The sequence below is a fragment of the Shewanella oneidensis MR-1 genome, from assembly GCF_000146165.2.
GTDB lineage: Bacteria > Pseudomonadota > Gammaproteobacteria > Enterobacterales > Shewanellaceae > Shewanella > Shewanella oneidensis.
Genome location: NC_004347.2, coordinates 4844147 through 4901817, shown reverse-complemented (window position 1 = coordinate 4901817; position 57671 = coordinate 4844147). Strand labels below are relative to the sequence as shown.

The following is a 57671-nucleotide window of genomic DNA, read 5'->3' as shown; positions in this document are numbered from 1 at the left end:
TGAACATATTCAAGTTGCCGTTGAGCATGCTATTGCTCAGTGCCGCGCCAAAATCGATGAGGTGCTGCAAAATCCAGGGCCCTATACTTGGGAAAACCTGATTGCTCCACTTGAGCAAGTGGACGATGAACTAAGCCAAATTTGGTCGCCCGTTTCCCACATGAACTCTGTCACTAGCACAGATGAATGGCGCGCGGCCCACGATGCTTGTTTACCTCTTTTATCCGAATATGGCACTTACGTTGGTCAACACCAAGGGCTATATGAGGCATATAAATCTCTGCGTGCATCCGAGGTATTTGAGCAATTAAGCCAAGCGCAGCAAATGGTGATTGAGCACAGTTTGCGTGACTTCGAGCTCTCGGGTATCGGCTTAGATGACGCGCAAAAACTGCGTTATGGTGAAATCGTTAAGCGTCTTTCTGAACTTACCAGCGGCTTTTCAAATCAATTGCTTGATGCGACCCAAGCCTGGACTAAGTTAATTACCGATGAGGCTGAACTCGCTGGCTTGCCAGATTCTGCCAAGGCGGCAGCGAAAGCAATGGCCGAGGCCCGTGAACTCGAAGGCTGGTTGTTTACCTTAGATTTCCCTTCCTATTTACCTGTGATGACCTACAGTGAAAACCGTGAGTTAAGGGAAGAGTGCTATCGCGCCTTCGTGACTCGCGCATCGGATCAAGGCCCGAATGCAGGCGAATTTGATAACGGTCCTTTGATGGATGAAATCCTCGCGCTGCGCCATGAACTGGCACAATTATTAGGTTTTGATAGCTTTGCCGAAAAATCCCTCGCGACTAAAATGGCCGAAACGCCTGCGCAGGTGATGGCATTCTTAAATGAATTGGCGCTGCGTTCTAAAGATCAAGCTAAGGCCGAACTGGCCGAGCTAAAAGCCTTTGCGCAGGAACAATATGGCGTGAGTGAAATGGCTTCCTGGGACTTAAGTTTTTATGCCGAGAAGTTACAGCAACATAAGTATGAGATTTCTCAAGAGTTGCTGCGCCCTTACTTCCCTGAAGATAAAGTGCTATCAGGCTTGTTTTACACTGTCTCACGCCTCTTTGGTTTGAAGATTATTGAGCAAACCGAGTTTGACCGTTGGCATAAGGATGTACGTTTCTTCGATATTTTTGACGAAACGGGCGAGCACAGAGGCAGCTTCTATTTAGATTTATACGCCCGCACTGGTAAACGCGGCGGCGCTTGGATGGATGATTGCCGCGTGCGTCGTCAAACCGCCAATGGCCTACAAAAACCCGTTGCCTATCTCACCTGTAACTTCAATGGTCCAGTTGATGGCAAGCCTGCGCTTTTCACTCACGATGAAGTGACGACTTTATTCCATGAGTTTGGCCATGGCATTCACCATATGCTGACCAAAATCGATGTTGCTGGCGTATCTGGTATCAACGGTGTGCCTTGGGATGCAGTCGAGTTACCTAGCCAATTTATGGAAAACTGGTGCTGGCAGGAAGAAGCCTTAGCGGAGATCTCCGGTCATTATGAAACGGGTGAGCCTTTACCTAAAGCGATGTTAGATAAGATGTTAGCGGCGAAAAACTTCCAATCCGGCATGATGATGTTGCGTCAGCTCGAGTTTTCACTGTTCGATTTTAGACTGCATCACGAATACGACCCTGCTAAAGGTGCGTGTATTCAAGAGACCTTAGACGAAGTGCGTCGTCAGGTGGCGGTATTAATCCCTCCGGCATTTAACCGTTTCCAACACGGTTTTGCGCATATTTTTGCTGGTGGTTATGCCGCGGGTTATTACAGCTACAAATGGGCTGAAGTGCTGTCGGCGGATGCGTTTTCCCGCTTCGAAGAAGAAGGCATCTTCAATCCTGAAACGGGTCGCCGTTTCCTGCACAATATCCTCGAAATGGGCGGTTCGGCGGAGCCGATGGATTTATTTAAGCAGTTTATGGGGCGCGAGCCGAGTATCGATGCACTGCTAAGACATTCTGGGATCGCCGCATAAATAGTGCAAGGCTCCTTAATGGGAGTGACTGAGCATAAAACGGCGCCGAATGGCGCCTTTTTTGTGAACTAGATCTCGCTTGCCCTGTGGTATGACCTCTGTTAGCCTGTGGCTCTTCTTTTTAGGGCGACTGGCTATGAATCTGTATTTCCGTTTGTTTTGGTTGTTGTTTTGGCGCACGCGCCACTGCCGTAAGATTGATTTTCTGGGCACGAGCCGCATTACTTACCGCGCTTTACCCAGTGATTGCGATATCAATTTTCATCTCACTAACTCCCGTTACCCGGCGTTTATGGATCTGGCTCGCACCTATATGTTGGCCGAAATGGGGCTGCTGAAGCGCTTCCTCAAATTAAAATGGATGCCTATCGTTAATGCCGCGGAGTTCACTTATATCCGTGATATCAAACCGTTGAAAAAATTTGAGATAGAAACCAAAGTGGTAGGCTGGGATGAAAAGTATTTCTATATTGAACAACGCTTCATCAGTGAGCGCGGCCTGCACTGCATAGTGCATGTGCGCGGTGTGTTTGTGTGTAAAGGTAAGCAAATCCCTTTAGAAGTGTTAGTTAAAGAGGCGGGATATACCGCCCCCGCTCCTGAATTACCGCCAGAAGTGGTGAAATGGAAGGCTTTTTTACAGTTAAAGAAAGAGCGCAACCTTTAGTGCTTGTTGCTGCTAGGGAATACTCCTAATCCCAGTGTTTTCTTCCATTTCGACCAGTAACACCTCTTCAAGCACGAGCATCCAGGCGCCGCGAAGCTGCGCTTGTTGCCAGTAACGCACTAATTCATCTAAATCCAATAGGTTTAAGTGGGCAAAGCTGTAGCTTAAGCAGGGGATCAGTGCACAGTCAGCTAAGGTAAAGCTGTCACCACAAACCCAATGATTCTGCCTAAGATGGCTATCTAAACGCTGGAATTGGGCAAACATCTGCTTTTCAAGCTGCTTAATTTCGAACTCATGCCCTTCAGGGGTATACTTTAATTTTTCTAATTGAAATAGTGGGTTATTGATATCGAAATCTATAAGACGGTCGAATAAGCGCACCGCCAAATTACGTTCAGCCTCCGCGGGTAATAACTCTGTACCGTTTTGAAAGTGCGTGTCTAAGTATTCAATAATGATGCTGGATTCGGGGAGCAGTTGACCTTCTTGCGTTTTGAGCAATGGCAGTTTGCCTGAAGGATAAAATTGCTGGAATGCTTTGCGTGCTAGCGGGTCGCGTAAATCAGTGATCCGCGGATAAAAGTTAGCTTGTTTCTCATAGAGAGCAATTAACACCTTCTGTGAATATCGTGATAACGGATGATAGAAAAGCTCCATAGGTGTCAACCCCGCAACCTCTAATTTTTGACTCTACGTCTTAACTTTAGTCGCTATCAATACGATTGCTGTGGGAATTTTCTCAAGGTTTAAGAAAGGACGTAAATGTGGTTTGCCATGCGTAATGATCTATTCCCGCTAAAATTCAGTACTATTAACGCTTAGAAATACCAGAGAACTATCGACAACCCAAGGTAACAGTATGAGTCAGCTAGAAAGTTTCTCATCCATCTATGCCAGAGCGAGTGAGCGCAAAGGCGGTAAAAAGGGGCTCGAAGCTTTGCTTTCAGGCTGCCTAACGAGCGCTGAAATTCGCCAGTACGATGATGCTACGCTGCTCTGTGCGATGAGCCGACAAGTGTTTCAGAGCGGTTTTGTCTGGCGTGTGGTCGATAATAAGTGGCCAGCCTATGAGAAATCCTTCTTTAATTTTATCCCTGAGAAAGTGTTAATGCTGTCCCCTGAGCAGATCCAAGCTCGCGCGGCAGATGCGACCTTAATCAGGCACTTAAAGAAGACTCAGGCGATCTATGATAATGCTTTGATGATCCACGATATTGCCCGTGAGCACGGTAGCTTGGCTAAGCTTATCGCCGATTGGCCAACGGAGAATATCGTTGGTCTTTGGGCATTATTAAAGCAGCGAGGTGCACGTCTCGGGGGAAATACAGGGCCATATTTCTTGAGGAGAATTGGTAAGGACACTTTTTTGTTAACCGATGATGTGCAAGGTTATTTTAAAGCACACAAGTTAGTCGACGCAGGTTTTAGCTCGCAAACGGCGTTAAAACAGGTGCAAGCTGTGTTCAATCAATGGCAGCAGGAATCGGGCCGTTGTCTTGCGGATATTAGCCGTGTGTTAGCCTGCAGTGTTGGTGATAATCGTATTTAACCTGAGCTCGGGATAAGCAGAGCCGCTGAATAGGCATCTTTTCGAGCCTCTCTGCGTTGCTCTGTCTCACCATAGCTCGCTATGGCGTACGACAGAGCGCCTTGATATGCGCAAAAATCTGCGCATTCAGTCAAAAAATAGATTTTCCTTTTCAAAATAATCAGTTATAGCATTGATTTAGTTTGTTAACTTTAGATCTCCCGGCACTCGTTACCCCGAGTTCAGGTTATTTCGATAAAAAAAGACCAGCCAATATGGCTGGTCAAGGCTCAATAAATCAAGCAATTGGAGTGCTGCAGGGAAGCAGCGGGATGAACGTGCAAGCAAAAAAGATTAAAAACTTTTACTGATCCCAATGACGACTCGGTCATCGAAGATTTCAGTTTGGGTGCCATAGACTTTATGGTCACTGTCTACGGTGCTGGCGTGGTAGCGTAGGTCGAAGTTTAGGCCATAGTAAGCTTTGCTGAGGCCGATGTTCCAGTGGCCCCAACCTTCGGCGCCATCACCCGTTAGGTCTTGATAACCCACAGATGCTGAGATTTTAACACCGTTGTCAAAGCTATAGCTTGGGTGCAGGGCGTAGTTCACCCCGTGCCAGCCATCAACACCAAACCAGTCATCCACCGTTGGTGTGATTTCAAGTTGCAGATTGGCGCGGCCGAATTGTTTACCCACTTTTAGCCATAATTCGGTGTAGTTGGAATAGGATGCACCGGGATAAAGGTACGAAAACAGCATGACATCATAGGTAAAGCCTGAGTCGCCAAACTCTCCCGCTTTACCAATAAAAGGTGCGGTCACAATTTCTAAATTTGGGTCGGCAAACTTGATGTTGGAGCTAAAGACTCCCGCATACCAGCCTTGATTGTGATCCCAGCTTAACTTGCCTTGAACAACGGGAATATCACCGTCTAAGGTTTCGGATTCTCCACGAAACACATAATCAGAAGCAAAATTAACATTGCCGTTAATTGTGCCACCAAAGAGTTGATTATCTTCAGCTGCGTGGGAGCTGGCCGCCAAAGAAAGTAACGCCCCAGTTAGCAGAAATTTAGTACGAATCTTCATAATCATCATCTCAAAGTGATTGGGAATGGTTAGCGCATGTTTATCGTAAAAATAAGTTGTTAATGGCCGTGTAGCTTGGGATGAACCAATAACGAAAAGATATGAATGAATATGAATAAGCAGAGAAATAATTGAGGCGATGGCAGTGTCATTTATAGAAATGCGTTTTATGGGAAGCTGAGTTTCATTTAATGAGGTGCAAAATGTGATATCCAGTTTGCCCTATACAATGCTTGACCATAAAATGTCGCGTCCAACAGTTTGAATATTTATCGTTTTCCTGACGCTATTTTTAACAGGGAGTTACATCGATATAGTATGCTTATGGATAGCTAGGCGTAGGCAATCACCGTTGTTTATCCAGTATGACCCTTCGTGGTTTGTATGCGTAAAATCTTATGTAGTACTAATCTGTTATCGCTTTATCAATTCAATGTGTACTCATGTTGAGGCGATAAACATTTGTGCAGTCAAACAGATTTGCAACATTTTAGATATAGAGTAGGCTGAATAAGAGTTTTGTATTGTATAACGCTAACAATCTTATCTACTGTTAACATAGTTCTTAAATAGGATAACAATTCCACTAATAAGGTATTGGTAAAGGTGTGAATATTTTCATTCGTTTACACTTTTGTTTGTTTATCTTTCTTGTTGATCCTTATAGGGTATACGATAAGTAATCGCTTTGATTTTAGTTATAATTATGGCCGTGCAATCACCCATGTTGTGTGAACACGGTGGCGTTAAAATTTAAAGGAGTTCTCATGCGGCAGACAATTAAACTTGCCTCAGTAATCAGCGTGGCGTTGTGGATGGCAGCTTGTAGCCCTCAAGAGGATAAAGCCGCTCATGGCGGCGCAGGGCCGCAGAGCATGGAGGTTGGGGTAATCAAAGTGGAGGCTAAGCCACAGGTTATCAAAATCGAATTACCAGGCCGTAGCAAGGCATTCCTTGAGGCCGAAGTTCGTCCTCAGGTAAATGGCATTATCACTAAGCGCAGCTTTGTTGAGGGAGGCAATGTTAAGCAGGGTGAATCTCTCTATCAAATTGATTCTGCTACCTATAAAGCCGCATTGGTGAGTGCAAACGCTGACTTAGCACGCGCAAACGCAAGTCTAGCTTCGGCTAAGGCAAAGGCCGCTCGCTATCAGCAATTGGTGAAGACTAACGCCATCAGTAAACAAGATTTTGATGAAGCAGATGCCGCTTATAAAGAAGCGTTGGCGAGCGTGACTGTTGCGGAAGCGGCGATCAATACTGCAAAAATCAATCTAGAATACACCGAAGTATTGGCTCCTATTTCAGGCCGTATTGGTAAATCCAGTGTGACCGCAGGTGCGCTGGTGACGGCAAACCAAAGTCAAACCTTGGCGACGATTCAGCAACTTGACCCTATTAATGTGGATATCGCGCAATCGAGTGCGCAATTACTGCGCCTAAAAGCGAAATTAAAACAGGGTAAATTGTTGGCGGCTGACAATGCTGATGTGCAGCTAGTTTTGGTAGATGGCACCGTCTACGGTCATACCGGTAAACTGCAATTTGCTGAAGTGAGTGTGGATCAAAATACTGGTTCAGTCATTTTGCGTGCTGAATTCCCGAACCCTGACGGGGTGTTGTTACCCGGTATGTATGTTCGCGCTATGTTGAATGCGGGAACTGATCCTCAGGCCATTCTTGTGCCACAGAAAGCTATTACTCGTAACGCTAAGGGCGAGGCTGTGGCGATGGTGGTCAATGCGCAAGGCCAAGTAGAAGCCAAAATTGTGACCACTGCTGAGGTGATAAATCATCAGTGGCGGGTGACATCAGGTCTTGCCGTCGGTGATCAGGTTATTGTGGAAGGATTGCAAAAAATCCGCCCAGGAGCGCCAGTCATTCCCAAAGTTATTTCAGCAACCCAAGCACAATAGGGCATAGCTATGGCACGTTTTTTTATTGATCGTCCCATCTTTGCGTGGGTGATCGCCTTAATTATTATGTTGGCGGGGGTGCTTTCAATTCGCACCCTGCCGGTTTCTCAATATCCCAGCATTGCACCGCCAACCGTGGTGATCAGTGCTAACTACCCTGGTGCATCGGCCAAGATTGTTGAAGACTCAGTGACTCAGGTGATTGAGCAACGCATGAAGGGTATCGATCACCTACGTTATATTGCCTCAACCAGCGATAGTTTCGGTAATGCTGAAATCACTTTGACCTTCAATGCCGAAGCCGATCCTGATATTGCTCAGGTACAAGTTCAGAACAAATTGCAGGGTGCAATGACCCTGTTACCACAAGAGGTACAGGCTCAAGGGGTTGACGTTAACAAATCAAGTTCTGGCTTYTTGATGGTGCTGGGTTTCGTATCGACTGACGGTTCCTTAGATAAAGGCGACATCGCCGACTATGTGGGTGCAAACGTACAAGATCCCATGAGCCGTGTACCGGGCGTGGGTGAAATTCAGCTGTTTGGTGCCCAATATGCGATGCGTATATGGCTTGATCCTTTAAAACTGACTCAATATAACTTGACCAGTTTAGAGGTGATCTCGGCGATTCGTGCTCAAAACGCGCAGGTGTCTGCGGGTCAGTTGGGTGGTACGCCGTCAATTCAAGGGCAAGAACTTAACGCCACTGTTTCGGCGCAAAGTCGTTTGCAAACCCCTGAAGAGTTTCGCAAGATTATCCTGAAGTCTGATACTTCGGGTGCGAATGTGTTCCTCGGTGATGTGGCGCGCGTAGAGTTAGGTTCAGAGAGTTATGCCGTTGTCTCGTTCTACAATGGTAAGCCTGCTACTGGTTTAGCGATTAAACTGGCGACAGGCGCAAACGCGTTGGATACCGCTGAAGCTGTTCGTGATAAAGTTGAAGAATTGCGACCTTTCTTCCCGCAAGGGTTGGATGTTGTTTATCCCTACGATACTACGCCATTCGTTGAGAAATCGATAGAAGGCGTGGTACACACCCTGCTCGAAGCGATTGTTCTGGTGTTTGTCATCATGTACCTCTTCCTGCAAAACTTCCGTGCGACCTTAATTCCGACGATTGCGGTACCAGTGGTCTTGCTGGGAACGTTTGCGATTTTGTCGGCCACGGGCTTCTCTATCAACACCCTTACCATGTTTGCTATGGTGCTGGCGATTGGTCTGTTGGTGGACGACGCCATCGTGGTGGTTGAAAACGTTGAGCGGGTGATGTCGGAAGAAGGGTTGAGCCCACTCGAAGCGACTCGTAAATCGATGGATCAAATCACTGGCGCCTTAGTTGGTATTGGTTTGACGTTATCTGCTGTATTTGTGCCAATGGCATTTATGTCGGGTTCTACTGGGGTCATTTACCGTCAGTTCTCGATCACTATCGTGTCTGCGATGGCATTGTCGGTATTAGTGGCCTTGATTTTAACGCCGGCACTTTGTGCCACTATGTTAAAACCCGTGCAGAAGGGACATGGTCATATTGAAACCGGTTTCTTCGGTTGGTTTAACCGTAACTTTGATCGCTTAACTAACCGTTACGAATCCAGTGTGGCGGGCATAGTGAAGCGTGGCTTTAGAGTCATGATGATTTATGTGGCTTTAGTGGTCGCCGTCGGTTGGATCTTCATGCGTATGCCAACTGCATTCTTACCCGATGAAGACCAAGGTATCTTGTTTACGCAGGCGATTTTGCCAACAAACTCGACTCAAGAAAGTACCCTCAAAGTGCTGGATAAGGTATCCGATCACTTCATGGCTGAAGAAGGCGTGAGATCGGTATTCAGCGTGGCGGGCTTTAGCTTTGCGGGTCAAGGCCAAAACATGGGTATCGCTTTCGTTGGCTTGAAGGATTGGTCAGAGCGTGAAGCACCTGGTATGGATGTGCAGTCTATTGCGGGTCGTGCTATGGGTGCCTTTAGTCAAATTAAAGACGCCTTCGTATTTGCCTTCGTACCACCTGCGGTTATTGAGCTGGGTACGGCGAATGGTTTTGACATGTACCTGCAAGATAAAAACGGTCAAGGCCACGATAAGTTAATAGCGGCTCGTAACCAATTGCTGGGTATGGCGGCTCAGAATCCAAACCTTATGGGTGTTCGCCCTAATGGTCAGGAAGATGCGCCAATCTATCAATTGCATATTGATCATGCAAAGTTGAGCGCATTAGGCGTTGATATTGCTAACGTTAACAGTGTGTTGGCAACTGCTTGGGGTGGTTCCTATGTGAACGATTTTATCGACCGCGGCCGTGTGAAAAAGGTATTTGTGCAAGGTGATGCCCAATACCGTATGCAGCCTGAAGACCTCAACACTTGGTACGTGCGTAACAACAAGGGTGACATGGTGCCATTTTCGGCCTTTGCAACAGGTTCTTGGGAATACGGCTCACCGCGTCTAGAACGTTTTAACGGTTTACCAGCGGTGAATATTCAAGGCGCAACTGCACCAGGCTTTAGTACGGGTGCTGCCATGACTATCATGGAGGACTTAGTTAAGCAGCTACCACCTGGCTTTGGCATCGAGTGGAACGGCTTATCCTACGAGGAACGTTTATCGGGTAACCAAGCACCAGCCTTGTATGCGTTGTCGATTCTGGTGGTATTCCTTGTATTAGCAGCCTTGTATGAAAGCTGGTCAGTACCGTTTGCGGTTATCCTTGTGGTTCCATTGGGGATTATCGGTGCTCTATTGGCGATGAATGGTCGAGGCTTGCCTAACGACGTGTTCTTCCAAGTGGGTCTGTTAACAACGGTTGGTTTGGCAACCAAGAACGCCATCTTGATTGTGGAATTTGCAAAAGAATTCTACGAGAAGGGGGCGGGTCTGGTTGAGGCGACCTTACATGCGGTCCGCGTGCGTTTACGTCCGATTTTAATGACGTCGCTCGCTTTTGGTCTGGGGGTTGTACCGCTAGCCATTAGTACAGGTGTGGGTTCGGGCAGTCAGAACGCCATTGGTACCGGTGTACTTGGCGGTATGATGAGTTCGACCTTCTTAGGTATCTTCTTCGTGCCACTGTTCTTCGTCATTGTTGAGCGGATCTTCAGTAAACGAGAGCGAAAAGCGAAAGAGAAAAATCCTACGTCGACGGATTAAGCTCGCGTTGATTAAATCAACATCCTGTATTGGCTTAATACAGATTGTTTAGTTTATTTGAACGATCTTGCTGGAGCCACATCATCAGCCGCAACCTACGTTGCGGCTGATTTTTTATGTCTGAGCAGACCAAAGTACTGCTGGTTATCGCTGAGTTTTTAAGGGCGAACTTTAATACCTTTGTGGCCGCTATTTCCATGGCGAGACTCTGTAGCTGGCATCATGTCTTGGCTCAACTTAGCCTGCGGTTAATTCTTATTCTTTCCCCAAAGGTGTGGTAATTATCACTGCTTGTGTCGCCCTGTGGGCCTCATTGAAGACTTGCTCTAGGTTATGCTGGGTATAGTGTGTTAAGACAATGTCCGCTAGTGGGGATAAAGCTGTATATGGGGAGCGTGAGGGAATTTGACTCGGTGTAAGTAAATTCGTCAGGAAATCATTGCGATGGCGGCACAACAGTTTGTCGAGCCGCTGAATCAATGCAGTGTTTTTAATCTTATATGGACTAGCTGGGAGCAGGCGCACTCCGTCTAAAGCGTATGAGAAGCAATAGAACGCTAAAATACCGCTATCTCGGAGCTGTACTCAATCACCCTGTTAAGTTATTCAAATAACAAGGCTATTCGCGATAGCGGGCATTTACTTTTTATTCTTTTAACCAACGCCCGGGGTGGTCGGTAAAGTATCGGTACTCACGCTTTGGCGCTTCGCACTGTGGCTTAAGCTCTGAAGCGGATAACAAAATCCACTCCTCACGGTGAGCAATACCCATGCTGTTGCCGCCTTTGATATCGAAACAACTTAGCTCTGCGCCGCTCGGCACTAACACATAACGCTGCTTGTTCTCCTGCATCCATAGCCATGCGTTACGCTCTTGTTCTTCGACCGGAGCAAGATAACTAAAGTGGGTCACGCTCATGGGGGAGAACAGAATAAACTGTTCTTTAAAGTTCACTAGCCCAAGTTCGGCATCCTCACCAATCACCTCAGCGGTATGCAGCATTAGGCTTCTGGGGGTGCGCATTTCATCGAGCAAGGAATAACCCCAAGTGCTCACCAGCACCCAGCCCAAGGCTGAAACCAGCCCCACCTTCACCAAGGCAAACTGACGGCGCGCCAGCCATAGCAGAACACACCAGAGAACACCGAGCAAAATAAACAGGTAACCAATACCCGTAAGATCATCGGTATAGTCCTTAAGCGCTTTAACCAGCGCAGGATGATGAATAAATGCCAGCACTCCCGCGACTAATACTAACGCGCCTAAGAACCAGAGCACGCCGCTAAGTAGTTTTTCAAACCATACCTTGGGTGACGCGCCCGTTAATACCGCCGACACAGCAAGGGTCAGCATAGGTAATGCGGGCAGAATATACACATTACGCTTACCCGGACTGATGCTAAAAAATAACACCACGAGCCCGACCCAAATTAGCAGAATCGCAATGGTGGGATCCGCCTTCACCTTTTGCAGCCATTGCTTCCAATAGGCGATTACCAGCAAGGTAATAGGGAACCACATCCAAGGGATCACGCTCAGCACGAAGAAATACCAAGGTTTGATATGATGCCAAGCATTGACGTAACGCTCACCCGTTTGCTTAAACAAAATGTTATTTTGATAAGCAATTAACTCTGGTGTGCCATGGGCTTGTACCGTGAGGACCATTGGCACTAACCAACAGGCAATCACAGCAAGCATGGCCAAGGGCCCTGCTAGGCAAAGCCAGGTTAAGCGGCCCTCAAAGCGGGTTTTATCTTTAATGGCGTAGATACAAATTGGAATGAGCAGTAATAAGGGCAAGAAGCCAACCCCCTTAGTGATCACCCCAAGCCCCATAAACGCCCAGCCGATAAAATACCAATGCCATTTAGGACCAAGCATAAAATGTCTGATTAATCCGTAACATCCCACGGTAATCCAACACATCACCATGGCATCTATCTGGGCATTTTTCGCCTGCATTAAAAATTGCGGCACGATGAGGAGCAATAAAGCGGCGTTGCGCCCAACTCTTACATTCCACAGCCTAGCGCCGAGATCATAAACCAGGAAAACGGTTAGCAAACCGCAGAGGGCATTAGGGAGTAAGAAAGCGAGCTTTAACGAGCCTGTGAGTTGATAACACAGCGCGATGGCCCACATAAACACGGGTGGCTTATCGGGATAATATTCCCCTCCTCGGGTTGGGAATAACCATTGGCCCGAGGCAACCATTTCCCGTGCGACCTCCACAAACCGCGGCTCATCGGCGGGCCAAGGGGAGCGAAAACCAATGCCGACGAGCAAGATAAGCAAACTCATCAACAGCAGCGGCCAGAGTACTTGGTAATAATCTTCGCTATTTAAACGACGATTTAATGCATCCATTCCTAATCCCTATTTAACCTGAACTCGGGGTAATGAGAGTCGAAAAAATCTAAATTTAACAAACCAATGATATAAGTGATTTTTTGAAGATAAAAAATCTTTTTTCTGACTGAATGCGCAGATTTTTGCGCATATCAAGGCGCTCTGTCGTACGCCATAGCGAGCTATGGTTAGACAGTGCAACGCAGAGAGGCCCGAAAAGATGCCTATTCAGCGGCTCTACTTATTCCTAGCTCAGGTTATTTAGTGTTCCAATTCATCCACCTGTTTACGCAGGCTAGAACGGTAAAGGTAAGCGCCAATAAGACTAGAGACAATAAACAACCCGATACTGATCCACAGCTGATTATGATCAGCTAAACCAATACCCGCACCCGCAAAACTAAAAATCAGCATCTGCGGTAAATAACCCAGCATGCTGCCAAATAAAAATCCCCCGGGGGAAATATGCGTCGCCCCTGCAAACAGGTTTGTCAGCAGATTACTGCCTACGGGCAACAGGCGGATCATTAAGACTTTTAACCAAGTCCGATGAATGATCAGCGCCTCAAATTTTTGCAAGCGATGGCCAAAACGTCGCTGTAGGCTACTGCGTATCGTCAATCTCGCGGTATAAAACACCAGCACACAGCCAAGCAAAGCCGCTAAGGTGGAAAATAAGCCACCATAGATACCACCGAGAGCAAAGCCAAACACAAAGGCGATAACTTGCCTTGGCCCACCTACAGCGGTAAATAAGGCGCCCACTGCCAGCAAAGCCATTAACGCATAGTTTCCTTCCGCTTTAATAAAGTGCGCCACCCAATTGCTATTGGTCACATGCTCGAACAGCCCTTGTTGGGATGCAAACATTAACACCAGCAGAATAAAGACGATAAACATCGCCTTATAGAGTCGCTTCATCTTAATCGTGCCAGCGGGTTTCGCTACGGGCGACCTTAGCGATTTTCGCCCTGCGCCCAAGCCAGATTACGCCCATAATGTCGACAATGCCGACCCAGACACGATTCCATGCCGTATATTTAGACACCCCTAGTTGGCGATCCCTATGATTTACGACAGAAATAAATACTTCTCCCCCCATTCGGCGCACTAATGCTGGGATATATCTGTGCATATGGTCGAAGTAAGGCATGCGCAGGAAGGTTTCGCGGGGGAAGAGTTTTAAGCCACAGCCGGTGTCGGGCACACCATCATGTAACAGTGCATCGCGAACTTTATTAGCAAAGCGAGATTGGAATCGCTTCCATGCCGTGTCCTTGCGATTTTTACGGTAGCCCGCGATACAAAAATGTTCAGCATGGATCTGCGGCAGTTGTGCCAGCATAGCGGGAATGTCGGCGGGATCATTTTGCCCATCGGCATCTAACGTCACGATATATTGACCGCGCGCATGTAAAACGCCTGTAGATATCGCGGTGCTTTGGCCTGTACTGCGCTCGTGACGAATGGCTTTTGCATTGCACAGCATCAGTTCAGCGGTATGAATAACTTCACCAAAGGTGTCATCCTGGCTACCGTCATCGACGACCAGAATTTCAAACTCAGTCACCCCTTGCAGGGCTTGGCATATCTCTTTCATTAATGGGCCAATATTGCCCACCTCGTCTTTTGCGGGGATGACAACTGAAATCACATTAATACTCCAGCGTTTATGACCATAAATACGGTAACATAGGATTGTTGCAAAATAAAAATCTGTATTGATGGGGTGTTATGACTTAAACCGAATGCAAGTCCAGTATTGTATAGGCGTAAAATGCGAGAAAAGAGTACTTAATTTGGAACTGTGGATTTCATTGAAATGACATATTTTATCGCCGCAGAAAATGCTAGGTTAGAGAACTACATGCCAAACCTTATTGAATCTATGAACATAGTTGTGGTTGGAATGGGCTACGTTGGCCTATCAAATGCGGTGTTGCTCGCGCAGCAAAACCAAGTGACTGCTATTGATCTGATGCCTGAACGTGTCAAATTAGTCAATGACCGAAAATCAACCGTCGCCGACAACCTGATTGAAGAATACCTGCGCAATAGCGCCTTAAATCTACGTGCCACGATGGACAAAAACGCAGTCAAAGACGCCGATTTTGTCATAATAGCCACCCCGACTGACTATGATCCGCAAACCAACTACTTTAATACTCAATCGGTAGAAAATGTCGCTAAGGAAGTCCTCTCCCTGAATCCTGACACGACGATTATTATTAAATCGACTGTACCCGTTGGCTTTACTGCGAGTTTGAGAACCAGATTAAATAGCGATAACATCCTGTTCTCACCCGAATTTTTACGCGAAGGCCAAGCACTTTACGATAACCTTCACCCCTCCCGTATCATTGTGGGTGAGCGTTCAGCTCGCGCCCAAACCTTTGCGACCCTTCTTGTTAATGCGGCGATTAAACAAGATATTCCGATTTTGCTCACCGACAGCACCGAAGCTGAGGCAATTAAGTTATTTGCCAATACCTTTTTAGCCATGCGCGTCGCCTATTTTAATGAGTTGGACACCTATGCCGAGAGCCGAGGACTCAATACGCGCCAAATTATCGAGGGTGTATGTCTCGATCCTCGCATCGGTGATTACTACAACAATCCTTCCTTTGGTTATGGTGGTTATTGTCTGCCAAAGGATACTAAGCAATTACTCGCAAACTATAACGATGTGCCCAACAACCTGATCAGCGCCATTGTCGATTCCAACACCACTCGTAAAGATTTTATTGCCGATGCCATTATCAGTAAGCAGCCTAAGCGAGTGGGGATTTACCGACTGATCATGAAGTCAGAGTCGGACAACTTCCGTGCCTCTGCGGTGCAAGGCGTGATGAAACGCATTAAAGCCAAAGGTATTGAAGTCGTGGTCTATGAACCCGTCCTCAAGGAAAGCGAATTCTTTAAATCAACCGTTATCCGCAATTTAGAAGAATTTAAAGCCATGTGCGATGTTATCGTTACAAATCGCATGACCAGTGAACTCGAAGATGTTGCCGATAAGGTTTACACTCGAGATCTGTTCCACCACGACTAAGCGTCCCCAACACCAAGGTTTACCATGAAATACTTAGTCACAGGCGCGGCAGGGTTTATCGGCGCCAACGTCAGTAAGCGCCTCTGCGCAATGGGCCATGAGGTGGTCGGTATTGATAATCTCAATGACTACTATGATGTGGCGCTCAAGTTAGCTCGACTCGCACCGCTCGAAGCATTAAGCAACTTTCATTTTATCAAACTGGATCTCGCCGATAGAGAAGGCATCGCAAAACTGTTTGCACAACAGGGCTTTCAACGGGTTATCCATCTTGCCGCGCAAGCCGGAGTGCGCTACTCCCTAGATAACCCCCTTGCTTATGCCGATAGCAATCTTGTCGGTCACCTTACAATTTTAGAAGGTTGTCGCCACCATAAGATTGAACACCTTGTGTATGCTTCTTCGTCTTCGGTTTATGGATTGAATCAAAAAATGCCGTTTTCGACCGAGGACAGCGTCGATCATCCGATTTCCCTCTACGCGGCAACCAAAAAAGCTAACGAATTGATGTCGCACACTTACTCGCATTTGTACCAGCTACCCACAACAGGTTTACGCTTTTTCACCGTGTATGGCCCTTGGGGGCGACCCGATATGGCCTTGTTTAAATTTACCAAAGCGATTCTCGCCGGTGAAACGATTGATGTGTATAACCATGGCGATCTTAGCCGTGATTTTACCTATATCGATGATATCGTTGAGGGCATTATTCGGGTACAAGACAAGCCACCCAGTCCAACTCCAGACTGGCGTGTTGAAACGGGGACGCCAGCCAACAGCAGCGCGCCCTATCGCGTATTCAACATAGGTAATGGCAGCCCAGTGCAATTGCTCGACTTTATTACCGCACTCGAGCGCGCGCTAGGCATCGAGGCGAAAAAGCAATTTTTACCCATGCAGCCCGGCGATGTGCATGCCACATGGGCCGATACCGAAGATCTATTTAAGGCCGTGGGATACAAATCCCAAGTTGATATTGATACTGGCGTGGCAAAATTTGTGGATTGGTACCGCAATTTTTACGCGCAATAATACCAATCGTATTAAATATCTGTTCATTCAGCGGGAGTTAAACGGGCTTTAGACAAGGCGAAGGCTTGAAGGCATAGTGGCGCTCTGTCGAAAGCCTTAAACGCAGTATAAAGCCCGTTCAACCCCGCCCTTCGGGAGCCTCACAGGCATCTCACTCCCGTGTTACATTGACTTAAAAGGGAATAACCATTTCTTCGTCAATGCGCCTTGGATTGAGATGCCTGTGAGGCTCTGAACTGATTAGATATTTAATGTGATTGGTATAATTACTTTAAGACATAAAAAGGCCTGCGTTTTAGCAGGCCTTTGTTTATAAAAATAAAAACTTAAAAACGATATTCAAAACTGCTAAAGAAGGTTGCGTTGGTATCGTTATCTTGTACCTCAAATTCTGATCTCGACACTGTGCCACCTACACTCCACATACCCTTCCAAACGGGCATACGGTAGGAAAGCTCCAGCATCAACAAATCTTCCTTCGGTGGCTGTGGAGCCCAAGTCGTCGCCACATTAGTGCCATCTTTATTTAATTTGGCATAACGTAATAACGAAGTGAATCCACGGCTGTTATGGAACTGACCTACCAAACCCAATACAAAGACTTGAGCATCACTATCATAGGTCGAGCCTAAGGCTCTGCCGTAGTAACGCGCTCCACTTAAATAGACAGGATCTTCATAGAAGCAATTTGCCTTGCCACCACATTCAACAAAGGTGTCTGAATACTCCATAAACAGCTTGAACTGTTTACCCGCTGTACCGAAATGGCTATCGATGCCCCAAAGCGAGCCACAATCGCTACCATTTTCGCAGCTATGCTCGAGATACAAACCGACGGGAATATCCTGCCAAGTGTCGGCATAGCGTAAATCGATGCTTTGGGTTTTATGGCCCGCGTCACGGCGCTGCTCAGCAAGACAAGAATCTGAACCGTCGATACAAACAGCATTGCCAGCCACAGAATCCCACCAGGAATCGAAGTCGCAATTTTGCCCTTCACCGCAAAAGAGTGTCGACCAAGACAGACCAACCTCTAGTTGTTTAATCGGTTTGGCAGTAAAGCGCATATCCCATTCAGCTGTTTTTGGCACAGCGCGCTCTTTTTCTGCCATGCTAAAACCGGTCTTGAAGGCCCAAGGCCCAATCCAAGCTAACCATGGGGTTTCAAAGGCGGCGGCATTATTGCGGCTGAGTGATAGTGACTGCATCGGGCGCGCATTATTTGAGCGATGGAGTGATGAATCAAATCCTGGGCCCCACCATTGCTCCACCGTACCTAAAGTCGCAATCCAGTTGCCCATGATCACCGCGAAATAAGACTCATCGAGGCGGAAGTTTTTGTTATCTTGCGGATCGTAAGTTTCTGCAACCGTGGTTTTATAGGCCACACGCGAGCCTAAATATTCGTAGGAAGCTTTAACCTCACCCTTTTCACGATAGTCGGAGCCATAATGCTGAAAACGAGCCGGATCGGTCGCGCCCGAGACTTTAACCCTCGCATTGCCGCGATTATCGACGGCGTTTTGATAGTAAAAATTAACCCGAGCAAAGGCTTGCACTAATCTGGGAGAAAGCAATTCAGGCTCTACTTTTGCTAAATCGCCACCAATTCCTGACCACATTAATGGAAAGGTATTCACAGGCACACGGATCACACCAGCATCGGCAAGTGCTTGAATATCAGCTCTTAAATAAATGTCAGAGGCATCCACCCAAGGAGCGGCAGCAACCGTCGATGAAAACCATAAACCAGATGCAACGCTAGCTGCGAGGAGAGTCGGGGTCAAAAAAGCCTTCATAACATCCTTCATAAAATCCTTTTCATTATCACAGTGAGGGCAATACCCCATAGTTTCACGAAAAAAGTTAAGCCTAATCAGGCCTTAGCGAGTTTGAGTTTGGCCGCCAATGCACTTGCTACCTCAGGGTGAACAAACTGGCTCACATCGCCGCCGTGCAGTGCGACTTCTTTCACTAAGGTTGAAGAAATAAACGAATTTTCTTCGGCAGGCGTTAAAAATACGCTCTCAAGATCGGGGCTTAATCTGCGATTCATGTTGGCCAATTGGAACTCATACTCAAAGTCAGAAACCGCACGCAAACCACGCACCAACACGCTCGCCCGCTGCTCCTTGGCAAAATCCACTAATAGGCCAGAAAACCCCACCACTTCGACATTATCCAAATGCGCAGTGACACGATTCACCAGCTCCACCCGCTCCTCAAGGGTAAACCTTGGCTGCTTGGAAGGATTGGCTGCAATACCAATAATCACATGCTTAAACAGCTTAGCCGCACGCTCAATCAAATCGGCATGACCATTGGTAATGGGATCAAACGTCCCAGGATAAATCGCTCTTGTGTGCACTTTGCTGGCTCGACTCAGATAAATACCTAAAAATCATTGCCACCAGTCTACTCGTTTTAGCCACTTGAGTGAATCTTCCAGATAAAAACCACCAAAAATCCCATTAAAAATTGAAATACTGGCAAGAATTCCTCGGATTAAGCCCATGTAAAGGCATGAACTGATATAATACCGACTTGCAATATATTGGATTAAGTAGGCAATGGTTTTCATCCAACCGAGGAGGATTAAAACCATACTGCAACCGATTAAGTCCACGTAATCAGAGCACTTATATGAAAAAAATCGCCATTTTTTGCCATAACTTTTTCTCGAATGGCACGGTCAAAATTGCCTTATCTCAGGCCGAAGTGCTGCAGGAAGCCGGGCAAGATGTTCACCTCTTTGTGTTCCATAAAGAGGGAGATTTTATGCCGCCAGAAAATGTGACGATTCATTACCTGTATGACGCCGGCCAAAAGCCAAGCCTACAGGAACAAAGACAACACCTGAAGGCCAAGGTGGCCGAAGCGGAACAATCAGGTAAGTTCTCGCTATTTTTAAGTAACTCGACCGACTGCGATGTAGTTGTATCGGGTTGCGACTTCGAACCCTGCTACTACTTTTGCCATTGCGCCCTTAAGCAAGAGCTATTGATGGAATTAAAGCGCGGTCCAGTGCATTTCTGGCGCCGCTGGAAAAAAGCCAAGGCACTGATAGGCAAAAAAATCATCACAGTTTCGAATGGTATTGCAGACGAACTAAGAGCCACTTCTTGGCTCAAGCCGCAAAGCGTCCAGACAATCTACAATCCCTTTAGATTAGAGGAAATCCGCAAGAAGACTCAGGAAGTTATTGCCGAAATCCCAAACGTGCCTTATATGATCCATGTCGGCCGCGTGACACGGCAAAAGCGCCACGATATTTTGTTTAAGGCACTTAGGGATATGCCAACAGCCCCTAAGCTTGTCCTGCTGTGCAACCGCCCCAAGAAGGCACGCAAACTGGCCAAGAAATACGGTGTCGAACACAGAATCATCACTCCAGGGTTTCAACACAATCCCTACGCCTGGATTGCCAAAGCCGAGTTGATGTTACTCAGCTCAGATTTTGAAGGCTTACCGACCGTTGTAATTGAGTCTTTAGCCTGTGGTACGCCTGTCGTCAGTACTGATTGCCCACACGGGCCCAATGAAATTCTCACAGGGCATTTAGCACAATATCTCGTCCCCGTTCGCCAACCCGCGCTGCTGGCGCAAAAGGCACTAGAGTGCTTAGCCTCACCACCTGCTTTAGACAATCTAGAAATATTAAAGGCAGTAGACAGCCAATATATTGCCGCTCAATATATTAACTTAGCGCAATAAATTACCATTTTTAATTAAAGTCGCAACAAATTGATACAGAGTGGGTGCGCATTAAATTTTTACATAACAATTGTATCAATTATGTTTTTGATTCAATTAATCACCCTAATGCTTTTATTAAACTGATACAAATTAAACACATTTAAAAAAACTAGCTATATAAAACTCCGTTCTGTATTAATAAAATAATTATTTAATTGATCAGCAGAATTAAAAACCTCAAAATACTCGTCTTCGAATAAATTTGTCTCACAAATGGACTTTGTGAGTATTTTTGGGGTAATTATGGGTAAACTAAAGGTCGCTTTATTAGTCGATGAATATTTTGGTGGTACAGGTACAGGTACAGTGTACGGTGGATACGGCTTTCTTGCCCGTCATCTGATCGCCAAACACTTACCCAATGAGAATATTGAAGTAGAAGTACTGATAAAGAAAGATTGTAGTAAACAGCGCTTAATTCCTCGTCGTTATATGATTGATGGTATCAAAGTGTATCGTCTTGCTGCTAAGTTTATGGATTTTCTTAATATTAGATTCTTAAAAAAGAAAAACTATGATCTTTTCTTATCCATCGAAATGACGACACATTCCTATCGAATTCTTAAAACAATCCCAAATATCGATAAAAAACTGTTGTTCTGGGTTCAAGATCCGCGCCCCGATTACGAGTGGGACGAGATTAATACCGTAAAACTTTTTCCTGAGAAAAGTTATTGGGATAGCAACATTTATCAGTTTGTCCACGACCTATGGGCCGCGGGTAAAGTTTCCTTTATTTCTCAAGCACGTTTTCTCGATAGAAAAGCGCGGGATCTTTACAACCTCGACGATAAAACCGAGATCAAATACTTACCTAATCCTATCGAAATCGATCACAGCTTCGATGTCGAAACCCATCTGAAGAAAAATCACATTATCTTCCTCGGCCGTATCGAGTCGGTTAAGCGTGGCTGGTTGTTCTGTGAGATTGCCAAACTGATGCCAGAATATGAGTTTTTCATGCTTGGTCAATCCTTCAGACAGTCCAAGAAAAACCAATCCATCATGAATAACTACCTTGATATTCCTAACTTACACTTTGTAGGACATGTTGAGGGCGAGAAAAAAGCACAGTTGATTAAGGACGCTAAAATTTTAGTGAACACCTCAATCCACGAGGCACTACCAATTTCGTTTTTGGAAGCCCTATCCTACGGAACGCTGCTCGTGAGCTGTCGTGATCCAGATGAACTCACCAGCCAATTTGGAGTATTTACCGGCACGGTATTAGGGGATGGTTTCGATAAAGTCCCACTCTTTGTCGACGGTATCCGCCATTTGATGGAAAACGAGCCGCTACGCCGAGAGCTGGCGCTAAAAGCGGTTAACTACATCAAAGCTAACCACAGCATTGAAGATTTTCAGAAAAACATGCAAGAAATTATCTTTAAGCTGGTCGAAGAGACTAAAGCGCAAAGCTAAAAACAAGGCCGACACTATGTCGGCCTTACTTTTTCTTAAAACAATTTCCAATAGCCTAACTTGCGGCGCATTTTAAAGTGTCGCAGTAGGTTCAATGGCTTAGGTTTAAGCCAAGCGGTTCCCTTATCGATCAGAGCATCGGTCGCCGCGAGTACACGCTGGCTCGACTGACCATCTCCCGTAGGGTGGATTTGATTACAATAATCATGGATATGCGCCATCAAATCATCGGTGCGGCTGAGCGCTCTAGTGATTGCAGGTTCAATCTCTTCGACTCGGTTAATATCGATTAAATGCGCCTTCGGTGACTGATTTTTAAAGGTCACTACAGGCTTACGCTGCATTAAAAACATCAATAAAATCGACGAGGTATCGCAGAGCATCACATCTCCTGCCTGCAGAAGCGGGATCACGTTGTCGGTTTCCACAAACTGGAGATTTTCATTTTCGAGAGTCTTATATTGCTCAACAATACTTGGCTTCATCTTAGGATGGAATTGTACTAACCAGCGCCACTGGCTCTTTTGCGACAGGGCTTTTATCTGCTCGAATACCTCAGGCGCACAGGTCAGACTGGGGGAGAATGTCGAGCAAAACAGCACTACTGGCCGTGGATCATCGGGCTTAATGTAAGGATTGTCTTTATTTTCAATAAATAAAGGATCGAGCGCTGGCCAGCCCGTTTCGGCTACGGTAAAGGTGCCGAATTTTTTCTCTAGCTCAAGGAAAGGTAGCGTCGTCGCCGGCCCTTGGGTGCAATACAGGTCAAAGCAATCGCGGATTTCGAAGTGATCTTCTCGCCCCTTATGATTCATTTTGCCCGCGTTAAAACCGTGGAACACCCCTACTTTTACCCCAGGGATAAAACTTGGCACCACGTTACCCGGCACGAACACAGCATCGGGTTTCCACGCCTTAACGGCATCGATATCGGGTAAGCGTTTTTCATCCGCTTTAAGGAATTTGGGGTCGACCTCACGGCCTTCGAGGAACCAACATACCTCATCGCCACGCGCCAGAATCACTTGCTGCAGCGGCCTGAGCATCGCATAGGAATAGTTCTGTGCTATGTACAACAAATAACGTCTTTTGCTTGATTTACGCACTTCCACCGCTTTCTCCTCGGGTAAATTATTTCGCTAGCGCTAGATATTGTTCGGCAATCGCAGTCGCATCCACCTTAGCTAAAATCTCCACATTTTCGAGGGATGGCGGCTGCGCGACTACGGCGTCAATCATCTTCGCCAAGGCCGCAGGATTACGACGGGGCACAAGATAGGGAGCCAGATTTCCGGTCAAAATCTCATTCGGTCCGTGTGGACAATCGGTACTGACCACTGGTGTGCCACAGGCTAAGGATTCGATTAACACCGTCGGCAATCCTTCGAAATCGGAACTCAGCACCAGTGCTTTCGCACGTTTGATCCAAGGAAAAGGATTACTCTGGAATCCAGGAATGATTAAGCGCTCCTCGATGCCGAATTTCTTTGCCGCTTTAATCGCCTTCTTATGGTTATGACATAACAGTACTACGGGTAGCTGATTTTGGGTCTGTTTAAGAGCCTCAAACAACACATCGTGGCGCTTCTGCTTAGCAAAACGTCCCACATGGATCAGATAGTCACCCTGAGGAATTTGCGGATTATCTTGCTGTGACTGAGCAACAATTTCATTAAATTCAAATGGATTGTAGATGGTTCGCATTGATGCTGGGTGCAAACGCCCCTTAGCTTGAATCTCTTTAGCGATGCCATTGGATACAGTGATCAAATGCTGGCCATTAAGTGCCTTTTTCGCCCGCAGTTTCTTGAAGTAGGCGAAGGGGCCTAACTTAAACTGACGACTCAATTCTTCTTCAACCGATGAATGCACAATCACATAGAGTGGTGTCACCCCGGTTTTGGTCATCATCAAATTGGTTTTATCAAGATTGGATAAAAACAGATCGAACTTACCGACTCGGGACTCAATCTCGGCAATCTTTGCCCGTAACTTATCGACCGATGCCCCTAGGCGCCCGAAGTGGTCATAATCTTTATCTTTGTCAGCAAAGCATTGATGAACAGGTAAATTGTCTGGGGTTTCGTAATAACGATTATCTTCCATGACCAAAAAATGCGGCTCATGCCCTAGGCTGATAAACTGCTTTGCCAAGTTAATCATGACCTTCTCGGCTCCACCACCCGCTAAACTGTCGATGGCTATGGCTATCCGCATGATTTTTCTCCTAAACGATAATCTAAAACTCAGGGTGACAGGCTAACAGTGGTTAACTGTGTGTCTGCTGAATAACCTGATCAAATTTATCTATCACTGCTTCAACACTAATGAGCGCCATTAAATCAGCCCCCTTTGCGCGTGTTCCCCATTTCACCTCACCGCTTTGTTGTGAGGCGATGGCCTCCTGATAGGCGCTCACCACATATTGCTGCGATAGGTAAGGCCCGGTGCGGCCAGGATTAGAATGGGCATATAAACCGATGACAGGCGTCCCTTGTGTGACCGCCATATGCGCAGGGCCCGTATCGGGCGCTAACACTAAACTGGCGCGTTTTAGCAGGGCAAGCAATTGAGTCAAACTGGTTTTACCGACTAAATTATCGAGTTTAGCCGGGCATGCCTGCAGAATTTGTTCAGCTAAAGCTTTTTCGAGCGCGGTGGGGCCGCCGCAAAGTATTACCCGATAACCTTTGTTGATCGCATGCTGCGCCACCGCGACATAACGCTTGGGCAACCAATTGCGCTCAGCTTTGCTGGCGGCCGCGCAAATAATCAACACCTTTTCACCCTCGGCAATATGGCTTTGGGCAAACTCAGTGTCCGCCTTGGGCACCGGAATATTCCACTGGGGCGTAAGATCGCTTACGCCAATCGCCTTGGCAAAACCCATAAAGCCATCGAGCACATGAGGCTGGGCTAAAGGTTCAACCCGATAATTAGTGACCAGCCATTGGCCTTCTTTGGCGCGGGTACGATCAAAACCAACCCGCACTTTGGCCGAAATCGCGAGGGATGCCAAGGTCGCACGCAGCGCCACTTGCATATGCAGCAGCACATCAAAGCGACGGCCTTTCAATGCCTTATGCAGATAAAAATAGCTACGCCAGCCTTGGGATTTATCGAAAATCACAAACTCAATACCGGGCAAGTGCTTCAGTAACTGATATTCAAGTTTGCCTATCACCCAAGTGATCGTTAAATGGGGATATTGGCGCTGAATGGCCTGCACCATCGCCACGGCATGACAGACGTCACCGATAGCCGATAGCCTCAGCAGGCAAAGAGAATTCATGGTGTTAATATCTAAACTCAAGCGAATAGCCCTTAAGGTTATTTGGCGCAAGCTGAGGATCTTAATGTAGAATGGCCGCAGGTGCCACGCTTAAGTCAACAAATCTCCGATGAACGCACAAATCAAAATCATAAATACTGCCAATGGCTATATGGCACTTTGCCAAGATACGCCAGAGGACATCACGCCGGCTTGGTTCTCGGTCGATTTTTGGCGCGAAAAATCTGCAGTTGTGGGGTCATCCAAGGGCCGCTATACCACTTGGTTTGTAGCATTTGAGCACAGTCATTGGGTACTGCGGCATTACTGGCGCGGCGGCATGATGGAAAAATTCAGTAAAGACGCTTACTTCTACACGGGGCTTGAAAACACTCGCGCCATGGGCGAATTAAGGTTGCTCGATGCGCTTTACCGCGAACAATTTGCCGTGCCTAAACCCATCGCCGCCAATATTGTGCGCGATGGCCTGTTTTACCGTGCCGACATTATTATTGAGCGGGTCGATGGTGCCGAAGACTTGGTCGCCAAGTTAACTAAAGGCACTATGACTCAAGCACAATGGCATGCACTAGGCGCGACCATTGCGCAGTTTCATCGCCGTGGGGTTTACCATGCCGACTTGAACGCGAAGAATATTTTGTGGCAACCGCAGCAAACGGACAGTGCGCAAGAGCGCTTCTATCTGATTGATTTTGACCGCGGTGAACTTAAAACGCCTAATGCCAAATGGCAAAAGGCGAACCTTGATCGGCTGCTACGCTCGTTTAATAAAGAACAAGGTAAGCAGCCAACACTTGCCTTTACCCCCGCTAACTGGGCTGCATTGCTCGAGGGCTACCACGCAGTAGTCCCTAAAGTCTAACAATACCAGACAGCGTTAGGCTGTTTGGCGCGTGAGTAACAATTCGGCGAGAGCAAACTGACGCTGCAAAGCACCGCGATTGGCTTCCACCACGGCAAGACCAGCTTTTGCCGCTTGCTGGCATAACACTGGCTGCTTAAAATACTGGATCAAGTTTTCAGCCAACTCTTGCCCTGAACTCACAATCCGCAAGCCCCCCGCATCTGCCAGCATTTGAGTAATTTGGGCAAAGTCCCAATGATTCGGCCCCACCATTACAGGTACACCCATGGCCACGGGTTCTAAGGGATTATGGCCGCCATTTTCAATCAAAGTACCGCCAACAAAGGCTTGATCGGCCGCGCCATAAAAGGTTAATAGTTCACCCATGGTATCGCCCACCAGCACTTGCGTCGTGGCAGTAATCGCTTGAGCGTCACTGCGGCGCACATATTCAAAACCTTGGCGAGCGACAACATCTGCCACCGCCGCAAACTGCTCAGGGTGACGCGGCGCAATGATCAGCAGCGCCTCGGGCCACTTGGCGAGCAACCGTTTATGGGCGCTTAACATGGCATCAAACTCACCGGGATGGACACTGCCCGCCACCCACACGGGCGCAGTCTCTTTCCCCCAAGTCTGCCGAAGCTCTCGCGCTAGGGTTAAGCGATCGGGCGTAATACTCAAATCAAACTTCAAACTGCCGCAAACAGTCACTCTGTCAGCAGCAACCCCAAGGTCGATAAAACGCTGCGCCTCGGCTTGAGTCTGCACCGCAATCACATCTAAGCGTTGCAGCATAGGGCGGCTTAATTGCGAACGCTTTGCATATTGCGCCGCCGATTTAGCCGACAGCCTGGCATTGGCGAGCATCAAGCGCACGCCGCGCTTAGCCGCTAGCTCCACCAGATTCGGCCACAACTCAGTTTCCATTATGATGCACCATTTAGGGGACAACTGGCGCAGAAAACGGCTCACACACCAAGGCAAATCGAAGGGCAAATAACAGTGCTGAACTTGGTCGCCAAAGGCTTTGCGTACCTCGGCAGAACCCGTGGGACTGGTGGTGGTAACCGTAATGCTTAGCTCAGGGTGCATTTGCATAATCAAACGGATCAAGGGAATGGCCGCGAGTGTTTCACCCATCGACACCGAGTGGATTAGTAAATCCGTCGGTTTAAGTTGGGCTAATCCGAAGCGTTCCCCCCAACGACCACGATAATCGGGGCTTTTAATGGCTCGAAAAGCCAAATAGGCAAGAAGTAGTGGAGATAAAAGATATAGCAGCGCACTGTAAAAAAATCGATTCATAAAAATCGTGCTTATGAGTTTTTGCCTGATGAATAGTGGCAATGTTAGCATAATATGCCCAAGCGACCTCAAGATACGAGTTTCAGCCTCTCGAAGTTGTTTGCGTATACCAATTGTATTGAATTTTTGTTCGTTGAGCTCAATTCATGCGATTTTAAATTAGGGATAATTTACCAGCAGTGTAGCGGTCGTTGGTTAGCCTTTTTTAATCAATTTTATATCCAAATAACCTAAAGGTACGAGTTGCAGCATCTTCAGGTTTTTTGGGGATATAGCGTTCACTAGCCACTTGGAAAACATATGAAAACCCGCGACAAAATTATTTACGCCAGCCTTGAGCTATTCAATGAACATGGCGAACGAAATATCACCACCAATCATATTGCCGCTCACATGAATATGAGTCCCGGGAATCTTTATTATCACTTCCGTAATAAGGAAGATATTATTCGCTCGATTTTCAGTCTCTACGAGGCGCACCTCGAATCGGGTTTTCAGCCCTATGAGGGCGAGCAAGTCAATGTAGAGCAACTGATCGGCTATTTTGATGCGATGTTTTACACCCTGTGGCAATTCCGTTTTATGTACGCCAATTTGGCCGATATTCTGGCCCGAGATGAAGAATTGAAGAGTCGTTATCTACATGCTCAGCAGCAAGTGCTAACACGCTCGAGTCACGTGCTCGGTAAACTCAAGCAGGATGGTTTTTTAAATATCGATAACGATAAAATCACCGCACTTGCCGATACTATCAAGATGATTGTGAGTTTTTGGATTGGTTATCAACTTACCCAATCAAGCACTTCCACCATCACTAAAGGCATTTTGTACGAAGGGGTATTGCGGGTATTGATGATTTTTAAAGCTTATGCCACGCCGACATCCCAAGCGACCTTTAGTCGCCTAGAACAACATTATCATGAGCTCGCTACTCAAGAATCTCTCTAAACGATTCCCGCCATTTCGCATTTAGCACTAAACTCAACACGTTATGTGTGCTAAATGCGGCCTTATTGCTTGCCATCGCTAATCTCAATCATTTCTCACGATCAAATAAAACCACAGTGCGGCAAATAATGTTAAGCATTAGTTTTTATAATGTAACGACGCCTTTAGCCCTAAACTAATTTATCTGGCTAAGCTGCATGAAAAAAAGGCTGTAGGCCGATAGGGTTTAGCGTTAGAATGCCGCAACTCCCAGAATCAGAATAAAGTTAACTAAGGAGATATCAGGTGGCCTCAACCTCATTCTACGCACAAATTAATCAACAGCTTGCTGATGTTAAAGCCGAAGGTTTATATAAAAGCGAGCGCATTATTGCTTCACCGCAACAGACTGCCATTCAAGTTAATCACCAAGAAGTTGTTAACTTTTGCGCTAACAACTATCTAGGCCTAGCCAATCATCCAGAACTCATCAAAGCCGCCCAACAAGGTTTAGATAGCCACGGCTTTGGTATGGCGTCAGTACGCTTTATTTGCGGCACCCAAGACATTCACAAACAGCTCGAAGCCAGCCTGAGTGAGTTCCTCGGCATGGAAGACACTATTTTGTATTCTTCATGCTTTGACGCCAATGCAGGCTTGTTTGAAACCCTGTTAGATGCCGAAGATGCGATTATCTCCGACGCCTTAAACCATGCCTCAATCATCGATGGTGTGCGTTTATGTAAGGCCAAACGTTTCCGTTACGCTAACAACGATATGGCGGATTTAGAGACGCAATTGATCGCCGCCAAAGCAGCGGGTGCGCGCAATATTTTGATCGCCACTGACGGCGTGTTCTCAATGGACGGCGTAATCGCCAACCTGCAAGGAGTGTGTGACTTAGCCGATAAATACGGCGCACTTGTGATGGTTGACGACTCTCATGCTGTCGGTTTTGTTGGCCAAAATGGTCGCGGCTCCCACGAACACTGCGGCGTGATGGGTCGTGTCGACATCATCACCGGCACCTTAGGCAAAGCCTTAGGCGGTGCATCAGGCGGTTTCACTTCAGGTAAAAAAGAAGTCATCGACTGGTTACGTCAACGCTCTCGCCCATACCTGTTTTCTAACTCATTAGCGCCTTCGATTGTGACAGCGTCTATCCATGTGTTAGAAATGCTCAAATCAGGCCAAGCGCTACGCGAATCGGTATGGGAAAACAGCCGATATTTCCGTGAAAAAATGTCCGCGGCAGGCTTTACCTTAGGCGGTGCCGACCACGCGATTATCCCAGTGATGATTGGCGATGCCAAACTGGCAAGCGACTTCGCTAACCGCTTATTAGCAGAACATATCTACGTGATTGGCTTCTCCTTCCCTGTGGTACCAAAGGGACAAGCCCGTATCCGTACGCAAATGTCGGCGGCTCACACCCGTGAACAACTCGACAAAGCGATTGAAGCCTTTACCCGTATTGCTAAAGAAATGGCGATTATTTAGGACCCTACAATATGAAAGCACTAAGCAAGTTAAAAGCCGAAAAAGGCATTTGGTTAGTCGATGCGCCTAAGCCTGAAATGGGCCATAACGATCTACTGATCAAGATTAAAAAGACCGCCATTTGCGGCACCGACATGCACATCTACAACTGGGACGAATGGTCACAAAAAACCATTCCTGTGCCTATGGTGGTAGGTCACGAGTATGTGGGAGAAGTGGTTGATATCGGGCAAGAAGTTCGCGGCTTTAACATTGGTGACCGTGTTTCTGGCGAAGGCCATATCACCTGCGGCCACTGCCGTAACTGCCGCGCGGGTCGCACCCACTTATGCCGTAACACCTCAGGTGTGGGTGTAAACCGCGAAGGTTCATTTGCCGAATACTTAGTGATCCCAGCGTTTAACGCCTTCAAAATCCCCGATGATATCAGCGACGATTTAGCCTCTATCTTTGATCCATTCGGTAACGCAGTACACACGGCACTGTCATTCGACTTAGTGGGCGAAGATGTGTTGATTACTGGCGCGGGTCCTATCGGTATTATGGCTGCGGCCGTATGTCGCCACGTTGGTGCGCGCCATGTAGTGATCACCGACGTTAACGAATACCGTTTAGAACTGGCCCGTAAAATGGGTGCCACACGTGCCGTAAACGTTGCTCAAGAAAACCTCAAAGACGTGATGAAAGAACTCGGCATGACCGAAGGGTTTGACGTCGGCTTAGAAATGTCTGGCGTACCTTCTGCCTTCCGTGCCATGTTAGATACCATGAACCACGGTGGCAAAATCGCGATGCTCGGTATTCCGGGTGGCGAAATGGCCATTGATTGGAGCAAAGTGATCTTCAAAGGTTTGGTCATTAAAGGCATTTACGGTCGTGAAATGTTCGAAACCTGGTACAAGATGGCAAGCCTTATCCAATCTGGCTTAGATATTTCGCCCATCATTACCCATCACTACAAAATTGATGATTTCCAAAAAGGCTTCGACGCTATGGGCTCGGGCCAATCGGGTAAAGTCATCCTCAGCTGGGATTAATTCCCTTAGCTATGCCAATCATGGGGCTGTACACATGCAGCCCCTTGTTGCACACTAATCCTATCGCTTATCCATTTTTCGTTATTTCAGGGTTTATTATGTCTTCTTTTAAACACTTAAGCGTCAATCAGTTAGTACAAATGACCGAGGCAAAGTCAGTGCAAATCGTCGATATTCGCGATGGAAATAGCTTTAACAATGGCCATATAGATGGCGCATTTAATTTGAATAACGAGAATCTCGCACACTTTATTGGCCAAGCAGATATGGATCGACCCTTAGTGGTGGTTTGTTACCATGGCATCAGTAGCCAAAATGCCGCGCAGTATCTCTGCGAGCAAGGTTTTGATGATGTGTATAGTCTCGATGGTGGCTTCAGTGCTTGGCATGAGGCCAATGCATGATAGAGATTGGCAGACTCCCTAATAGCCGCGCTGCGCAGGCCTTTGTCGATTACCTTAAAGGTGAACGCATTGACTGCCAAATTCAGCCGTTGCCGCAGGGAGTCGCGATTCTGGTTCTTCGCGAGCAAGATGTTGAGCAAGCCCGTAAAGAATTCGCTCACTTTATCGCTCATCCTTACGATAACAAATACTTGCAAGCCTCATGGGAGCACGGTGATACCAATGCTAAGCTCGATTATGGCGCACCATCATTACAGCTTTTTACCCAATTTATCACTGGCGCAGGCCCTATCACTCTAATTATTTTTGGCCTCTGCACACTGATTTATGCCGCCATGAATTTAGGCTTTGCCAGCCCTGTTTACCAAGCACTTTCTTATTTTGGTGCAGTGCCTGGCACGGGTGTTAGCCAATTTTGGCGTGTCTTTACCCCGAGCCTGCTGCACTTTTCGGCCATGCATATCATCTTCAACCTACTTTGGTGGTGGTATCTGGGTGGAAAAATTGAGACTCGCATAGGTACTGCACCACTCCTTATCCTCTTGCTGGTGGCTGGCACTTTGCCCAATGTCGTCCAATACTATGTCAGCGGCCCCAACTTTGGCGGACTGTCGGGTGTGGTCTATGCGGTTGCGGGTTACACTTGGGTCATGGGGCTACGTAAACCAGAGGCGGGCATTGGTTTACCGCCATCCTATATGGGGTTTATGCTGATTTGGCTGGCGTTGGGCTTTACGGATTTTTTAGGTATTTCAGTCGCAAATGGTGCCCATATTGGCGGTTTGCTGATTGGTCTAGCCCAAGGCTGGTTTGATAGCCGCAGTAAGTACGTCCAATAATTTCCCGATATTGATTTCCATACTCTGATACACACATGCAAGGTAAGCGAATCGCTTACCTTGCCGTGTTTAGGCGCAATTATTTAACTAGTTGCAACACTTTAGCGACGAGCTTTTCAATCCCTGAGTGGGCCTCTGCAATATTACCCGCCAGCATATATGCGGGAGTACTGACAATCTTATTCGCTTCATCCACCACGATATCATGCACTGTCGCTGCGTGATGGCTGCCACCCATAAGATTAAATGCCGCGACCGTATCCACATCATTACCAATAGTGCCCTTTGCGCCATGTCCGTATAAACGTGGGATCATCATAGGTGCGATACAAATAAAGCCCACGGGCTTTTTCGCAAGAATAAATTCATTAATAAAATCAGTGACGAGTGGATGAACCTCGCACTCACTACCATTAGTTGCAAAGTTACACAGGTTTTTCGCCGCCCCAAAACCACCGGGGATAATTAACGCATCAAAGGCAGTGATATCGAGTTCTGTGGTTGCCTTTATATCACCACGGGCAATACGCGCTGATTCAACCAGCACATTTCGCGTCGCCGTGTTATCTGCTTCGCCTGTGAAGTGATTAACGACATGCATCTGATTGATATCAGGAGCAAAACACTGATATTGAGCGCCGGCTTTCGATAGAGATAATAGGGTTAAAACCGATTCATGGATCTCTGTTCCATCGAAAACACCGCACCCGCTGAGTAATACTGCGATTTTTTTCATTATAAATATCCTTCTTATGTCATTTGGTTTTAACAAACCGTAAATAAAATAGTTGATCTGCTCAAAAATCATGCTAATTTAGTTCGTCGAATCTAGCGGTCGGTGAAAAATCAGCCAGCCTCTAGATATCTTACGGAGTCAATAAAAAATCCACAAATCAGGAAGATTTTTCAAGAAACAGTAGCGAACTCACACAAATATTATAAAAACATAAAAATCAACAACTTAAAAATATCGCACCAAGCCGTAATCGTCGCCATTATTCACAGTTGACATTTTAACTCACAGAGTTATCCACAGGCTGAGAGTCAATTTGCCGTGGCTGAAACACCGCATCTGTGGCATGCTTACCGCCATCTAAGTCATCGATAATCGAAAATTACTTATGCCGACCATAGCCAATAACCCACTTGTTCTTGTGGATGGATCTTCTTATTTATACCGCGCCTATTATGCGCCTCCTCATCTGACAAACTCAAAGGGCGAAGCAACTGGGGCAGTTTATGGCGTAGTCAATATGCTCCGCAGTTTATTGAGCCGTTACCAGCCTAGCCATATTGCCGTGGTATTTGACGCTAAAGGCAAGACATTTCGCAATGACTTATACCAAGAGTACAAAGCGCATCGCCCACCCATGCCCGATGATTTACGCTCACAAATCGAGCCGCTACACCGTATTATTCGCGCCTTAGGCTTGCCCCTCATTTCCATACCCGGCGTAGAGGCAGATGATGTCATTGGCACTATTGCTCGCCGAGCGAGCCGCGAGAATCGCGCTGTGCTCATTAGTACGGGTGATAAAGATATGGCGCAATTGGTTGATGAAAATATCACGCTAATCAACACCATGACAGATACCATCATGGGGCCAGAAGAAGTCGCAGCCAAATATGGTGTAGGCCCAGACAGAATTATCGATTTCTTAGCGCTGATGGGCGATAAGGCGGATAACATTCCTGGTTTACCAGGTGTTGGCGAAAAAACCGCTTTAGCCATGCTCACGGGTGCCGGAAGCGTGGCTAATCTACTTGCTGAACCTGAAAAAGTCTCTGAATTAGCTTTTAGGGGCTCAAAAACGATGGCGGCGAAGATCATCGATAATGCTGACATGCTAAGACTTTCCTACGAACTGGCCACCATTAAAACCGATGTGGAACTTGAGCAAGATTGGCATGAGCTTACCGCCAAACCCGCAGATCGAGACGAACTGATCAAATGCTACGGCGAAATGGAGTTTAAGCGCTGGCTTGCCGAAATTTTAGATAATAAAGCACCAGCAACCATAGCGACGGCGACTACCACAGTAGAAACCGAAGCAGACACTACGCCAAGTCTCGCACTTGAAACCCAATACGACACGATTTTGACCGAAGCTCAGCTTGATGAGTGGATTGCCAAGCTAAAACAAGCATCACTGTTCGCCGTGGATACCGAGACCACGAGCCTTGACTATATGGTCGCCGAACTGGTTGGCATGTCCTTCGCCGTGGAAGCGGGTAAAGCTGCTTACCTGCCTTTAGCCCACGATTATGTTGGCGCACCTCAACAATTAGATAAGCAGTTTGCGCTCGAAAAATTACGCCCCATTTTAGAAGATGCCAAGCTTAAAAAAGTCGGTCAAAACCTTAAATATGACATCAGTGTATTGGCCAACGCGGGCATTACACTCCAAGGTGTTGCGTTTGACACCATGCTCGAATCCTATGTGTTTAATTCTGTTGCTTCACGCCATGATATGGACGGTTTAGCACTCAAATACCTAGGCCATAAAAATATCGCCTTTGAAGATATTGCTGGCAAAGGAGCGAAACAGCTGACCTTTAACCAAATTTCGTTAGAAACAGCTGCTCCCTATGCGGCGGAAGATGCAGATATTACGCTACGCCTACATCAACACCTGTGGCCAAGGCTCGAAAAAGAAGCTGAATTAGCATCGGTCTTTACAGATATCGAACTGCCACTGATCCATATTCTGTCTGATATTGAGCGCCAAGGTGTCTTTATCGATAGCATGTTGCTCGGTCAACAGAGTGAAGAACTCGCGCGTAAAATCGATGAGCTTGAAACTAAAGCCTATGATATTGCAGGTGAAAAATTCAACTTAAGCTCCCCAAAACAGCTTCAAGTACTATTTTTTGAAAAGCTGGGCTATCCGGTCATCAAAAAGACACCTAAGGGCGCACCATCCACCGCCGAAGAAGTGCTGGTCGAATTAGCATTGGATTTCCCTCTACCAAAGGTGATCTTAGAGCATCGCAGCCTAACAAAATTAAAGAGCACGTATACCGATAAGCTCCCCTTAATGGTGAATGCAAAAACTGGCCGAGTGCATACTAGCTATCATCAAGCGAATGCGGCGACGGGGCGTTTATCATCGAGCGAGCCAAACCTGCAAAATATTCCGATCCGAACCGTAGAAGGCCGTCGTATTCGCCAAGCCTTTATTGCCCCAGAAGGGCGTAAAATTTTAGCCGCTGACTATTCACAGATTGAATTGCGGATCATGGCGCATTTATCCCAAGATGCAGGTCTACTTAACGCTTTTGCCGAAGGTAAAGACATTCACCGCGCCACCGCTGCCGAAGTGTTTGGCACCGACTTTGATAGCGTCACCTCAGAACAGCGTCGCCGCGCTAAGGCCGTTAACTTTGGCCTTATCTATGGCATGTCGGCTTTTGGATTAGCGCGCCAGCTCGACATTCCGCGCAACGAAGCGCAAACCTATATCGACACTTACTTCGCCCGTTATCCAGGAGTATTAAGGTATATGGAAGAAACGCGAGCAAGTGCGGCTGATCTCGGTTACGTATCAACATTATTCGGTCGTCGCCTGTATTTACCCGAAATTCGCGATCGTAATGCAATGCGTCGTCAAGCTGCCGAAAGGGCGGCCATTAACGCACCAATGCAAGGTACTGCCGCAGATATCATCAAAAAAGCGATGATCAGTATTGCCGATTGGATTAAAACTGATACCCAAGGTGAAATCGCCATGATCATGCAAGTCCACGACGAATTAGTGTTCGAGGTCGATGCCGATAAAGCCGAGACGCTCAAACAAAAAGTGTGCGAACTTATGGCTAAAGCGGCAAATCTGGATGTAGAACTCCTAGCAGAAGCGGGGATTGGTGATAACTGGGATGAGGCCCACTAAAATTTAAGTGCCTAGTCGCTTAAATTTTTAGCTCACGCTAAGGCCTATCTTTGACCGATGGGCCTTGTTGTTTTTGATGTGGAAAGAGATAACGCTAACAACAATAACAAAGAGTCGGTAAAACAATAACCTAAACGGATTCGGTTATTTTATAAATGCCCAATTAATCATGCTCATCGAGCCATGATCTCGCACACTAGATAGATTGCACCTTGAATAAGCATAAAGTTACCCATCATCTCCCCATCATCTAATTTTGCCTGCAGTTTTGGCTTAGCTTTACAGCAGTGTGTGCAGATTGACATCAGCAAATCATACTAAACAATCGTTCTCTGAAGGACACAACTAGGAACAATCACCTCAATAGAGTAAAAACATTAAATCAGAAAAATTGATCAGTTCTGTACTAAAAATACATTCAAATGAGTTAAATCAGTAGCTTAAAGTTGTTTTTAGAAAGTTGTAGATCAAACGCAGTTGCTTTTTTCACCTACAAGTTGAGATCTTCCGCACACAATTATCACTTTTTCAAAAAAACTGTTTTCCATTTAAAGATAAATGGCGTATTATTCTCTGCGTAGGGTACAGAGGTTAAGATGTTCTATCTTTCAGACCTTTATTTCACATATAGTGACGAGCCAAATTCTGGCGCCCCAGCAACTTGTTTGCTGGGGCTTTTTTTTTGCTCTTTTTTCAGTCACTGACCGTCCTAAATGGCGTTGATCCTTTGCAAACTCATGTTGGAGAGTATATTGACTTCAACAATTAAACTAAGATTGATAAATTTTAGAGTATTTACTTTAATAAGAGGTAAATTCGATGTATGCTGTCTTCATTGAGAACCATTGAAGGTAATTTGATGGTGCTTGAGTCTTGTTGAATTTAGCTTCTCCCCAAAAGAGCTATAATTTTGGCCGGTGACTATTGTTATCGGCTATTTTTTTGCCTGAAATTTAAGGATTGGCAAGTGTTAGAGGGAGTTATAACGGGGATAGAGCGGGAAACATGGCCGAATGTGTTTAGAGCATTCGACCATGTAAAAGAGAGGCTTACTCGGCGTTATCTTGATTCTCTAACTCATTGGCCAGCCATTGTGGATGGCACCATTCATTTAAGATGCTCAATACTTTAGGTTTCCCCGTGCCTTTAAGGGCTGAAAAAGACTCGACTTGTACCCAATCGCCAAACTCTGCGAGGGCTTTGCGAACTTCGTTAACGGTTTTCATCTTCGCGCTTTGAGCCAGTTTATCCGACTTGGTCAACAGGGCTAACACTGGGATTTCACTCGCAACAGCCCATTCAATCATCTGCATATCCAGATCTTTTAAGGGATGACGGATATCCATCAAAACTACAACGCCACTTAAGCAAGCACGCTTTTGCAAATACTCTGCTAGGGATTGTTGCCACTTCATCTTCATGGCTAACGGTACCTGGGCAAAACCATACCCTGGTAAATCGACTAATCTGCGCTGTGCATCGAGTTCAAACACGTTAATAAGCTGGGTTCGTCCAGGGGTTTTACTGGTACGAGCCAAGTTTTTTTGCTCAGTTAATGCATTGAGAGCACTCGATTTTCCGGCATTGGAGCGGCCAGCAAAAGCAATCTCAACACCAACGTCGCCGGGCAGATATTGATCCAAATGTGCAATGTCTGGTGCACTGATTAAAAACTTCGCCCTGCGAAAATCTATATGAGATTCAGTCACTATTTACTCCAATATATTTACTGCGCAATACCATAATTTATGAAGAATTGCTTACTTTTCCACGTTTTCGTGTAAAATATTACCCCGATCACATTAACCATATTTTACCACGCTTGCGGGTCACCCTAGTAAGCTCAGGATAATAATCTTAACCAGAAGTTGGAACGCCATGAAAAAGTTAGCTCTTGCGCTGTCTGTTGTAGTTGCCGCCATATCTTCACCTGCGATTGCAGAAGGTAATGCTGAAGCGGGAAAAACTAAAATTATCGTTTGTTCTGCCTGCCACGGTATGGACGGTAACAGTATGATCGATATGTACCCTAAGCTTGCGGGCCAACATGCCACATACCTCCAAAAGCAAATACATGATTTCCGCAGTGCTGCCCAATCTGGCGGTAAAGATGGTCGTATGGATCCTATCATGAGTGGTATGGCAATGCCTCTTAGTGATCAGGATATTCTCGACATTTCAGCATATTTTTCGACTCAAAAAATCCAAGTCGCTGAAGTCAAAGACGTTCCTGAGTTAGGCGCAAAACTTTATAAAGGCGGCGATGTTTCTCGTGGGATTACAGCTTGTATGGCATGTCATGGCCCAGATGGTAAAGGTGCTGAGTCAGCTGGTTTCCCTGCATTGGCTGGCCAACACGCAAACTATATCAAGCTCCAACTGACTAAATTCCGTGATGCAGGCCGTCATAACGACCTAAACGGCATGATGCAAGACGTCGCCAAAAAGTTAAATGACAGCGATATTGATGCATTATCTAAATATCTCGCTAGCCTGAAATAAGGCTCAGCTTAAAACGTAAAAAGTGGCGTTATCATATTGCTGATGGTTTAGTTTGTTTGCACCGTCTTGCAGTCGCCTCATCGTCAGCCGCAACATAAGTTGCGGCTGATTTTTTATATCTGAGTTTTGTGAAGAATGGCGTTTTGCGGCGCATATTCCCGCGGTGTGGGTTCATGACTTGCCTAGTCTCTCAACTAGCGTGAAGATTTCTTTCGGAGCATGTTGCTATGTATCTGTTTAGTCTTCAAATCCCAATGCCAGTTCGCTCCTAAGCAAGTGAGTGGTTTTTCATTCTCATTACTAAGATGGATAGCTTGGCTTAGTTAAATTCGGCATATTGATTAATGACGATAACTAACAGGAGTAAGGTGATGTCTATACAAGAGTTTCAGTCCGATACGCTGATCCAATTAGAGAAGTCCCTCGCGAAGGGTAAATGGTACTTTATCTTGGTGATTGGCGTACTGTATTGGGGGAGTATGACTTCACTTTTAGTGGCAGGGTTCCAATACTTCACCTCAGAGATACCATTTTGACAGGCGTTAAAAGTCGCGCTGTATATTTATCCCGCATGTGGCGTGCTATTTGGCTGGACGATATGGATGCAGTTAAATCACAGAAGAGATAAACTGCGCGGCAAATCTCGTCCATAATCAATGCATAGCGTTGGCTTAGGAGCAACATAGTGTCATCGGTGAGCAGTCTTATCACTAAGCAACTTATCGTGGCGATGATTTGCCATGGTATCGCTATTGGCATTTTAGCCTATGGTGCCTATGAGTTTTATCTTGAGCAGCTTATCGTCCCTGAGCTCACCCGCAGTCTTGCCGTGGCGGTATTTTTTATTGGCATGGGGCTCGAACCCAATATGTTTTTTACTCCGCTAAACCAGGTCATGACCCAAGCCGACGATAAATCACCTAAGGCAAAATTGCAGACTTTAGTGTTTAACCTTGGAGTTTTCTTGCTAATTTGTAGCTTTTTAATGGAATGGTTATACGACTAGCACATTAAGTGAGTCTATTAAAAAGAGCGTCGAAATCCCCTGATAATTCCTCTCAAATTAGCTGACATCAACAGTAGAATCTCTCACGTACAAGTTGTTGGATTAACGCTAAGGTAAAAGTAAAAATTGGCTGCAACCTATGGTAGTTCAGCTTTAAATGAACCTAAGGTTTGGCTAAAGCGGGATGAGGCTCGATTTAGGGTAAAAAAAAATGGACTCACGAGGAGTCCAGTATTCACGAGCAAAAAGTTTGCTCCTAACGTTGTGCAAATTAACTATAGCTCAGATTTTCTGTATCCAAGCTGAATAATTTCAATCATGTTGTAACGAAAAATGTAGTCGATGCTCTGACCAGCATGGTGAATACTCATATTAGATTGCATTAGCTAACGCTTTAGATGAAATTCTTGCCTATTTATGATTAGCTGTAGCCATTAAAAGCAACAAGAAGAACTAAGGATGGAAAATGGAAAAACTATTATTAGGATTAGCGCTGATTTTTATCGTGACCTATCTTTGGTACGTCAGCCTAGTCAAAAAACGCAATACCGCCCTTGAGGCACTGTCGGGTATCGATGTTCAGCTGGCTAAACGCGCCGATCTGGTGCCCAATATCCTTAAAATCGCTAAGCGATTTATGGATCATGAAAAATCATTACTGACAGAAATCACTGAGCTTCGCACGCAGTTAACTCGCCAATACAATAAAGCCGACCCCAATGCAATTAAAGCGCATATCGCTCAAGCCGAGCAGTTAAATGACAAAATGGGCGCGTTGATGGTGAGTGTTGAAAACTATCCCGAGCTGAAGTCCGACAATACTATGCTCGAAGCGATGCAAACCTATAACGAGGTCGAAGCCCATATCTCTGCTGCCCGTCGTTTTTACAATTCCGCAGTATCTGAGTTAAATACCGCCGTTGAAATATTTCCAGGATCAATTATCGCTTCTATGGCGAGCATAAAAGTCATGCCATTTTATGAGGTGAGTGAAGCGGCAAAAGCACCTATAGATGCGAGCGATTACTTATAACCTTATCAATGCAGGGTGAGTTATCACCTGGCAATACTATGATATCAATATGAATATTTTTACATTTATTTTAGGTAGTCCGATTCGGACATATCGTGGACACGTGGGCTTGTCTGCGGATTTGGATGAACTGCCTCAACTCGAAAAATATTATGAAGAACACATAGCACCCATTAGCCGTCAATATGAAACTAAGCGTGTGGCCTGTCTTAAGGCGGCGCGTAAACGCTTATATTTAAGCTTGATGATAGTGCTTGGGTTGACTTTGTTGACAGCAATCGGTTTTTACAGCGGCACAGCCTATTTCCCTCCTTTGCCATTTCTTGCGTTAATTGGGTTGAGTTGGTGGAGTTTTGCGCCAACTCGGGAGTTTACTCATTTGGCTCAGCGGGATATTTATCCGCTGATGTTTAAATATTTCGGTGAGGATTTTATTTATAACCGAGAGATGCGCCTCGATATGAATCGGCTCTCGGCAGCTAAAGTATTGCCAAATTATGATAAAGCCAGTTTTGGTGATTATATTCAGGGCCACTACAAAGGCATCGAGTTGACGGTCAATGAACTTACCCTGACCAAGAATGTGCAAGTCGAAGAGCTAGATGCCAGTACCAATCGGCGCAGAACCGTGACCCGCACGGAAAATCAGTTTAGAGGCTTAGTGGTTGAGCTGAGTAGCCATAAAGCCTTTGTTGGCCACACTGTGGTACTGAGGGATCGCGGTGGTTTAGCCAATTTTTTGTCTGATAGCCATGCTGGGCTGGTTCGGGTCAAACTTGAAGATCCGCAATTTGAAAAAGAGTTTGATGTGTTTTCAACGGATCAAGTGGAGTCTCGCTATTTGCTTAATACGGCATTTATGGAACGTTTACTGGAACTTGCTAAGCATTTTGACGGAGCAATTCAATGTGCATTTTTTCGTAACAAGTTGATTATGTTTTTACCAAATCGCAGAACGAATTTCCAAATACAATCTATTTTCCACGGGGCAACCTTTTCTGCAGAATTTAGCCAGTTAAACCGTGAGATGAAGCAACTCTTTGCTATTATTGAAGTACTTAAACTAAACGAATACACGGGACTTTGATGATTGCAGCGCACCAACCGCCAATTTACCTTAAGTCGATTGCCCTATTGTGGCTGGGTTTATTGTTGGCTTGGGGAAGTCTTGCAACCGTGTTTGCTGAAGAGGCAAAGCCTAAACCCCGCATTGTGGCGCGCTATTCCGACACTGGCATCATGAGCAGTGAAGGCCAAGAAAAATTCAAGGTTTATCAATATCAACAGGCCAATGGTGTCACAGTTTTTACCGATAAGGCACCAACGAGCACTGACTATCAGATCTTGCTGTACGAGTGCTTTGCTTGCCGCCCAGACTCCGATATCGACTGGAATGGCATTCGGTTATTTACCCGTAATTATGATAGTTTAATCAGCCGCGCCGCCGATAAACATCAATTAGATCCTGCACTTATCCGTGCAGTTATCCATGCAGAATCAGCATTTAACGCCAGAGCTGTGTCCCGCGCTGGTGCAATGGGGCTGATGCAACTGATGCCTGAAACCGCAAAAGATATGGGAGTAACTAATGCTTTTTTGCCGGAAGAGAATATTTTAGGTGGCAGTAAGTATTTGGCGCAAATGCTAAAACAGTTCAATGGGGATATTGCGTTGGCCTGCGCGGCCTATAATGCTGGGCCGACAACTGTGACCCAATATAATGGCATTCCGCCCTATCCAGAAACCCAGGCCTATGTGGAACGGGTGCAAATTCTGCTCAAGCGTTACCGTGACACCAAGGTTTAGGATTCGCCACAGCTTAAGATGTAGGTCTTTAAAAAAACAAAGCAGCGGGCCAAATAAGGTATTCGCTGCTTTAGGCGATAGCGCAATGTTAAATTGCAATCTGGCTGATGTTATTCGCCTACTTCCCATTTTACGCTGACATGACCATCAGCTTGGCCTAAGGTTTTACCTAAGTAATCAACCATTTCGTTAGCGATTTCATCAAGTTGCCACGGTGGATTGATCACCCACAGACCTGCGGCTGTCATGCCAAACTCATTAGAATCGGGCTTTATGGCCTGCTCGATGCGCAACTGGCGCTTAATGCCACTATTGGCTAAACGAGACAGCATTTCTTCTGTTTGCGCGCGGTTGACCACCGGATACCAAAGCATAAATACGCCAGTGGCAAAGCGTTTATGCGCCTTGATTAACGTGTCGGCCACCGTTTGATAGTCGGTTTTAATCTCATAACTGGGGTCAACAAGCACCAGTGCGCGGCGCTCTAACGGCGGTACTGCGGCAATCAGCCCTTTTAAGCCATCGCCCTTAATCACTTTTACTTGCTTATCTTGCTCGAAATATTCGTCCAGCAGCAGATGATCGGTGCCGTGTAATTCGTGCAGCACCATACGATCCTTTGGCCCAAGATCCATATCGATAAAGGCCGGTGATCCTGGGTAGAAGTTCAGCTCTTCTGGATTGTCTTCGTTAAAGTGGCGCACTGCATCGACATAATCCTGCAGGGATTTGGGTAGATCGGTCTTGTTCCACAGTTTTGCCACACCGTCGAGATACTCACCCGTCTTTTGGGCAAACTCATCCGTTAACGCATAACCGCCCGCACCGGCATGGGTGTCGATATACACCAAAGGTTTGTCTTTTTTATGCATTAACTGCAAGGTTTGCAGTAACATTGCGTGTTTCAACACATCGGCATAATTGCCGGCGTGATAACCGTGGCGGTAACTTAACATGGGATCTTCCAAGGTGAGCTGTGTGGGTGAGGTACCCACATTTGATGGGGCAATTATAGGGGCAATCCCCCTTTGGGTAAATTAGCTGCACTATACACAGCCCTGAATTCGCCATGTAGAGAGTATTCAGCTCTGTTTGCTTTTGGCATAATGGCCATAATTTCTGCCCGTTAAACAGTGATCCCTTTGCCTATACCAGTCTTTTTTAATCAGCAATACCCAACTCTTGTGGACATTTGTGCCCGCTGGCAACTGGTCTACGATGCGAATGCAACCTTCGAATTGCGTTTTGAATCAGATACCTTATCACTGCATAACCGTGATGAGCCCAAGCTCGATGGTATAGTGGTGGACTTTGTCACTGGCGCGGTTGCCCATAGACGCAAGTTTGGTGGCGGTCGTGGTCAGTCAATTGCCAAGGCTGTGGGGTTAAAGCAGGGCGTCACGCCCAAAGTGGTTGATGGTACTGCGGGTTTGGGGCGTGATGCCTTTGTGCTGGCAAGCTTGGGTTGCACAGTGACTATGGTGGAGCGCCATCCTGTGGTGGCGGCCTTGTTAGAGGACGGGCTACGCCGTGCCTATCAAGATGCCGAAATTGGCGATTGGATGCGTGAGCGGATGCAGCTTTTCCATGGTTCTAGCCTAGAAGCACTCGCTAAACTGGAGCAAGGGGTCGATGTCGTGTATCTCGACCCAATGTATCCTCACCGTGACAAATCAGCTTTGGTTAAAAAGGAAATGCGGGTATTCCAAACCTTAGTTGGTGCGGACCTCGATGCCGATGGTTTGCTCGCCCCTGCCATGGCGTTAGCCAGTAAGCGTGTGGTGGTTAAGCGCCCCGATTATGCCGAAGACTTAGCAGGCGTTAAGCCCAGTATGGTTATCGAGACCAAGAAAAACCGCTTCGATGTCTATGTGAAATCGGCAATGAAGTAGGTGATAAGCTGAGTATTAAATCGATATAGCTGTCGCTGAACCCATAGTTTGACAAATTTAAAGCATATTTTGACATAAAATGGTGTTCTGTAATTTACAAATAAAACACAACACCAATTAAATTAATCATTTACACTGGTGCTGAAGTGTTGTCTGACAAATCCATAAAAATAGAAGCAGTAATGCTTCTATCCAACCTCGTACTTCCAAAGTCTCTAACAAAGAAATGCCCAAAAGCGTGCTGTATATCTCCTTGAAAGCTATATGCTCAAAAGGTGGCTAGGCTGATTTGCGAGGCGACTTCGGTTCATTTTTAAATGAGTGGCTGGATTTTCCTGCCGAATTTTCCACTATAATGCTGCGGAAGTTTTGTGCTTAAGGTTACCTCGTGAAAAATTTCATAATCATATTATTGGTTTTATTTTCAAGCTGTGTTTTTAGTGCGCAGAAAGCTGATTCAGTATTGGTTAGTAAAAGCGAGAAAAAACTATACTTAATCGCTGATGGCAAACCATTCAAATCTTATCATGTTGTTTTTGGTGCGAATCCTGTGGGTCATAAACAGCAGGAGGGAGATGAGAAAACTCCTGAGGGGAAGTATTTACTTGACTATAAGAAAGAGGATTCTGCGTTTTATAAAGCCATCCACATATCTTATCCAAATCAACATGATATTGAGAGTGCCAAAAAACGAGGCGTTAACCCCTGGTGGGCTCATCATGATTCATGGTCAACATAATGGCTTAGGTTGGTTGTCGTTCGCTAGTCAATTTTTCAATTGGACTAATGGTTGCATCGCCGTGACAAATTCAGAAATGGATGAAATTTGGCAGGCTGTGGATGTGGGTGTTCCAATTGAAATTGTGCAATAAGCACATAACCATGCGTTCACTGGGAATGCGTTTCGTGACCCCTTAGCTTAATTGTTATGGACTAGGTAAAACATGAAGAAGTTCTCTATCAGTCGTATACACACTCGTTCCGGAATTTTCAGATTAATTGGGGGGATAGTTGCAACTGAAAAATCTGTTGAAATTGAGTATGAGAAAGTCGAGTTTATGGGTACCGATGGCTGGTGTGAGCTTGACTTAAATTCATCAAATGCAAACGCTATTCTGTCCATGATTCAGTCTGATATCATTCATCATGTTTTAACTCAACCATAAGAAAAATAAAGCAAATAAATGCAGATTCGACGTCAACTTACTGAGTTAAGTTTGGGCGTTAGCCATCATGACTCCCGGCCAAGGCGCGGTTCAATTAAATGCCATAAGGCATGATTACCGCATTATGCTCTGTCGAAGTTAGTATGGGCAATAGCGCTAATTGATCTAAGCGGCAGCCATAAATAACCTTAATGCGGCTATCAGAGTTGGTATTCGTTCCTCAACTCGTTAAATGTTTTGCTACGCTTGTGATTGATTTGCAGATTAAGGCATGATGGCTTCATTCTGATTATCGACCCATCAATACAAGGGATTATATATCAACGCATTTGCTTATATTCAGGTCAATTTATTCATAGCCTTAGCCTACTTTATCCTAGGTCAAATGGGCTTGATGATTGCCTTGCCTCCCGGATATTCTGCGGCAATTTGGCCTGCGGCTGGGGTTGCAATTGCTTCTTGTCTCTTGTGGAAAGGGCGTGCGCCTTGGGGTGGTGTTTTTATCGGGTCGTTGCTGACAAATATGAATATTGGTCAGGAGCTGCACTTAGGTTGGTTACCCCTCATTATTGCTTTGGGCACGTTACTGCAAACGATTATTTCAGCGCGCATTATTCAATATATTGATCCTCAGTTGACCTTAGACAAACCAGAAACAGTCATAAAATCAATGGTAAGTCTAAGTGCTAGCTGCTGTATTGCTTCTTTGTTTGGCAATGCTGCCCTTGTTTTGGGCGACACAATTACCAGTGCGGATGTTGTTAGCAGTATGTTCAATTGGTGGATGGGGGATTTTCTTGGTGCAGTGATTTTTATCCCGTTAACCATGTTAGTGTTCGATAGGCGAGCGATTTGGCGCTCAAGACGGATTCAAACTGGGCTTCCATTGTTGGTTGGTTTTTTACTCTGTATTGGGATTTATTACTACGCAGATATGAACCAGCGGCAACAACTGCAGGATAAATTTCAAATTCAATCCAATGCCATTATTAGTAGTGTGGAAAGTTTTCAGGGAACGAATCTACAGCAGTTAGTTGCTTTAGCCAGTCTATTTGATAACAGTGAAAAGGTCTCTGAAAATGAGTTTATTCAGTTCGGTATACGTAACCAACTGCAGTTAGATGGTTTTAGAGCTTGGGCTTGGTCACCGTTGGTTACACTAAGCGATAAAAATAGTTTTGAGTCAGCAACTAGGGATGAGCTGGGGGGAGCTTTCAATATTAAATATTTACAAGACGGTAAACCTAACGCCGATGGTTGGCTTGCGCCTGTTAAGTATGTGCAACCCCTGAACAGTAGCCGAAGCGTACTTGGATTGGATCTTAACAGTGAGCCAGTAAGGGCCGCGGCGATTGCAAAAGTGAGGGCAACACTTGCTCCTGTGATGACGAGCAAGATTCAGTTAGCAGAGGACCCTAATGGTCCCGGAGGCGCGCTACTGTTGGTGCCTTCCTTTGATCGTGTTGGTAACATTAAAGGGTTTTGTTCGGCGGTCATCGACATCGAAAGCATTATTAATAAAGTTGAACAAGTAAAAGGCTTGCATTGGCGGCTGACGGATATGAGTGCCGATGGGGCTTTGCTTTACGCAAACAGTCAGAAAAAATTTCCCAGTTTTTCAGGCAAGCTACATAGCGACAAATCCGGCCAATACTATCAAGCCCATTTAATGCTTGCCGATCGTCATTGGCATATTGTTATTTACGAGTCCTATGCCGCCCTGATGGGCGAAACCTTTAGTCTATCGTTACTCCTGCTACTTTTAGCCTTTATCACCTGTGCGGTGGTGAGTGGGATGACGTTAATCTCTTCCGGTGAGCGGTATCGGATTGCGGATAAAGTGGCCGAAAAAACTATGGCGCTCTCGAAGGAGATTGCGCGTAATCAAGCGTTTCAAGCCACCTTAGTTGAGAGTGAAGAAAAATACCGTAACCTGTTCGATAAGGCACCCGTAGGCCATGTGTTAAAACGCCTTGAGGATAGTCAGTTTGTTGCAATTAACCAAGCGTTTACCGAGATTACTGGCTACACATTGGAGGAACTACAAGCACTTGAACCTTGGGACCTCACACCGGTTCGTTACCGTGCAAGCGAAGCCGAGCAGCTTGAACGTCTCAAGCAAACACACCGTTATGGTCCCTATCAAAAGCACTATCGCCATAAAGATGGGCGGTTGGTAGCCGTCAGGTTAAATGGTTCTTTAGTGACGGCGGCCAATGGTGAGCCGCTCATCCTGTTTGTTGTGGAAGATATTACCGAGCAAGAGCGCACCGTTGCTCGGGTAAACCTGTTAGCGCAGGTTTTTCAGCAAAGTGGTGAAGGCATCACCATTATTGATGCTAATGACATTATTGTGGATGTAAACAGCGCCTTTACTCAAATTACAGGCTACTCAAGGGAGGAGATAATAGGCAAAAATTGTCGCTTTATTGAATCGGCTCGTACTGATAAGAACGTGGATGCTCAAGTGCGAGCAGCACTAGAGCAAACGGGTTTTTGGCAAGGGGAAGTGTGGGATCGCCACAAGGAGGGTTACGATTTCCCGAAATGGTTGATGATGTCCGTTGTACGCGATGAGACGGGGACGATCAGCCATTACATTGGTAGTTTTACCGATATCAGCGAGCGGAAAATAAACGAGGAGCGGATCTACTTTTTAGCCCACCATGATTCACTGACCTTATTACCCAACAGGCTTAGCCTGCAGTCACGCTTAGAACAAGTATTCCAAGATGCTTTCATTACTAACACGCAGATTGCAGTAATGTTTATCGATATGGATCACTTTAAAAATATCAATGACACCTTAGGCCATCATGTCGGTGATATGTTGTTACTTGAAGTGGCTCGGCGCTTAAATAGCATTGTCGGCAATGATGACATCGTTGCGCGCTTAGGAGGGGATGAATTTGTGGTGGTGTTATCCGAGACAGATCATGACAGTGTCGCTAAGGCTGCAGAAGCTTTGCGCAGTGGCTTGAATCAAGTCTATATCATAGATAACAAACCCCTACACTCCTCCCCGAGTATTGGGATCAGCCTATTTCCGACCGATGGCGACAGTGTTGAGGCGTTAATGAAAAACGCCGATATGGCCATGTATCGCGCTAAAGCGGCGGGGCGAAATAATTACCAGTTTTTCACCACCGCCATGAACACCTTAGTGACTGAGCGCCAATATATCGAGACTGGTCTTAGGCAAGCGATCGCTAGTAATCAATTAAGGCTTTTTTATCAGCCTCAAATTGATATTAGTACCGGACAAGTGGTTGGGGTTGAAGCCCTAATTCGCTGGCAACATCCCGAATTAGGATTGGTTGCTCCCGACCGTTTTATCCCTATCGCCGAAGAAATCGATATGATTATCCCCATTGGTCAATGGGTACTCGAAAATGCCCTCGCACAACTGGCGCAGTGGCGTAAAAAGGGCGCTAAAACGTTGCGGATGGCCGTTAATTTGTCGGCGCATCAGCTACGGAAAGACACAATAGTCGCAGATATTATCAATGTGTTAGCCCAATATCAGCTGGGTAAGGGCGCATTGGAGCTTGAGATCACTGAAAGTGTCGCCATGCAGTATCCAGAGCAAAATGCCAAGTTGCTGGCCGAGTTACGCCAGCTGGGGATTGAATTGGCTATTGATGATTTTGGCACAGGCTATTCGTCACTCTCGTATTTGAAGTTGCTGCCCTTAGACAGGCTTAAGCTAGACAGATCCTTTGTGAAGGATATTGAAAATGATCCAAACGATGCGGCAATCAGCGCGGCAACGATTTCGATGTCCCATGAACTAGGGTTAACCGTGGTTGCCGAAGGGGTAGAAAACGAGGCCCAACTGGTGCTGCTCTCAAGCATGGGCTGCGATTTAGTTCAGGGATATTATTTCAGTAAACCCTTATCTGCCGATGATTGTTTCCGCTTTATTGAACGTAATTTTTAGGCCGTTTTTTATCCATTTAGCACTATACTTGAGTCAATCTGGTGATGGGAATGGATCAATTAAGGACAGCGCTATGCAAGTTATCTTCACTAAAGGTTCAACACGTTACGGGCAGTTACGTTGTGTGCGTATGGACGGCAGTGCCACACAAACTCAGATGCCTGAGCAGGGAATCGCTCCCCACGATATGATTCACTACGTTGTTGAAAAGCGCCTGCGTATTCAAGGCGCTTTTTTCTCCCAAATACGTGCTGGCGCTGATATCAATTTTACCCTTGAGCATAACGAGGCTTCTTTAGCCGTTGCGGACAAAACTGAAATTTGGCAAACCGAATCGACGGTTGAAGCATTGCAATCTCTGTTGTGGTCCGCCGATGCGCCTAGCTATGCGGGATTTATCTATTTACTCGAGCAGGCCTGTAGTAACCGAAAATTAGCCATGCCTAAGATTTCAGAATCTGACTTTGAGCATATTCTCAACGAGATAATGGATCTTACGATCGAGTGGCAAGGCATGGGAGAAGGCCAGTCCTTGACCTTAAAGTTTTAGCGGCTTCATATCTACAAGAGCGCGAAAATTCGCGCTCTGTTGCGACACTCTTTAAACCGTTAAATGCCCTCCCCCAAAAACACTTTGGAATAGCGCGGCTGTATCCAAGCGTTATCGCCTTTACTGATCCCTAGCTGTTTAAATTGCACTTTGGACAGTTCAACGTGGATCAGTTGCTCATCGATTTCGGTCAACACTTCTAATCGCGCAACTGGACCGACGATGGTTACTAGATCTAAGTTTACTTTTATAGCATTTTCAGTCGGTTGGGTTAATACTTCAATTTCATGTGGACGTACATAGGCTAAACCTTGTTGTTCTTCACCTCCCGCGTGTTCTGGTGAGGGAATATGAATATTGCCGATAGTGCTATGGCCGTGTTTTACCCTTGCATGGAATAGGTTTACGTTACCCAGAAATTCATACACAAAGGGATTGCTTGGTGTGTCATAGACTTCTTCTGGTGTGCCTTGCTGCTCGATACGACCTTTATTCATCACTACAATTTTATCGGCCACCTCGAGTGCCTCTTCCTGATCATGGGTGACAAATACCGTAGTCACATTGATTTCATCGTGTAAGCGTCTGAGCCAACGGCGTAATTCAGCGCGGACTTTTGCATCAAGTGCACCAAAGGGTTCATCAAGCAGTAAGACTTTTGGCTCTACCGCCAATGCGCGTGCAAGGGCGATGCGTTGTCTTTGCCCTCCAGAGAGTTGTGATGGATAGCGATCAGCGGTCCAATCTAATTGGACGAGTTTGAGTAATGAATGCACCTTTTCGGCAATTTCCGCCTTGCTTGGGCGTGTTTTTCTTGGCCTGACCGTCAGTCCATAGGCCACATTTTCGAACACTGTCATATGCTTAAATAGGGCGTAGTGTTGGAATACGAAACCGACGCCACGCTCACTCACGTGTTGAGTGGTTATGTCTTCACCATTGAATTTGACGATTCCGCTGTCGGCCTGCTCGAGTCCGGCAATAATACGTAATAATGTTGTTTTGCCTGAGCCTGATGGACCTAACAGGGCTGTTAATTCGCCTGTTTTTATCTCTAAGTTCACAGAATCAACCGCGACAAAGTTACCAAAATGCTTATTAACTTGCTGGATATGTATGCTCATAGTGGTCTCTTTAATAAAGTGGTGCGCTTAGTTGGTTTTATGTTTACGTTCATCTTTCCACTCCACCATGCTTTTGAGCACGATAGTTACCAGTGCTAAGCCTGTGAGTAGTGACGATACTGCAAACGCGGCTGTAAACATGTATTCGTTGTAGAGCACTTCTATATGTAGCGGCATAGTATTCGTCTCACCGCGAATGCGACCTGACACCACAGCGACCGCGCCAAACTCGCCCATCGCACGGGCATTACAGAGGATCACGCCGTAGAGTAAGCCCCATTTAATATTTGGTAGCGTGACGTACCAGAAGGTTTTCAAACCATTGGCGCCTAAGGTTAGCGAGGCTTCTTCCTCATCTTTGCCCTGTTGTTGCATCAGTGGGATCAATTCGCGCGCCACGAAGGGTAAAGTGCCAAACATGATGACAATGATGATTCCTGGGACGGCAAATATGACCTTTAAATCATGGGCCGCGAGCCAAGGTCCAAACCATCCTTGGGCACCGAAGAGGATCACGAAAATCAATCCCACGACGACAGGTGAGATGGCAAAGGGCATATCAATAATCGAGATTAGTAAGGTTTTTCCCCTAAACTCAAATTTAGCAATAGCCCAAGCAATTGCTACGCCGAAAATGGCATTGGTTGGTACAACAATAATTAATACCAGTAACGTTAAGCGAATGGCCGCAAGCGCGTCAGGATCTGTGATTGCTTGCCACCAAACATTAATACCAGCCTCGAAAGCACCGTAGAGTACGACCGCTAAAGGTAGAACTAAAAATAACGCGAGAAAACTTAACGCAAGGCCAATCAAACTCCACTTTATCCAAGGTGCTTCTGTGGTGGCGTGGTTGGTTGCCGGAGATAACGTGTTCATTCAGTTAGCCTCTTTTACTCGCCCACCACTGTAGGCTATTAATGATTAACAATAAGATGAATGCGGCTGCGAGCATAACTACGCCGATGGCGGCGGCCCCGTTATAATCATATTGCTCAGCTTTGGAGACGATCAGTAGCGGAGTAATTTCTGTGCGATAGGGCAAATTGCCAGAGATAAAAATCACAGAACCATATTCGCCCACAGCTCTGGCAAACGCTAAAGCGTAACCCGTCAATAATGCAGGCAATACTGCAGGTAAAATGACTCGTTTTATCGTTGTGAATCGACTCGCACCAAGGGAGGCAGAGGCTTCTTCTAATTCCTTAGAAAAGTCGGCTAAAACGGGTTGAACGGTGCGAACTACAAAGGGTAAGCCTATGTAAGTTAAAGCAATAACAACGCCTATCTCACTGTAGGCGACTTTAATGCCCCATAAATATAGATATTGGCCAACCCAACCCGTGGTTGAATAGAGCGTAACCAATGCAATACCAGCCACTGCAGTGGGTAATGCAAACGGGAGATCCACCAAAGCATCAACGACTTTCTTACCTAAAAACTGATAGCGCACAAGCACCCAAGCGACTAACGTGCCAAAGACTGCGTTTATCGTGGCGCCAATAAAAGACGCCGCAAATGATAGCTTGTAGGAAGCTACAACCTGAGGATGACTAATTGCGACCCAAAAATCAGCCCAACTCATTTGCAGCGTAAACAGGATCAATCCAGCCACAGGGAGTAAAAAAAGGAGGCTTAAATATAAAACTGAGAAGCCCAAGGTAATACCAAAACCTGGCAAAACCGATTTCATAACTGCCTTACCCATATTCTTATTCCATGGTGAATCAAATAGATAAGCGGCTTCGCGTAGGGGAAACCGCACTAAGTTTATTTACTGATTTTGGTTAGAATGGTGTCGAAATAACCACCATCATTGAAATGAGTTTGTTGTGCTTTGTTCCAGCCACCGAAGACATCATCAATGGTAAACAAGGTTAATTGGGGAAACTTATCCTTATATTGTTTAGAAATATTTGGGTTAGCTGGGCGATAAAAGTGTTTTGCAGCAAGATGTTGCGCTTCATCAGTATAAAGCTGAGCTAAATAGGCTTCTGCCAGTTTGCGTGTTCCTTTGCGATCAACATTTTTATCGACAATAGCGACTGGTGGCTCAGCAAGAATACTGACACTCGGGACAATAATCTCAAACTCGCCTTTACCTAATTGTTCGACAGCAAGAAATGCTTCGTTTTCCCAAGCGATAAAAACATCACCAATTTGTCGCTGTACAAAAGTATTGGTTGCACCGCGGGCGCCTGAGTCAAGCACTGGTACGTTTTTATAAATTTGCGTGACAAACTCTAAGGCTTTTTCTTCAGAGCCGTATTGCTTCAGTGCATATCCCCAAGCGGCGAGGTAGTTCCAACGTGCCCCGCCCGATGTTTTAGGATTCGGGGTAATAACCTCTACACCTTTGCGGGCTAAATCATTCCAATCATGGATATTCTTGGGATTTCCTTTACGTACTAGTAACACAATAGTTGAAGTGTAAGGAGAGCTATTATGAGGGAGGCGGCTTTGCCAATTTTCAGGAATTAAATCTGCTTTTTGTCTCAATGCATCAACGTCATAGGCCAATGCCAGTGTTACAACGTCCGCTTCTAAGCCATCGATAACTGAGCGAGCTTGCGAGCCTGAACCACCGTGAGATTGACGGACGGTAGGAGCTTCATGGCCTTGTTTTTGCCAATATTGACTAAAAAGTTGGTTATATTCCCGATAAAATTCTCGGGTTGGATCATAGGAAACATTCAACAAAGTATTTTCAGCAAGCGCAAGAAAGCTAACTGAGGTGAATGTTAGGGCAAGTGTTGCTTGTTGTAACCGAGATAAAATACTCATACCGAAATCCTCATAATGTGAAATAAGGCTTCCGGTGGACCGGTCAGCGATGTGGGTTTGTTACTAATTATCTTTTTACAGCTACTTCGATTGAGATAATTGGTCTAATCGAAATTTTTCTTTCTTTTCTAGTTGGACTAATTTTCCATGGTGAAAGGTTAATTCCACCGTTCCAAACTCAATACGACCGAGCAATTTTTCAAGGTTGCTGAGCAGTGTTGGAACTAAGGTTTGTTCTAACTCTTCTTTGGTTGCCATAGATGTCCTCATTTTGTGGTTTTTGACACCATAATGCTGATTATAGGGTAACCATGATAACTAAAAAGGTATATTTTGCGATTTTATATTCCATTTGGAAATAAGTGTGGGGTGGTTTTGTCTTGAGCCGTTTTTATGGATGGTATTGGCGGCACATTTTCATTTTGAAACAAAAAATTACCTACCAGAACATCAATCAGTGGCCATTGCCCATGCCCTGAATCCACATTGATATGGCCACTTAAGCCCAGATTAATGGTGGGTAAACCAAAGGATTTGGCCAATGAAGCTGCTTGATTGAAAGGCATCCAAGGATCATTTTCACTGGCAATCACTAGACCACAGATTCCAAGTGTTTGTTTCGGTAATAAATTCCGGATCGTCGGCGTGTCATCGTGTTCGGGTAGAATATGACCATTTTCTGAAAAGCTTTCTGGTGATGCAGGTGCAACTAAAATCGCCGCGACTACTCGTTGTGGATGACGAGCAATTGCCAGACTTGAGGCTAAGCAGCCAAAACTGTGGGCTAAAATGAGGATTTTCCCCTCGATGTTATCCATTGCACGGGATATTGCATCGGCCCAAATATGGATTTTCGGCTCTAGTAAGGGTAAGTCATTGACCCATAAAGATGATGTGTACTTTTGAGCAATCCAACTTTGCCAATGTAAGGGGCCGCTGCCACCAAATCCTGGCACTATTAATAACGTAGTCATATTGTTTCCTCCGAGTGTGTGTCGATACAACCTCAACTCATAAAACGATAAAGCCACATTTTAGGCTTCTCTATGACTATATAACTAATTTTGGTTATTAAAATATGTTGATTTAGTTTATTTTGGAATATGAGATGAGTCTAGGATCTTAATCGAAAGACGGTTTAAAAACGCGTAGGAAGTCGGTTGGTCCTCACCAACGCAATAACATACTCAGAAAGGTAGTGGTTTGTGGGACTAAACGGGAAGCCGTGCTTAATTAACCTTAACTTTGGATTATAAATGCATATCAAACAGATCGTTGCACCGCTCATAGTGTTGAATTGACTTGTAATAAACTCGCTATTAACGCATCAATTCGCCCTATCATTGGTACAACGCGCAAGTTTGAGGGGCATTAGTTGAATTTTTTGCTGTATTGATGGCGTTTATCCATTGCTAACCTGAGTTGAAGTTAATTATTCCCGTTGGCGACGTTCTTGGTTCTGAGTCGAGCGGCCTTGATTATGCTCCACACTGCGTGTGTTGGCGCGATTCGCTCGGTCTTGTTCGCACTTCTTCCCGCTGCCTTGGCTGTGCTTGACGGGGCTGCTCGATACGTTGCGGTTCGGGGCGTCTTACCTCGGGGCGAGCTTCGTGTCGCTGTGGCTGAGCTCGGGTTTCAACATGGCGAGGTTGTTGATCGCTACTTTGATACTCTCGCTGTTGATACTGCCGCTGCCAGGTGTCATTAGTCTGCTCCCTCATCGTCTTCGCCTGATTTTGTCTCACTTGATTATCATGGCGGCCATTGTCGTTACGCTCTTTTTGGCGATGTTCTCTCTGGTAATTCTCTCTGTGAGTTTGAGATGAGTCCATTGGCGTCGCTCGACGCTCTTTTAACTCGGCCTGCGTATGTTGCAAGTTAGGTGTCCGTTCGCGGCTATACTGGTTGCCTCTGTCTTTATCATGGCGCTTGTCATCACGCTGGTTGTCTCGGTTATCACGCGTATCTTGATGTTCCCGTGATTTTGCATATTGGCTGGTAAAATGCTGTCCACTACCGCTGGAGTGAGAGTCACGACCACGGTATTTACTGTCACTGTAATAGCGCTCTTTTACTACCGGATGATGGTAAGCCACGCCCCGTCTGTGCTCGGGTTTATGCTTCCAAGGTTGAGCGCCATGGCTGACCGAGTACCTTTCCCGTGGGCGATAATGGTGTGAGTGATGGTGATCTATCACCACCACTTTATGACGATGCCAATGGAAAGAGCTAAAGAAGTAGTTAAAGGAAATGTGGATCCCGGGTGACCAGTAGAAGTAACTGTGACTTGGGCGATAAGGGTTGCCAACATAACCGCCAAACTGCCAATAAACGGGCGGATAGGCCACGCCCCAGCGCCAAGTGCCGTAAACTACGCGGGGATCATAATAGGGCACATATACAACTTCGCGGCGTACTGGTTCGATGATGATCTGGTTGTTGGCACGGGTCACCGCCATATTATCCATATTGGCCAAGCTGTTGGCTTTGTCCGCCTGTTGTCTGAGCGATTGAATGCCGTCCATCACTTGGCCCTCATTTGCCAAGAAGGCTTCGCCAAGTCTTTGGGTCCAATCCAAATCTTCACTCATTTTTTGCAATACATTGGGGAAAGCCATCAGTGCCTTAACACTTGGGTCCCAGCCCTTATCTTCGGTGCGCGACATCACTTGTTCGACCGATAACTTAGGATGATCCTCTAGCCAACGCTGTGCTTGTACCAATTCGAGGGGGTAGGTTGAGGCGATCAAAATATGGCTCAACAAACTATCGGGATAGAGGGCAATGGGCGCGAGCATTTGTTCGAGTTCGGCCTGACTCAGTGAAGCACTTGAACCTTGGCTGACTGATACGCCTGCGGCTTGGGTTGGCGTAGTGAAAGGCAGAGTAACTAATGCCGCCGATAACACTAACCAGTTCCATCGATGTAATCTGTTCATGGTTCGCTCCAATAATCCTATTTGCGGATGTTATTGGCATCATAGGCGCTTGAATATGAACATAAGCTGAAAGTATGTTGTGCGGCAAAAAGCGCGTTGTAGATTTATTTTCTTACCAAAAAAACGATATATAGTATTGAAAATAAAAGATTAAACTGAATGAGTGAAACTAACGGTAAATTTGGCGCCACCTAAGCTTTCTGAGCGCGATACGGAAATTCGGCCGTTATAGCTATCCACTAAATCGCGGACAATCGCGAGGCCTATGCCGTTACCTTGGTGATAAGAGTCGGCGCGGATCCCGCGCTCAAAGATTTGCGTTTGCAGGGCATCGCTGATCCCCGGGCCATCGTCCTCAATACAAAGTTGCAATTGATAAGCATCGCCAGTGACGGTTAATTTGACCGTTGATTTGGCGGCTTTGCAGGCATTGTCGAGCAAGTTACCTAAAATCTCAGTGAGATCAGCTTCATCACCTTTAAAGACCGCCAGATCAGCGATTTCGCCACTGAGGTTAATTTGCGGTTCTCGATAAATCTTGGCTAAGGTGCGTAGCAGTTTATTGGCCACCTCATCCACCTTAATGCCTAAATGCCAGGAGGCGGCCGCCGCAGTTTGGGCGCGTTTGAGTTGGTGGCTGATAATGCGGCTGATGTTCGACACTTGCTCACTCGAGGCCTCACTTAAATCCACCTGACTTTTAATCACCGCCAGTGGCGTTTTTAGGCTATGGGCTAAATCCGCAAGGGCATTGCGATAGCGCTTACGCTGGGTTTGCTCGGTATTGAGTAGGATATTCAATTGCCGCGCGACCGCCTGTAACTCGCTTGGGTACTGGCTGCTCAGTTGGGTTGATTTACCTTGTTCCACATCGTGCAGTTCTTGGGTAAAGCGCGCCAGCGGCCTAATGGTCCAAATCAACCAACTCAACTGAAACAC

49 protein-coding genes and 2 pseudogenes (2 of these 51 running past the window's edge) are annotated in these 57671 nt (G+C 46.1%); 29 read left to right on the top strand and 22 right to left on the bottom strand.

Annotation, left to right across the window (positions count from 1 at the left end):
• Together prlC and SO_RS21835 are read left to right on the top strand one after the other, a co-directional pair.
• Positions 1-1984, top strand: the 3' portion of a protein-coding gene (prlC, locus tag SO_RS21840; RefSeq protein WP_011074287.1) for an oligopeptidase A. It extends 56 nt beyond the left edge of the window; the window shows 1984 of its 2040 coding nt (coding positions 57-2040); the start codon falls outside the window, past its left edge; its stop codon occupies positions 1982-1984.
• Between the two features lie 136 nt (positions 1985-2120).
• On the top strand, positions 2121-2651 hold the full coding sequence (locus SO_RS21835; protein WP_011074286.1) for a thioesterase family protein: 531 nt from the start codon (positions 2121-2123) through the stop codon (positions 2649-2651).
• Positions 2652-2663: 12 nt separating this feature from the next.
• Here the strand turns inward: SO_RS21835 and SO_RS21830 are convergent, their stop codons facing one another.
• Positions 2664-3311, bottom strand: a complete 648-nt coding sequence (locus SO_RS21830; RefSeq protein WP_011074285.1) for a glutathione S-transferase family protein — start codon at positions 3309-3311, stop codon at positions 2664-2666.
• A 202-nt stretch (positions 3312-3513) separates the two neighbouring features.
• On the opposite strand from SO_RS21830, the gene SO_RS21825 reads away from it, so the two are divergent.
• Positions 3514-4203 carry a DNA-3-methyladenine glycosylase I gene (locus SO_RS21825; protein WP_011074284.1) on the top strand — a complete coding sequence of 230 codons (690 nt, stop codon included), beginning with the start codon at positions 3514-3516 and terminating at the stop codon, positions 4201-4203.
• 333 nt (positions 4204-4536) lie between these two features.
• Here the strand turns inward: SO_RS21825 and SO_RS21820 are convergent, their stop codons facing one another.
• The gene (locus SO_RS21820; protein ID WP_011074283.1) at positions 4537-5283 is read right to left on the bottom strand and encodes a TorF family putative porin; all 747 of its coding nucleotides are present in this window, start codon (positions 5281-5283) and stop codon (positions 4537-4539) included.
• 758 nt (positions 5284-6041) lie between these two features.
• Between SO_RS21820 and SO_RS21815 the strand changes: the two genes are divergently transcribed.
• The 3 genes from SO_RS21815 to SO_RS21805 all read left to right on the top strand — a co-directional run bounded on the left by SO_RS21815 (position 6042) and on the right by SO_RS21805 (position 10615).
• Entirely contained in the window at positions 6042-7190 is a 1149-nt protein-coding gene (locus SO_RS21815) for an efflux RND transporter periplasmic adaptor subunit (protein ID WP_011074282.1), read from the top strand.
• A gap of 9 nt (positions 7191-7199) precedes the next feature.
• On the top strand, positions 7200-10334 hold the full coding sequence (locus SO_RS21810; protein ID WP_011074281.1) for an efflux RND transporter permease subunit: 3135 nt from the start codon (positions 7200-7202) through the stop codon (positions 10332-10334).
• A 116-nt stretch (positions 10335-10450) separates the two neighbouring features.
• Positions 10451-10615: a hypothetical protein gene (locus SO_RS21805; RefSeq protein WP_164925804.1), complete on the top strand. Its 165-nt coding sequence runs from the start codon at positions 10451-10453 to the stop codon at positions 10613-10615.
• A 365-nt stretch (positions 10616-10980) separates the two neighbouring features.
• Here SO_RS21805 and SO_RS21800 read toward each other — a convergent pair whose 3' ends face one another.
• The 3 genes from SO_RS21800 to SO_RS21790 form a co-directional block, all read right to left on the bottom strand.
• Entirely contained in the window at positions 10981-12705 is a 1725-nt protein-coding gene (locus SO_RS21800) for an ArnT family glycosyltransferase (protein WP_011074280.1), read from the bottom strand.
• A 243-nt stretch (positions 12706-12948) separates the two neighbouring features.
• Complete coding sequence (locus SO_RS21795; protein ID WP_011074279.1) at positions 12949-13608, bottom strand: TVP38/TMEM64 family protein; 660 nt, start codon at positions 13606-13608, stop codon at positions 12949-12951.
• A 1-nt stretch (position 13609) separates the two neighbouring features.
• Positions 13610-14341 carry a glycosyltransferase family 2 protein gene (locus tag SO_RS21790; RefSeq protein WP_011074278.1) on the bottom strand — a complete coding sequence of 244 codons (732 nt, stop codon included), beginning with the start codon at positions 14339-14341 and terminating at the stop codon, positions 13610-13612.
• A gap of 234 nt (positions 14342-14575) precedes the next feature.
• Here SO_RS21790 and SO_RS21785 point away from each other — a divergent pair, with 234 nt between their 5' ends.
• Positions 14576-15739 (top strand): nucleotide sugar dehydrogenase, encoded by a 1164-nt coding sequence (locus SO_RS21785; RefSeq protein WP_011074277.1) that lies wholly within the window; start codon positions 14576-14578, stop codon positions 15737-15739.
• A 24-nt stretch (positions 15740-15763) separates the two neighbouring features.
• A complete protein-coding gene (locus SO_RS21780) occupies positions 15764-16771 on the top strand; it encodes an NAD-dependent epimerase (protein ID WP_011074276.1) in 1008 nt (335 codons plus the stop codon).
• 326 nt (positions 16772-17097) lie between these two features.
• Here SO_RS21780 and SO_RS21775 read toward each other — a convergent pair whose 3' ends face one another.
• The gene (locus tag SO_RS21775; RefSeq protein WP_011074275.1) at positions 17098-18570 is read right to left on the bottom strand and encodes a capsule assembly Wzi family protein; all 1473 of its coding nucleotides are present in this window, start codon (positions 18568-18570) and stop codon (positions 17098-17100) included.
• Between the two features lie 77 nt (positions 18571-18647).
• Positions 18648-19139, bottom strand: coding sequence for a pantetheine-phosphate adenylyltransferase (gene coaD, locus SO_RS21770; RefSeq protein ID WP_011074274.1), 492 nt, complete (start codon positions 19137-19139; stop codon positions 18648-18650).
• A 275-nt stretch (positions 19140-19414) separates the two neighbouring features.
• On the opposite strand from coaD, the gene SO_RS21765 reads away from it, so the two are divergent.
• Together SO_RS21765 and SO_RS21760 are read left to right on the top strand one after the other, a co-directional pair.
• Positions 19415-20485, top strand: coding sequence for a glycosyltransferase (locus tag SO_RS21765; RefSeq protein WP_011074273.1), 1071 nt, complete (start codon positions 19415-19417; stop codon positions 20483-20485).
• 285 nt (positions 20486-20770) lie between these two features.
• Positions 20771-21949, top strand: a complete 1179-nt coding sequence (locus tag SO_RS21760) for a glycosyltransferase family 4 protein (RefSeq protein ID WP_011074272.1) — start codon at positions 20771-20773, stop codon at positions 21947-21949.
• A 35-nt stretch (positions 21950-21984) separates the two neighbouring features.
• On the opposite strand, the gene SO_RS21755 is transcribed toward SO_RS21760, so the two are convergent.
• Genes SO_RS21755 through SO_RS21745 form a run of 3 tightly spaced genes read right to left on the bottom strand, consistent with a single transcriptional unit; the run spans position 21985 to position 25262 of the window.
• On the bottom strand, positions 21985-23061 hold the full coding sequence (locus tag SO_RS21755) for a CDP-glycerol--glycerophosphate glycerophosphotransferase (protein ID WP_011074271.1): 1077 nt from the start codon (positions 23059-23061) through the stop codon (positions 21985-21987).
• Between the two features lie 19 nt (positions 23062-23080).
• Positions 23081-24166, bottom strand: a complete 1086-nt coding sequence (locus SO_RS21750) for a glycosyltransferase (RefSeq protein WP_011074270.1) — start codon at positions 24164-24166, stop codon at positions 23081-23083.
• A 52-nt stretch (positions 24167-24218) separates the two neighbouring features.
• Positions 24219-25262, bottom strand: coding sequence for a glycosyltransferase family 9 protein (locus SO_RS21745; RefSeq protein ID WP_011074269.1), 1044 nt, complete (start codon positions 25260-25262; stop codon positions 24219-24221).
• A gap of 88 nt (positions 25263-25350) precedes the next feature.
• On the opposite strand from SO_RS21745, the gene SO_RS21740 reads away from it, so the two are divergent.
• Complete coding sequence (locus SO_RS21740) at positions 25351-26103, top strand: 3-deoxy-D-manno-octulosonic acid kinase (protein ID WP_011074268.1); 753 nt, start codon at positions 25351-25353, stop codon at positions 26101-26103.
• A gap of 15 nt (positions 26104-26118) precedes the next feature.
• Here SO_RS21740 and waaA read toward each other — a convergent pair whose 3' ends face one another.
• The gene (gene waaA / locus SO_RS21735; RefSeq protein WP_011074267.1) at positions 26119-27393 is read right to left on the bottom strand and encodes a lipid IV(A) 3-deoxy-D-manno-octulosonic acid transferase; all 1275 of its coding nucleotides are present in this window, start codon (positions 27391-27393) and stop codon (positions 26119-26121) included.
• Between the two features lie 300 nt (positions 27394-27693).
• Between waaA and SO_RS21730 the strand changes: the two genes are divergently transcribed.
• The 5 genes from SO_RS21730 (at position 27694) to glpG (ending at position 32100) form a co-directional block, all read left to right on the top strand.
• A complete protein-coding gene (locus SO_RS21730; protein WP_011074266.1) occupies positions 27694-28341 on the top strand; it encodes a TetR/AcrR family transcriptional regulator in 648 nt (215 codons plus the stop codon).
• Positions 28342-28626: 285 nt separating this feature from the next.
• Positions 28627-29820 (top strand): glycine C-acetyltransferase, encoded by a 1194-nt coding sequence (locus SO_RS21725; protein WP_011074265.1) that lies wholly within the window; start codon positions 28627-28629, stop codon positions 29818-29820.
• 11 nt (positions 29821-29831) lie between these two features.
• Positions 29832-30857: an L-threonine 3-dehydrogenase gene (gene tdh, locus SO_RS21720; protein ID WP_011074264.1), complete on the top strand. Its 1026-nt coding sequence runs from the start codon at positions 29832-29834 to the stop codon at positions 30855-30857.
• Positions 30858-30955: 98 nt separating this feature from the next.
• Complete coding sequence (gene glpE / locus SO_RS21715) at positions 30956-31261, top strand: thiosulfate sulfurtransferase GlpE (RefSeq protein WP_011074263.1); 306 nt, start codon at positions 30956-30958, stop codon at positions 31259-31261.
• Positions 31258-32100, top strand: coding sequence for a rhomboid family intramembrane serine protease GlpG (gene glpG / locus SO_RS21710; RefSeq protein ID WP_011074262.1), 843 nt, complete (start codon positions 31258-31260; stop codon positions 32098-32100). The genes glpE and glpG overlap by 4 nt, the downstream gene beginning before the upstream one ends.
• 79 nt (positions 32101-32179) lie before the next feature.
• Here the strand turns inward: glpG and elbB are convergent, their stop codons facing one another.
• Positions 32180-32836, bottom strand: a complete 657-nt coding sequence (elbB, locus tag SO_RS21705) for an isoprenoid biosynthesis glyoxalase ElbB (RefSeq protein ID WP_011074261.1) — start codon at positions 32834-32836, stop codon at positions 32180-32182.
• A gap of 385 nt (positions 32837-33221) precedes the next feature.
• Here elbB and polA point away from each other — a divergent pair, with 385 nt between their 5' ends.
• A complete protein-coding gene (gene polA, locus SO_RS21700; RefSeq protein ID WP_011074260.1) occupies positions 33222-35990 on the top strand; it encodes a DNA polymerase I in 2769 nt (922 codons plus the stop codon).
• A 1049-nt stretch (positions 35991-37039) separates the two neighbouring features.
• On the opposite strand, the gene yihA is transcribed toward polA, so the two are convergent.
• Positions 37040-37699 (bottom strand): ribosome biogenesis GTP-binding protein YihA/YsxC, encoded by a 660-nt coding sequence (gene yihA / locus SO_RS21695; protein WP_011074259.1) that lies wholly within the window; start codon positions 37697-37699, stop codon positions 37040-37042.
• 169 nt (positions 37700-37868) lie between these two features.
• Between yihA and SO_RS21690 the strand changes: the two genes are divergently transcribed.
• The 6 genes and pseudogenes from SO_RS21690 (at position 37869) to SO_RS21665 (ending at position 42337) form a co-directional block, all read left to right on the top strand.
• Positions 37869-38492 carry a c-type cytochrome gene (locus SO_RS21690; RefSeq protein WP_011074258.1) on the top strand — a complete coding sequence of 208 codons (624 nt, stop codon included), beginning with the start codon at positions 37869-37871 and terminating at the stop codon, positions 38490-38492.
• Positions 38493-38863: 371 nt separating this feature from the next.
• A pseudogene (locus SO_RS23470) lies at positions 38864-39145 on the top strand (hypothetical protein).
• Positions 39146-39177: 32 nt separating this feature from the next.
• Positions 39178-39498, top strand: coding sequence for a hypothetical protein (locus tag SO_RS21680; RefSeq protein WP_164925803.1), 321 nt, complete (start codon positions 39178-39180; stop codon positions 39496-39498).
• Positions 39499-39964: 466 nt separating this feature from the next.
• Positions 39965-40531 (top strand): LemA family protein, encoded by a 567-nt coding sequence (locus tag SO_RS21675; protein WP_011074256.1) that lies wholly within the window; start codon positions 39965-39967, stop codon positions 40529-40531.
• 49 nt (positions 40532-40580) lie between these two features.
• Positions 40581-41618 (top strand): DUF3137 domain-containing protein, encoded by a 1038-nt coding sequence (locus SO_RS21670; RefSeq protein WP_011074255.1) that lies wholly within the window; start codon positions 40581-40583, stop codon positions 41616-41618.
• Positions 41618-42337, top strand: coding sequence for a lytic transglycosylase domain-containing protein (locus SO_RS21665; RefSeq protein WP_011074254.1), 720 nt, complete (start codon positions 41618-41620; stop codon positions 42335-42337). Before SO_RS21670 ends, SO_RS21665 begins: the two co-directional genes overlap by 1 nt.
• A 110-nt stretch (positions 42338-42447) precedes the next feature.
• On the opposite strand, the gene SO_RS21660 is transcribed toward SO_RS21665, so the two are convergent.
• On the bottom strand, positions 42448-43293 hold the full coding sequence (locus SO_RS21660) for a 23S rRNA (adenine(2030)-N(6))-methyltransferase RlmJ (RefSeq protein WP_011074253.1): 846 nt from the start codon (positions 43291-43293) through the stop codon (positions 42448-42450).
• 186 nt (positions 43294-43479) lie between these two features.
• Between SO_RS21660 and SO_RS21655 the strand changes: the two genes are divergently transcribed.
• The 6 genes from SO_RS21655 to SO_RS21635 all read left to right on the top strand — a co-directional run bounded on the left by SO_RS21655 (position 43480) and on the right by SO_RS21635 (position 49885).
• The gene (locus tag SO_RS21655; protein ID WP_011074252.1) at positions 43480-44229 is read left to right on the top strand and encodes a class I SAM-dependent methyltransferase; all 750 of its coding nucleotides are present in this window, start codon (positions 43480-43482) and stop codon (positions 44227-44229) included.
• A gap of 388 nt (positions 44230-44617) precedes the next feature.
• Positions 44618-44968, top strand: a complete 351-nt coding sequence (locus SO_RS23465) for a L,D-transpeptidase family protein (RefSeq protein WP_319626448.1) — start codon at positions 44618-44620, stop codon at positions 44966-44968.
• The gene (locus SO_RS23460) at positions 44898-45101 is read left to right on the top strand and encodes a L,D-transpeptidase family protein (RefSeq protein ID WP_338056297.1); all 204 of its coding nucleotides are present in this window, start codon (positions 44898-44900) and stop codon (positions 45099-45101) included. Before SO_RS23465 ends, SO_RS23460 begins: the two co-directional genes overlap by 71 nt.
• Before the next feature lie 72 nt (positions 45102-45173).
• On the top strand, positions 45174-45395 hold the full coding sequence (locus SO_RS21645) for a hypothetical protein (protein ID WP_164925583.1): 222 nt from the start codon (positions 45174-45176) through the stop codon (positions 45393-45395).
• 337 nt (positions 45396-45732) lie between these two features.
• Positions 45733-49335: an EAL domain-containing protein gene (locus tag SO_RS21640; protein WP_405130458.1), complete on the top strand. Its 3603-nt coding sequence runs from the start codon at positions 45733-45735 to the stop codon at positions 49333-49335.
• A 73-nt stretch (positions 49336-49408) separates the two neighbouring features.
• Positions 49409-49885 carry a hypothetical protein gene (locus tag SO_RS21635; RefSeq protein WP_011074250.1) on the top strand — a complete coding sequence of 159 codons (477 nt, stop codon included), beginning with the start codon at positions 49409-49411 and terminating at the stop codon, positions 49883-49885.
• A gap of 59 nt (positions 49886-49944) precedes the next feature.
• Here SO_RS21635 and SO_RS21630 read toward each other — a convergent pair whose 3' ends face one another.
• The 8 genes and pseudogenes from SO_RS21630 to SO_RS21595 all read right to left on the bottom strand — a co-directional run.
• Entirely contained in the window at positions 49945-51009 is a 1065-nt protein-coding gene (locus tag SO_RS21630) for a sulfate/molybdate ABC transporter ATP-binding protein (RefSeq protein ID WP_011074249.1), read from the bottom strand.
• A 27-nt stretch (positions 51010-51036) separates the two neighbouring features.
• Entirely contained in the window at positions 51037-51888 is an 852-nt protein-coding gene (gene cysW / locus SO_RS21625; RefSeq protein WP_011074248.1) for a sulfate ABC transporter permease subunit CysW, read from the bottom strand.
• A 4-nt stretch (positions 51889-51892) separates the two neighbouring features.
• Positions 51893-52717: a sulfate ABC transporter permease subunit CysT gene (gene cysT, locus SO_RS21620; protein ID WP_011074247.1), complete on the bottom strand. Its 825-nt coding sequence runs from the start codon at positions 52715-52717 to the stop codon at positions 51893-51895.
• A 62-nt stretch (positions 52718-52779) separates the two neighbouring features.
• Positions 52780-53793: a sulfate ABC transporter substrate-binding protein gene (locus SO_RS21615; protein WP_011074246.1), complete on the bottom strand. Its 1014-nt coding sequence runs from the start codon at positions 53791-53793 to the stop codon at positions 52780-52782.
• Positions 53794-53874: 81 nt separating this feature from the next.
• Positions 53875-54051 (bottom strand): YezD family protein, encoded by a 177-nt coding sequence (locus SO_RS21610; protein WP_011074245.1) that lies wholly within the window; start codon positions 54049-54051, stop codon positions 53875-53877.
• Positions 54052-54134: 83 nt separating this feature from the next.
• Positions 54135-54767 (bottom strand): alpha/beta hydrolase, encoded by a 633-nt coding sequence (locus SO_RS21605; RefSeq protein ID WP_011074244.1) that lies wholly within the window; start codon positions 54765-54767, stop codon positions 54135-54137.
• Between the two features lie 458 nt (positions 54768-55225).
• Positions 55226-56732, bottom strand: a pseudogene (locus SO_RS21600) (DUF3300 domain-containing protein).
• Positions 56733-56882: 150 nt separating this feature from the next.
• Positions 56883-57671, bottom strand: the 3' portion of a protein-coding gene (locus SO_RS21595; protein ID WP_011074242.1) for an ATP-binding protein. It continues 576 nt past the right edge of the window; the window shows 789 of its 1365 coding nt (coding positions 577-1365); its start codon lies beyond the right edge, outside the window — the gene reads right to left on this strand; it ends in the stop codon at positions 56883-56885.

Bases quoted from the DNA above. Each gene is read 5' to 3' on its own strand.
- SO_RS21835 (WP_011074286.1), top strand. From the start codon at position 2,121: ATGAATCTGTATTTCCGTTTGTTTTGGTTGTTGTTTTGGCGCACGCGC.
- SO_RS21830 (WP_011074285.1), bottom strand. From the start codon at position 3,311: ATGGAGCTTTTCTATCATCCGTTATCACGATATTCACAGAAGGTGTTA.
- SO_RS21825 (WP_011074284.1), top strand. From the start codon at position 3,514: ATGAGTCAGCTAGAAAGTTTCTCATCCATCTATGCCAGAGCGAGTGAG.
- SO_RS21820 (WP_011074283.1), bottom strand. From the start codon at position 5,283: ATGATGATTATGAAGATTCGTACTAAATTTCTGCTAACTGGGGCGTTA.
- SO_RS21815 (WP_011074282.1), top strand. From the start codon at position 6,042: ATGCGGCAGACAATTAAACTTGCCTCAGTAATCAGCGTGGCGTTGTGG.
- SO_RS21805 (WP_164925804.1), top strand. From the start codon at position 10,451: ATGTCTGAGCAGACCAAAGTACTGCTGGTTATCGCTGAGTTTTTAAGG.
- SO_RS21800 (WP_011074280.1), bottom strand. From the start codon at position 12,705: ATGGATGCATTAAATCGTCGTTTAAATAGCGAAGATTATTACCAAGTA.
- SO_RS21795 (WP_011074279.1), bottom strand. From the start codon at position 13,608: ATGAAGCGACTCTATAAGGCGATGTTTATCGTCTTTATTCTGCTGGTG.
- SO_RS21785 (WP_011074277.1), top strand. From the start codon at position 14,576: ATGAACATAGTTGTGGTTGGAATGGGCTACGTTGGCCTATCAAATGCG.
- SO_RS21780 (WP_011074276.1), top strand. From the start codon at position 15,764: ATGAAATACTTAGTCACAGGCGCGGCAGGGTTTATCGGCGCCAACGTC.
- SO_RS21775 (WP_011074275.1), bottom strand. From the start codon at position 18,570: ATGAAGGCTTTTTTGACCCCGACTCTCCTCGCAGCTAGCGTTGCATCT.
- SO_RS21765 (WP_011074273.1), top strand. From the start codon at position 19,415: ATGAAAAAAATCGCCATTTTTTGCCATAACTTTTTCTCGAATGGCACG.
- SO_RS21760 (WP_011074272.1), top strand. From the start codon at position 20,771: ATGGGTAAACTAAAGGTCGCTTTATTAGTCGATGAATATTTTGGTGGT.
- SO_RS21750 (WP_011074270.1), bottom strand. From the start codon at position 24,166: ATGCGGATAGCCATAGCCATCGACAGTTTAGCGGGTGGTGGAGCCGAG.
- SO_RS21740 (WP_011074268.1), top strand. From the start codon at position 25,351: ATGAACGCACAAATCAAAATCATAAATACTGCCAATGGCTATATGGCA.
- waaA (WP_011074267.1), bottom strand. From the start codon at position 27,393: ATGAATCGATTTTTTTACAGTGCGCTGCTATATCTTTTATCTCCACTA.
- SO_RS21730 (WP_011074266.1), top strand. From the start codon at position 27,694: ATGAAAACCCGCGACAAAATTATTTACGCCAGCCTTGAGCTATTCAAT.
- tdh (WP_011074264.1), top strand. From the start codon at position 29,832: ATGAAAGCACTAAGCAAGTTAAAAGCCGAAAAAGGCATTTGGTTAGTC.
- glpE (WP_011074263.1), top strand. From the start codon at position 30,956: ATGTCTTCTTTTAAACACTTAAGCGTCAATCAGTTAGTACAAATGACC.
- glpG (WP_011074262.1), top strand. From the start codon at position 31,258: ATGATAGAGATTGGCAGACTCCCTAATAGCCGCGCTGCGCAGGCCTTT.
- elbB (WP_011074261.1), bottom strand. From the start codon at position 32,836: ATGAAAAAAATCGCAGTATTACTCAGCGGGTGCGGTGTTTTCGATGGA.
- polA (WP_011074260.1), top strand. From the start codon at position 33,222: ATGCCGACCATAGCCAATAACCCACTTGTTCTTGTGGATGGATCTTCT.
- SO_RS21690 (WP_011074258.1), top strand. From the start codon at position 37,869: ATGAAAAAGTTAGCTCTTGCGCTGTCTGTTGTAGTTGCCGCCATATCT.
- SO_RS21675 (WP_011074256.1), top strand. From the start codon at position 39,965: ATGGAAAAACTATTATTAGGATTAGCGCTGATTTTTATCGTGACCTAT.
- SO_RS21670 (WP_011074255.1), top strand. From the start codon at position 40,581: ATGAATATTTTTACATTTATTTTAGGTAGTCCGATTCGGACATATCGT.
- SO_RS21665 (WP_011074254.1), top strand. From the start codon at position 41,618: ATGATTGCAGCGCACCAACCGCCAATTTACCTTAAGTCGATTGCCCTA.
- SO_RS21660 (WP_011074253.1), bottom strand. From the start codon at position 43,293: ATGTTAAGTTACCGCCACGGTTATCACGCCGGCAATTATGCCGATGTG.
- SO_RS23460 (WP_338056297.1), top strand. From the start codon at position 44,898: ATGATATTGAGAGTGCCAAAAAACGAGGCGTTAACCCCTGGTGGGCTC.
- SO_RS21645 (WP_164925583.1), top strand. From the start codon at position 45,174: ATGAAGAAGTTCTCTATCAGTCGTATACACACTCGTTCCGGAATTTTC.
- SO_RS21635 (WP_011074250.1), top strand. From the start codon at position 49,409: ATGCAAGTTATCTTCACTAAAGGTTCAACACGTTACGGGCAGTTACGT.
- SO_RS21630 (WP_011074249.1), bottom strand. From the start codon at position 51,009: ATGAGCATACATATCCAGCAAGTTAATAAGCATTTTGGTAACTTTGTC.
- cysW (WP_011074248.1), bottom strand. From the start codon at position 51,888: ATGAACACGTTATCTCCGGCAACCAACCACGCCACCACAGAAGCACCT.
- cysT (WP_011074247.1), bottom strand. From the start codon at position 52,717: ATGGGTAAGGCAGTTATGAAATCGGTTTTGCCAGGTTTTGGTATTACC.
- SO_RS21615 (WP_011074246.1), bottom strand. From the start codon at position 53,793: ATGAGTATTTTATCTCGGTTACAACAAGCAACACTTGCCCTAACATTC.
- SO_RS21610 (WP_011074245.1), bottom strand. From the start codon at position 54,051: ATGGCAACCAAAGAAGAGTTAGAACAAACCTTAGTTCCAACACTGCTC.
- SO_RS21605 (WP_011074244.1), bottom strand. From the start codon at position 54,767: ATGACTACGTTATTAATAGTGCCAGGATTTGGTGGCAGCGGCCCCTTA.